At 60.6% G+C, this 57671-nt stretch carries 56 protein-coding genes (2 of these 56 cut by a window edge); 31 read left to right on the top strand and 25 right to left on the bottom strand.

Annotated elements, in window-relative coordinates; all coding sequences use genetic code 11:
- Positions 1-568 carry the start of a DUF1479 domain-containing protein gene (locus BM438_RS04705; RefSeq protein ID WP_093633140.1) on the bottom strand. 677 nt of this gene lie to the left of the window's left edge, so the window shows 568 of its 1245 coding nt (coding positions 1-568); the start codon lies at positions 566-568; its stop codon lies off the left edge, out of view.
- Positions 569-662: 94 nt separating this feature from the next.
- Here BM438_RS04705 and BM438_RS04710 point away from each other — a divergent pair, with 94 nt between their 5' ends.
- From BM438_RS04710 to BM438_RS04745, 8 genes are all read left to right on the top strand, one after another.
- Positions 663-1649 carry a helix-turn-helix domain-containing protein gene (locus BM438_RS04710; RefSeq protein WP_093633141.1) on the top strand — a complete coding sequence of 329 codons (987 nt, stop codon included), beginning with the start codon at positions 663-665 and terminating at the stop codon, positions 1647-1649.
- Between the two features lie 244 nt (positions 1650-1893).
- Positions 1894-2157: a hypothetical protein gene (locus tag BM438_RS04715; RefSeq protein WP_093633142.1), complete on the top strand. Its 264-nt coding sequence runs from the start codon at positions 1894-1896 to the stop codon at positions 2155-2157.
- Between the two features lie 293 nt (positions 2158-2450).
- Positions 2451-3542 (top strand): ABC transporter substrate-binding protein, encoded by a 1092-nt coding sequence (locus BM438_RS04720; protein WP_244179245.1) that lies wholly within the window; start codon positions 2451-2453, stop codon positions 3540-3542.
- Positions 3539-5359: a sensor histidine kinase gene (locus BM438_RS04725; protein WP_244179246.1), complete on the top strand. Its 1821-nt coding sequence runs from the start codon at positions 3539-3541 to the stop codon at positions 5357-5359. The genes BM438_RS04720 and BM438_RS04725 overlap by 4 nt, the downstream gene beginning before the upstream one ends.
- Before the next feature lie 216 nt (positions 5360-5575).
- Positions 5576-6022, top strand: coding sequence for an Ohr family peroxiredoxin (locus BM438_RS04730; RefSeq protein WP_093633143.1), 447 nt, complete (start codon positions 5576-5578; stop codon positions 6020-6022).
- A gap of 110 nt (positions 6023-6132) precedes the next feature.
- Positions 6133-6579 carry an OsmC family protein gene (locus BM438_RS04735; protein ID WP_093633144.1) on the top strand — a complete coding sequence of 149 codons (447 nt, stop codon included), beginning with the start codon at positions 6133-6135 and terminating at the stop codon, positions 6577-6579.
- Between the two features lie 69 nt (positions 6580-6648).
- Entirely contained in the window at positions 6649-6921 is a 273-nt protein-coding gene (locus tag BM438_RS04740; protein ID WP_093633145.1) for a hypothetical protein, read from the top strand.
- Positions 6922-7166: 245 nt separating this feature from the next.
- Positions 7167-7628: a MarR family winged helix-turn-helix transcriptional regulator gene (locus tag BM438_RS04745; RefSeq protein ID WP_093633146.1), complete on the top strand. Its 462-nt coding sequence runs from the start codon at positions 7167-7169 to the stop codon at positions 7626-7628.
- Positions 7629-7642: 14 nt separating this feature from the next.
- Here the strand turns inward: BM438_RS04745 and BM438_RS04750 are convergent, their stop codons facing one another.
- Entirely contained in the window at positions 7643-8527 is an 885-nt protein-coding gene (locus BM438_RS04750; protein WP_093633147.1) for a LysR family transcriptional regulator, read from the bottom strand.
- Between the two features lie 151 nt (positions 8528-8678).
- Here BM438_RS04750 and BM438_RS04755 point away from each other — a divergent pair, with 151 nt between their 5' ends.
- Entirely contained in the window at positions 8679-9710 is a 1032-nt protein-coding gene (locus BM438_RS04755; protein WP_093633148.1) for an NAD(P)H-quinone oxidoreductase, read from the top strand.
- A gap of 87 nt (positions 9711-9797) precedes the next feature.
- On the opposite strand, the gene BM438_RS04760 is transcribed toward BM438_RS04755, so the two are convergent.
- On the bottom strand, positions 9798-10922 hold the full coding sequence (locus BM438_RS04760) for a branched-chain amino acid ABC transporter substrate-binding protein (RefSeq protein ID WP_093633149.1): 1125 nt from the start codon (positions 10920-10922) through the stop codon (positions 9798-9800).
- A gap of 319 nt (positions 10923-11241) precedes the next feature.
- On the opposite strand from BM438_RS04760, the gene BM438_RS04765 reads away from it, so the two are divergent.
- From BM438_RS04765 to BM438_RS44640, 5 genes are all read left to right on the top strand, one after another.
- Positions 11242-12321: a GlxA family transcriptional regulator gene (locus tag BM438_RS04765; RefSeq protein WP_093633267.1), complete on the top strand. Its 1080-nt coding sequence runs from the start codon at positions 11242-11244 to the stop codon at positions 12319-12321.
- A 168-nt stretch (positions 12322-12489) separates the two neighbouring features.
- Positions 12490-13740 carry a D-amino acid dehydrogenase gene (locus BM438_RS04770; RefSeq protein WP_093633150.1) on the top strand — a complete coding sequence of 417 codons (1251 nt, stop codon included), beginning with the start codon at positions 12490-12492 and terminating at the stop codon, positions 13738-13740.
- Between the two features lie 34 nt (positions 13741-13774).
- A complete protein-coding gene (locus BM438_RS04775; RefSeq protein ID WP_093633151.1) occupies positions 13775-14767 on the top strand; it encodes an asparaginase in 993 nt (330 codons plus the stop codon).
- A 188-nt stretch (positions 14768-14955) separates the two neighbouring features.
- Positions 14956-15276 carry a DUF4148 domain-containing protein gene (locus BM438_RS04780; RefSeq protein WP_093633152.1) on the top strand — a complete coding sequence of 107 codons (321 nt, stop codon included), beginning with the start codon at positions 14956-14958 and terminating at the stop codon, positions 15274-15276.
- 194 nt (positions 15277-15470) lie between these two features.
- The gene (locus BM438_RS44640) at positions 15471-16202 is read left to right on the top strand and encodes a hypothetical protein (protein WP_143131648.1); all 732 of its coding nucleotides are present in this window, start codon (positions 15471-15473) and stop codon (positions 16200-16202) included.
- Positions 16203-16258: 56 nt separating this feature from the next.
- Here BM438_RS44640 and BM438_RS04790 read toward each other — a convergent pair whose 3' ends face one another.
- Positions 16259-16855 carry a DJ-1/PfpI family protein gene (locus tag BM438_RS04790; protein WP_093633154.1) on the bottom strand — a complete coding sequence of 199 codons (597 nt, stop codon included), beginning with the start codon at positions 16853-16855 and terminating at the stop codon, positions 16259-16261.
- 90 nt (positions 16856-16945) lie between these two features.
- Here BM438_RS04790 and BM438_RS04795 point away from each other — a divergent pair, with 90 nt between their 5' ends.
- Positions 16946-18277, top strand: coding sequence for an aminotransferase-like domain-containing protein (locus BM438_RS04795; RefSeq protein ID WP_093633155.1), 1332 nt, complete (start codon positions 16946-16948; stop codon positions 18275-18277).
- A 126-nt stretch (positions 18278-18403) separates the two neighbouring features.
- Positions 18404-18970: a cysteine hydrolase family protein gene (locus BM438_RS04800; RefSeq protein ID WP_093633156.1), complete on the top strand. Its 567-nt coding sequence runs from the start codon at positions 18404-18406 to the stop codon at positions 18968-18970.
- Positions 18971-18992: 22 nt separating this feature from the next.
- On the opposite strand, the gene BM438_RS04805 is transcribed toward BM438_RS04800, so the two are convergent.
- The 3 genes from BM438_RS04805 to BM438_RS04815 form a co-directional block, all read right to left on the bottom strand.
- Positions 18993-19481 carry an SRPBCC family protein gene (locus BM438_RS04805; RefSeq protein ID WP_093633157.1) on the bottom strand — a complete coding sequence of 163 codons (489 nt, stop codon included), beginning with the start codon at positions 19479-19481 and terminating at the stop codon, positions 18993-18995.
- Between the two features lies 1 nt (position 19482).
- Positions 19483-20604 (bottom strand): sensor histidine kinase, encoded by a 1122-nt coding sequence (locus BM438_RS04810; protein WP_093633158.1) that lies wholly within the window; start codon positions 20602-20604, stop codon positions 19483-19485.
- A gap of 90 nt (positions 20605-20694) precedes the next feature.
- Positions 20695-21681, bottom strand: a complete 987-nt coding sequence (locus BM438_RS04815) for an alpha/beta fold hydrolase (RefSeq protein WP_093633159.1) — start codon at positions 21679-21681, stop codon at positions 20695-20697.
- A 206-nt stretch (positions 21682-21887) separates the two neighbouring features.
- On the opposite strand from BM438_RS04815, the gene BM438_RS04820 reads away from it, so the two are divergent.
- Genes BM438_RS04820 through BM438_RS04830 form a run of 3 tightly spaced genes read left to right on the top strand, consistent with a single transcriptional unit; the run spans position 21888 to position 25634 of the window.
- A complete protein-coding gene (locus BM438_RS04820) occupies positions 21888-22259 on the top strand; it encodes a DUF805 domain-containing protein (protein ID WP_093633160.1) in 372 nt (123 codons plus the stop codon).
- Positions 22260-22266: 7 nt separating this feature from the next.
- Positions 22267-24537: an FAD-binding protein gene (locus tag BM438_RS04825; protein ID WP_093633161.1), complete on the top strand. Its 2271-nt coding sequence runs from the start codon at positions 22267-22269 to the stop codon at positions 24535-24537.
- On the top strand, positions 24534-25634 hold the full coding sequence (locus BM438_RS04830) for a hypothetical protein (protein WP_244179247.1): 1101 nt from the start codon (positions 24534-24536) through the stop codon (positions 25632-25634). Before BM438_RS04825 ends, BM438_RS04830 begins: the two co-directional genes overlap by 4 nt.
- 84 nt (positions 25635-25718) lie before the next feature.
- On the opposite strand, the gene BM438_RS04835 is transcribed toward BM438_RS04830, so the two are convergent.
- Positions 25719-26192, bottom strand: coding sequence for a VOC family protein (locus BM438_RS04835; RefSeq protein ID WP_093633162.1), 474 nt, complete (start codon positions 26190-26192; stop codon positions 25719-25721).
- Positions 26193-26316: 124 nt separating this feature from the next.
- Positions 26317-27201 carry a LysR family transcriptional regulator gene (locus BM438_RS04840; RefSeq protein ID WP_208620608.1) on the bottom strand — a complete coding sequence of 295 codons (885 nt, stop codon included), beginning with the start codon at positions 27199-27201 and terminating at the stop codon, positions 26317-26319.
- Positions 27202-27279: 78 nt separating this feature from the next.
- Between BM438_RS04840 and BM438_RS04845 the strand changes: the two genes are divergently transcribed.
- Positions 27280-28581, top strand: a complete 1302-nt coding sequence (locus BM438_RS04845; RefSeq protein ID WP_093633164.1) for an aspartate aminotransferase family protein — start codon at positions 27280-27282, stop codon at positions 28579-28581.
- A gap of 230 nt (positions 28582-28811) precedes the next feature.
- Entirely contained in the window at positions 28812-29213 is a 402-nt protein-coding gene (locus tag BM438_RS44645) for a hypothetical protein (RefSeq protein WP_143131649.1), read from the top strand.
- A 62-nt stretch (positions 29214-29275) separates the two neighbouring features.
- Here the strand turns inward: BM438_RS44645 and BM438_RS04855 are convergent, their stop codons facing one another.
- Together BM438_RS04855 and BM438_RS04860 are read right to left on the bottom strand one after the other, a co-directional pair.
- Positions 29276-30373, bottom strand: coding sequence for a lactonase family protein (locus tag BM438_RS04855; protein ID WP_093633166.1), 1098 nt, complete (start codon positions 30371-30373; stop codon positions 29276-29278).
- 143 nt (positions 30374-30516) lie between these two features.
- Entirely contained in the window at positions 30517-32073 is a 1557-nt protein-coding gene (locus BM438_RS04860) for a methyl-accepting chemotaxis protein (protein ID WP_093633167.1), read from the bottom strand.
- A 433-nt stretch (positions 32074-32506) separates the two neighbouring features.
- Here BM438_RS04860 and BM438_RS04865 point away from each other — a divergent pair, with 433 nt between their 5' ends.
- The 5 genes from BM438_RS04865 (at position 32507) to BM438_RS04885 (ending at position 37606) form a co-directional block, all read left to right on the top strand.
- Positions 32507-33115 (top strand): TetR/AcrR family transcriptional regulator, encoded by a 609-nt coding sequence (locus BM438_RS04865; protein WP_093633168.1) that lies wholly within the window; start codon positions 32507-32509, stop codon positions 33113-33115.
- A gap of 116 nt (positions 33116-33231) precedes the next feature.
- The gene (locus BM438_RS04870; protein WP_093633169.1) at positions 33232-34041 is read left to right on the top strand and encodes an oxidoreductase; all 810 of its coding nucleotides are present in this window, start codon (positions 33232-33234) and stop codon (positions 34039-34041) included.
- 93 nt (positions 34042-34134) lie between these two features.
- Positions 34135-35136, top strand: a complete 1002-nt coding sequence (locus tag BM438_RS04875; protein WP_093633170.1) for an NADP-dependent oxidoreductase — start codon at positions 34135-34137, stop codon at positions 35134-35136.
- A gap of 163 nt (positions 35137-35299) precedes the next feature.
- Positions 35300-36601, top strand: a complete 1302-nt coding sequence (locus BM438_RS04880; protein WP_093633171.1) for a UDP-N-acetylglucosamine 1-carboxyvinyltransferase — start codon at positions 35300-35302, stop codon at positions 36599-36601.
- Positions 36602-36646: 45 nt separating this feature from the next.
- A complete protein-coding gene (locus BM438_RS04885; protein ID WP_244179248.1) occupies positions 36647-37606 on the top strand; it encodes an alpha/beta fold hydrolase in 960 nt (319 codons plus the stop codon).
- Between the two features lie 171 nt (positions 37607-37777).
- Here BM438_RS04885 and BM438_RS04890 read toward each other — a convergent pair whose 3' ends face one another.
- Both BM438_RS04890 and BM438_RS04895 read right to left on the bottom strand, forming a co-directional pair.
- Positions 37778-39019, bottom strand: coding sequence for an NAD(P)/FAD-dependent oxidoreductase (locus BM438_RS04890; protein WP_093633173.1), 1242 nt, complete (start codon positions 39017-39019; stop codon positions 37778-37780).
- Positions 39020-39083: 64 nt separating this feature from the next.
- Positions 39084-39872 (bottom strand): ABC transporter substrate-binding protein, encoded by a 789-nt coding sequence (locus BM438_RS04895; protein ID WP_093633174.1) that lies wholly within the window; start codon positions 39870-39872, stop codon positions 39084-39086.
- Between the two features lie 240 nt (positions 39873-40112).
- On the opposite strand from BM438_RS04895, the gene BM438_RS04900 reads away from it, so the two are divergent.
- From BM438_RS04900 to BM438_RS04915, 4 genes are all read left to right on the top strand, one after another.
- The gene (locus BM438_RS04900) at positions 40113-41084 is read left to right on the top strand and encodes an ornithine cyclodeaminase family protein (protein ID WP_093633175.1); all 972 of its coding nucleotides are present in this window, start codon (positions 40113-40115) and stop codon (positions 41082-41084) included.
- Positions 41085-41228: 144 nt separating this feature from the next.
- Positions 41229-41873 (top strand): helix-turn-helix transcriptional regulator, encoded by a 645-nt coding sequence (locus BM438_RS04905; RefSeq protein WP_054038287.1) that lies wholly within the window; start codon positions 41229-41231, stop codon positions 41871-41873.
- A 270-nt stretch (positions 41874-42143) separates the two neighbouring features.
- On the top strand, positions 42144-43547 hold the full coding sequence (locus BM438_RS04910; protein WP_093633176.1) for a GGDEF domain-containing protein: 1404 nt from the start codon (positions 42144-42146) through the stop codon (positions 43545-43547).
- Positions 43548-43672: 125 nt separating this feature from the next.
- The gene (locus tag BM438_RS04915) at positions 43673-44119 is read left to right on the top strand and encodes an SRPBCC family protein (RefSeq protein ID WP_093633177.1); all 447 of its coding nucleotides are present in this window, start codon (positions 43673-43675) and stop codon (positions 44117-44119) included.
- Between the two features lie 10 nt (positions 44120-44129).
- On the opposite strand, the gene BM438_RS04920 is transcribed toward BM438_RS04915, so the two are convergent.
- From BM438_RS04920 to BM438_RS04970, 11 genes are all read right to left on the bottom strand, one after another.
- A complete protein-coding gene (locus BM438_RS04920; protein ID WP_093633178.1) occupies positions 44130-44750 on the bottom strand; it encodes an ANTAR domain-containing response regulator in 621 nt (206 codons plus the stop codon).
- Positions 44747-45922 (bottom strand): transporter substrate-binding domain-containing protein, encoded by a 1176-nt coding sequence (locus tag BM438_RS04925; RefSeq protein ID WP_093633179.1) that lies wholly within the window; start codon positions 45920-45922, stop codon positions 44747-44749. The genes BM438_RS04920 and BM438_RS04925 overlap by 4 nt, the downstream gene beginning before the upstream one ends.
- Before the next feature lie 32 nt (positions 45923-45954).
- Positions 45955-47256, bottom strand: coding sequence for an amidase (locus tag BM438_RS04930; protein WP_093633180.1), 1302 nt, complete (start codon positions 47254-47256; stop codon positions 45955-45957).
- A gap of 35 nt (positions 47257-47291) precedes the next feature.
- On the bottom strand, positions 47292-47999 hold the full coding sequence (locus tag BM438_RS04935) for a branched-chain amino acid ABC transporter ATP-binding protein (protein ID WP_093633181.1): 708 nt from the start codon (positions 47997-47999) through the stop codon (positions 47292-47294).
- The gene (locus tag BM438_RS04940; protein WP_093633182.1) at positions 47996-49858 is read right to left on the bottom strand and encodes an ABC transporter permease subunit; all 1863 of its coding nucleotides are present in this window, start codon (positions 49856-49858) and stop codon (positions 47996-47998) included. The genes BM438_RS04935 and BM438_RS04940 overlap by 4 nt, the downstream gene beginning before the upstream one ends.
- The gene (locus BM438_RS04945; protein ID WP_093633183.1) at positions 49851-50684 is read right to left on the bottom strand and encodes a branched-chain amino acid ABC transporter permease; all 834 of its coding nucleotides are present in this window, start codon (positions 50682-50684) and stop codon (positions 49851-49853) included. The genes BM438_RS04940 and BM438_RS04945 overlap by 8 nt, the downstream gene beginning before the upstream one ends.
- Positions 50685-50748: 64 nt before the next feature.
- Positions 50749-51915 carry a substrate-binding protein gene (locus BM438_RS04950; RefSeq protein WP_093633184.1) on the bottom strand — a complete coding sequence of 389 codons (1167 nt, stop codon included), beginning with the start codon at positions 51913-51915 and terminating at the stop codon, positions 50749-50751.
- Positions 51916-51979: 64 nt separating this feature from the next.
- Complete coding sequence (locus BM438_RS04955) at positions 51980-52876, bottom strand: nitrilase family protein (protein WP_093633185.1); 897 nt, start codon at positions 52874-52876, stop codon at positions 51980-51982.
- Between the two features lie 319 nt (positions 52877-53195).
- Complete coding sequence (locus BM438_RS04960; RefSeq protein WP_093633186.1) at positions 53196-54062, bottom strand: NmrA family NAD(P)-binding protein; 867 nt, start codon at positions 54060-54062, stop codon at positions 53196-53198.
- Between the two features lie 56 nt (positions 54063-54118).
- Positions 54119-55432, bottom strand: a complete 1314-nt coding sequence (locus tag BM438_RS04965) for a serine hydrolase domain-containing protein (protein WP_093633187.1) — start codon at positions 55430-55432, stop codon at positions 54119-54121.
- Positions 55433-55482: 50 nt separating this feature from the next.
- The gene (locus BM438_RS04970) at positions 55483-55818 is read right to left on the bottom strand and encodes a DUF4148 domain-containing protein (RefSeq protein ID WP_093633188.1); all 336 of its coding nucleotides are present in this window, start codon (positions 55816-55818) and stop codon (positions 55483-55485) included.
- A gap of 160 nt (positions 55819-55978) precedes the next feature.
- Here BM438_RS04970 and BM438_RS04975 point away from each other — a divergent pair, with 160 nt between their 5' ends.
- Positions 55979-56893 carry a LysR family transcriptional regulator gene (locus tag BM438_RS04975; RefSeq protein ID WP_093633189.1) on the top strand — a complete coding sequence of 305 codons (915 nt, stop codon included), beginning with the start codon at positions 55979-55981 and terminating at the stop codon, positions 56891-56893.
- A 33-nt stretch (positions 56894-56926) separates the two neighbouring features.
- Here the strand turns inward: BM438_RS04975 and BM438_RS04980 are convergent, their stop codons facing one another.
- Positions 56927-57671, bottom strand: the 3' portion of a protein-coding gene (locus tag BM438_RS04980) for an L-fuconate dehydratase (protein ID WP_093633190.1). Its footprint extends 554 nt past the window's final position; the window shows 745 of its 1299 coding nt (coding positions 555-1299); its start codon lies off the right edge, out of view — the gene reads right to left on this strand; its stop codon occupies positions 56927-56929.

The following is a 57671-nucleotide window of genomic DNA, read 5'->3' on the forward strand; positions in this document are numbered from 1 at the left end:
AGCCTGGCGGCCGGCGGCGCAGACGATCGGCATAGACCGGCACGCGCTCCGGATCGAAGTGCACCTGACCGCCGCTCTCATTGCGCCATAGCCGGTTCAGGAATACACGTGCTTCGGTTAGTGACGCCGACTGACGGGCCAGCACTTGCGGCTTCGACCAGTACACCCCATAGATTTGCGGTTTGCTGGACGCCAACTGGCCGAAGTATTTGTCTTCAGCGCGGTTTTCCAGGTGCTTGTCGAGATTATTGCGCTCGACATAGTCGGCAATATCCTCGTCCCAACCCTGCACCAGCGCACGGGGAAAAACATTACGGATCACGCATGCACCGCGCGCCTTGACGAGCGCGATCTGGTCCGCGGTGACGCGTTGTTCGGCGATGTCGGAAAACTGAATCTCGGGGATGACGTCTTCTCCACGATCCCGCTGCGTAGCGATTCGCTTCGCCTCGGTGCTGATCGCTTCTTCGACTTCGGCAAAGACCTGCCGGTAGTCCGGCAACGCCGCGCGCAGCTCCTTTTTCGCTTGCCGGATTGCGCCCGGCAAATCGTCGATTTTCAACGCCATGACTGTCTCCGTAGGGATTTGATATGCCCCGAGGATATGACGTGCATGCGTGGCTTGGTGATACTATTCAGGCAATCTTTTTGCGTATTCGGCCATGAAACCAGCCTATGAGCATGTCGACTTCGGTGGGGACTGTTCGGTGCGGGTTTACCACCGGCGGCTGCCGCGTATTCCGTTCGAGTGGCATCACCATCCGGAGTACGAGCTAACGCTGACGATGAACAGCCATGGCAAGCGCTACATCGGCGACTCTGTCAACGAATACGAGGCTGAAGATCTGGTCCTCGTGCCGCCGGATCTTCCGCACACCTGGGCGTCGAATCGTTCAATCGATCCATCCTCGCCGCAGGTCGCCATCGTCATCTGGTTCGACGGCGATTGGGCGCGGCGTATGGCGGACTGTTGCCCAGAATATGAACCGCTGCGCAAGCTGTTACGCAGGGCCGCGTGTGGGCTGGCCTTCGAGCCACCCGCCGGCAAATGGATGCGCGAGCGCCTGGAACAATTGCTGTCGAGCGTGGCGCGCGACCGCCTTGGCGCTGCCCTCGACGTTATGTGTACGCTCGCCGACGCGCCGGGCCAGCCACTCGCCTCGCCGAGTGCTTTCAACGAGGCAACCACCGGTCCATCCGGCCACGAGCCCGAACGGATCAACCGGGTCCTTTCGATGATTGACGCGCGCTTTGCCGAACCGTTGCGACTGTCAGAGCTCTGCGCGGCCGCCAGCCTGTCGGAACGCACGCTCACGCGTTACTTTGTTCAACATATCGGTGAGAGCGTCGGCCGCTATATCACGCGGGTTCGGATTGGTCACGCGTGCCGGATGCTGGTTGACACCGCCATGCCGGTTGCCGTCATCGCTGCTCGTTCGGGCTTCGCGAACGTCGCCAATTTCAATCGACAGTTCAAGGCCGCAAAGCAGGCGACGCCGGCCGAATATCGACGGCAGTTCGCCGCCGCGGGTTCTCCGGATAAGGACGCAGCGGCGCGCTTGACTGAACGGTCTCCGTCACTGCAAAAGAAGCGGAAACTAGCCAGTGAGCGAAACGTGGAAGAGATGGCTGGCCAGTCCCGCGCCTGATCCCGCAGATAGCAATCTGCGCCCCCGTTTCCGACCTTCGATGGCCTTCGGCGAGCAACATCGCGAACGTTAGCCCGCATCGGGCATAGTGTTAACTTTTATCAAATAACACACGGCCTGAGAAAACCTCGTCAACGACATCGCAGCATTTCCCGTTTACGGAGGATCGGCGAATTACATGCCGTGCACCGTCACTGCGGCGACAGGCCAAGTGCATTCATAGAATTCTATTTTGGAGTACGGCATGAAATATCCTCTCTTGGCAACGTTGGTCGCGAGCTTGGGAATTGGCCTATCCGGCGTGGCCAATGCAGTTAACGTAGACGTCAATATCGGCACGCCTGCCCCCGTAGTGGTCGCCCAGGCACCAGTTGTCATTGGCTGGCATGGGGACAGATACTACGACGGTCATCGCTACTGGGAACGCCAGGAATGGGAGGAACATCACCACCACCATGGTGATCATGGCCACTGCCCTCCCGGACACGCTAAAAAGGGCGAGTGCTAACAGCATCGCATAGCAACCGAACTGTTGTTACGGGCCGCGGCCCGTTTTTTTTGCGAAAACAGAAGGCAGCAGCAGATTGCCATCAGAAACGTGAGCGGTCGATTCAGGCCGCAATCTCCCGTTCAAAGCAATATCACGAAAGCCGGTCTATCCCGGGCGAATATTGCCAACGCCAGCCTGGCACGTAGAATGTGCATTGCCGTGTCCGTCGCCTGACCGCGATCCTTGCACGGCGCGCAACCGCGCGTCCCGACGGCAATCAAGTGAATGGTCTTATGAATCGTAGGCAAGCGTTGCTCACCTGCGCGTATGCCGGCCTGACCGGTGTGTCCGGCCGCGTTTTCGCCACGACGCGCGCGCCGCGTGTGGTGTTCCTCAACCCCGGCGAGGCTGTGCGACGCGGTACGGGACAGCATTGGCAACTGGTCTCCCGATTCATGACAATGGCGGCGCGCACCTTCGATATGCAACTGGAGGTGCTGTACGCGGAACGTGACCACCTACTGATGCAGCGCCAGGCAGAAGAAGTTGCGCGACGCGCCGACGCGCCGGACTACGTCGTCATCGTCAACGAAAAGATGGCCGCACAGCAGATGCTCAAAACACTGGCGCGCTCGCCGGCCAAGGTGCTGCTCATCCACAACGACCTGACGTCTGAGCAGCGCCACGCGGTCGGCAATGAACGGGAACTGATCCCGAACTGGATCGGCACGGTGACGGCAAACGCCGAGCGCGCTGGGTACCGGCTGATGCAATTTCTGTATCAACAACTGGGCCAGCACGGGGCGCAGGTGATCGGTATTACGGGAGACCCCAGCACGCCGGTCTCGCTGGAGCGCGCCGCCGGTGTCGACGACTTCCTGTTTCACGCCTCGAATGCGCACACCTGCCAACTGGTCTTCAGCGACTGGAGCTATGCCGACAGCGATCAGAAGGCACGCGTGCTTCTCGCCCGGTATCCGGATGCCAATGTGATCTGGGCCGCCAACGACGCGATGACGCTTGGGGCGCTGGACGCCGTCAAAGCGCGCAATGCGCGCGTTCTGGTAGGCGGCATAGGTGCGTTGCAGGAGGCACTGGCCAAGGTGGCTGACGGCAGCCTCGCTGCCATGATGGCTGGCGACTACTTCCTCGGTGCCTGGGCGATGGTTCTGTTGCACGATCACAATCAGGGCAACGACTTTGCCACGAACGGAGGTCTGCGCCAGAAGCTCGACTTTCTGACCGTGATCCATCGCGAGAACGCCCCCCGCTATGCCGACCTTGTTTTCCGGAGCGGAGCGATACTCGACTTTGGCCAGTACTCGAAAACCCGGTCCCCGCGTCCGGGCCCCTACGATTTCAATCTCCAATATCTTCTGGACACGGCGTCCAGGGCTTCATGATGCGTCTGTCCCCACGGCTCGCGCTGCCCTCGCCCAGTTTGCACACCAAGCTGATGCTGGCGCTCGTCATACTTGTCGCGATCGTGGCCGGCACGTCGGCGTATGCGCTGGTCGCGCACGAACGGCAGCGCCGGCTCACTGCGCTGGAGGAGCGTGCCACCCGGATTGCCGACCTGTTCAGCCAATCGCTCGCGCAACCTTTGTGGAACATCGATCTGGGCGCGATCAACGGCCAGCTTGCCGCGCTCGCGCCGAATCCCGAAGTGGCCCAATTCACCGTCACCGCGGTGGGCTACGGTACAGTGTCCACCGCGGGGAAAGCCGTTCAGCCGAAACCTGCCGACAGCGTGGTGCGTGTCAGGGCGATTGAATACACCCCACCCGGCAATGCGCCAAGGGAAAAGATCGGCGAGGTTCGTGTCGTCCTGACGAAGGCGGTGGCAGAACAGGCGATCAGCGACGCCCGCCGGGCGATTCTCGCCATGATCACGGCCGTCGTTGCCGTGCTCTACGCCGCGACCTTCCTGCTCCTCAAGCGCATGGTGCGCAGCCCGATCAACCGTCTTGAGGAAATGGTCGACCGTATCGCGAGCGGCGACCTTCGTGCGCGCTGCACAGTTGAGTCGGGCGATGAGTTAGGCCGGCTCGCCTTGCGCGTCAATGTCATGGCTGACCGCCTTCAGGAATCGACGGTAAGTCTGCGCGCCAGTGAACGGAAATACCGCAGCATCGTTGAGAATGCCCTCGAGGGTATCTTCCTGCTCGATCGGAACGGGCAACTGGATGAAGCCAATCCGGCAATGGCACAACTGCTCGGCTATCGTGACGTGCCCGACCTGATCGAGGCCGCCGCGAGCGCCGCCCACAAACAGCCGTTCTCGCCGGAGCAGATTGCAACCCTGTTCGAAATTCTGCGCACGCAGGGTGAGATCGTGGGGCTCGAACTGCAGTTACAGCGTCTCGACGGCACGCCCATCTGGGTTCAGCTAAACGCACGAGGCGCGACAGGCGACGACGGTAGCCTGAGGGGACTTGAAGGCCTGCTGACCGACATGACGGCCCGCAAGCATGCAGTGGAAAGCCTGCGACGCCATCGCGACCAGCTCGAACTCGAAGTCGTGGTGCGCAAGCGGACCGAGCTGGAACTGCTGGCGTCGCGCGAACAGCTGCAGCAGTTGTCCGCGCATCTGGAAGCCATTCGCGAGGAGGAAAGGAAGCACATCGCGATGGAAGTTCACGACGAACTCGGCCAGTTGCTGACCGCGTTGAAAATGGACCTGTCGTTGCTGAGGATGCAACTGACGACAGGTTCCGCCGCCATGCAAAAAGCCGAACAGATGCGCGATCTGGTTGAACAAACCATCAAGATCGTGCGCAATGTGGCCAGTCACCTTCGGCCAGTCGCACTGAATTTCGGCCTCGCCTCCGCGCTGGAATGGCTCGCGGAGGATTTCACCCGCCATACTCACATTCCCTGTCACTTCAACGTCACGGGTTCCGAACCGACTTTCTCGGATTTCCGCGCCACAGCGCTATTCCGTATCGTGCAGGAGTCGCTGACCAACGTGGCCCGTCATGCCGGTGCGTCGCGTGTCGATGTGACCCTGGTCAACAGCGAAGCGGGTGTCGAGGTGACCATCTGCGATGACGGCCGAGGCTTCGATATGGTTACCGCACGGGCCGGCTACTCGTACGGACTGCAGGGCATGGCCGAGCGCGCCAGGCTGATCGACGCGAAGCTGTTCATCGAGAGCACGCCCGATTCCGGTTCTGTCGTGCGGCTATTCGTTCGGGATGATGCCGTGATTGTCACGTAATCCGGACCAGCACACCTGTGGCGTGAAATGTCACGGGCAGCCGGGCTCGCCGCAGGCTGCTATCGCAGAGTTTTCGCTTCCCCTATTAAAACATCGCATGCGATTAAATCTTTTGCGATTGACATCCTCAAACCTTTCCCTCATCATGCGACGCATGCGATTACATCGCATGCGATTTAAATCAGCTTGACACCCTTATTCTCAAAGGAATCCATCATGACCAAGATCGACCAAGTCCTCCACTCAGGCAACAGCCACGCCACGATCAATCGCGACCCCAATGTCCAACGCGGCGAGCTCGGCGTCCTCGACCTCAAGCTGTCAGCGCCTGACGGTGAAAGCCGCGAGTTCATCGCCACCGAGCTGCACCCGCGAGCCGAACAGTTGTTTTCGGGCGCGTGGTCGGCCTGTTATATCAGCGCGTTCGAGATTGCGGCCTCGCTGAAGAAAGTCACGCTGCCGTCCGACTACTCCGTGGACATCCAGGTCAGCATCGGGTCGGTCGGCGCCGGTCATTGCCTCGGCGCCCAGTTCACTATCCGCGCGCCGGGTTTGGCGACGGAAGCCGTCGAGGCAGTCGCGCACCTGGCGCATCAGATCTGTCCGTACTCGAAGGCCGTGCACGGCAACATCGAGGTCGGCCTGAATGTCATCACGGCGTGACCGGACAAGGCACACGAACCCCACCAGTTCCCGCCTCATATTGATCGTATGCGATTATATCGCATACATATTAAATACGCTTAACACCCATATTCACCAAGGAATCCATCATGGAAAAGATCGAAAAAGTCCTCGCCTCAGGCAACAGCCACGCCACGGTCAATCGCGACCCCAATCTCCAGCGCGGCGAGTTTGGCGTGTTCGACCTCAAGCTGACGGCGCCCGGCCTTGAAAACCTCGAGTTCATCGCCACCGAGCCGCACCCGAGAGCCGAGCAGTTGTTTGCGGGCGCGTGGTCGGCCTGTTACACCACCGTGTTCGGCATTGCGGCCCAGTTGAAGAAGGTCACGCTGCCGTCCGACTATTCCGTGGACATCCAGGTAAACGTTGGGCAGACCGGTCCCGCATGGTTCCTCGGCGCCGAGTTCACAATCCGCGTGCCGGGTCTGGACAAGGAAGTCGTCGAGTCAGTCGCGCGCCTCGCCCATCAGATCTGCCCGTATTCGAAGTCTGTGCACGGCAACATCGAAATCGTGACAAACATCGTCACCGCGTAATCCACCAAGGCACGTGCAATTCGCTCACGCACGTGCCTTCACTGAACATCTTGTTAGGGAATTCTCATCATGAAGACCAAGCTCATCGTTGCACTGCTCGTCGCCGTTTCGGCATTCGCCACCGCACCCGCGTTCGCCAGCGGCTATGGACCGGCCCCGTTCTACAAGCCCTCGGTCGGCGCACCGGCGTCGCAAAGCGGTCAGACCGCGCGAACCGTCGCTACCGAACGCGACGACGTAACTGGCTCGCAAGAGGCATATGGCGGCATAGTCGCCGGACTCTCGCAGGCGGGCAGCCATGTCGCCGTGACGCCGCGCGACAGCCTGTACGCGCATCGCTAGATCGCGTGCCCTCTCGCCGCAGGGCCGTCGCGCATTTCCGTTGCTCATGCGCGGCGACCACAGCGCCAGGGAGGGCGCCGCCGCAAGACCTCTACGATGCGAAATAGCGGGCCGGTGAAATTGACCACCAGTTGCACGCTATAAGGCAGCAGTCCGACTTTCACCACATTGCGATATAATCGCATACGATACATATCGCTTCGTACGTCTTGTGAAACATCAGGCTCCAGCCAAAGAGGATACAGATGAAATCCATCGACCAACCTGAACCCGCAAATCGAATGCTCTCCGACTATCTGTGCTTTGCGATCTACTCCGCGAACCTGGCGTTCGGCAAGGCGTACAAGCCGATACTCGAGGAACTCGGGCTCACTTACACGCAATACATCACGATCATTGCGCTGTGGGAGACAGACCATCAGACCGTCGGCGGACTGGGCGAGAAACTGTTTCTCGAATCCAACACGCTTACGCCGATCCTGAAGAAGCTTGAGGTAATGGGTTATCTGGAAAGGCTGCGCGATCCAGAAGACGAACGTCAGGTGCGTGTCAGTCTGACGAAAAGCGGACGACGCTTGCGCGAAAAGGCCCTGAAAATGGACCTCGTCGAAGCAACGGGCCTCGCGCCCGACGAGTTCGAGAAGATGCAGAAGGCGATCGTTACCTTACGAAACAATCTGATCAAGTCAGTCCAGGACGACGAATGAGCGCTCGTGCGTGACTAGTTTGCGTGGGTCGTGGGATCTTCGAACGCGGAGACGATGCCGTCAATCATGGCTGCGATGCGCGCGGTATGCCGAAGGTCTTGATGCGTAACGAGCCAGGTTTCATAGACCGCCCCACGTGTGGGTTCCGGCCATAGCTGCACGAGGCCGTCCCGTTCAGCCAGATGGATCGGAAGCTCACCGATACCGATGCCGGCCCTTACCGCGGTACGCAGCATAAGACTGGAATTGAAGGTCGATACGATGCGCCCAGCGTGTACCGGTTCGCCGGCAAGAGTTGGCGATCGATTACCGGTCCAGCTTCCCTGATAGACGACAAGATCGTGGCCCTCGAATGCGGAGCCTGGAACGGGCCTGCCGTGCTGCTCGAAATACGCGTTCGATGCAAAGAGCGCCATAGGCCAGCGCGCCAGGCGCCGCGCGACAAGATCGGGATTGTCCGGCCTGACTGACCGGACCGCGATATCCGCTTCACGCTTTGCCAGATTCAGCATGCGTGTCGACGTGTCCAGCAGGACCCGCACTTCGGGATGCGCAGCATGCAGGCGTTCGATGGCGGGCAGCAGAAAATCGAGCGCGATCGAGTCCGTGCTGGTGACTCTTACATCCCCCGCGAGCCGTGTATCCGTGCCCTGAGTTCGTCTGACGAATTCGTGCGCGGAGTGCTCCATTTTTTCCGCCGATCTCAGCGCGGCCTCCCCTGCCGCAGTCAACGCGTAACCCTCAGAAGTACGCAGGAAGAGCGTTGCCCGCAGGGCGTGCTCCAGCGCCGCAATCCGCCTGCCGACCGTCGCCTGATCGAGATTGAGCGTTCTCGCCGCTCCACGGAGCGTTTTTTCGCGCTCCACCGCGAGAAACACTCGCGCGTCGTCCCAGTTCATCGTGCCACCCTCCTGATGCAAATTTGCATCTCACCACATGAATAATGCTGCGTTTATTCATCAATGTCGATGCCTATACTGAACGCAAGAGTTCCTCGCAAAGTGATCCGACCGGATCAATCGAGCCTCATCAATCGAAGGAGTGGTATCCATGTCTGCTTCAACTTATCGTGTGCCGTCGACCATGACGGCGATTGAAATCAAACAGCCCGGCGGTCCTGAGGTCCTGGTGCCGACCACGCGCCCGGTGCCGGTGCCGGACGCCGATCAGGTTCTGATTCGCATCCACGCTGCTGCCGTGAATGGCCCAGACGTTTTCCAGCGCAAAGGGTTGTATGATCCGCCCCCCGGCGCGTCGGACATTCCGGGGCTGGAAGTGGCAGGTCAAGTGGTCGCCGTCGGCGCCGACGCGTCCCAATTCCAGATCGGCGACCTGGTGTGCGCATTGATTCCCGGCGGCGGCTACGCGGAATATGCCGTCGCGCACGCCTGCAACACGATGCATATCCCCAAAGGCCTGACGTTGGTGGAAGCGGGCGCCATGCCCGAAACGTTCATGACGGTATGGCTGAACCTGTTCCAGCGCGGCAAGCTGGTTGCCGGCGAATCGGTGTTGATCCACGGCGGCGCGTCAGGCATCGGTACCACGGCGACCATGCTGGCGAAGGCATTCGGTGCGGCGAAAATCATCACGACCGTGGGCTCGCAGGCACATCGGGAGGCCAGTCTGGCGCTCGGCGCAGACCTCGCGATCGAATACCGCGAGGAAGATTTCGTCGCCGAAACAAAGCGGTTTACCGATGAAAGAGGGGTCGACGTGATCCTCGACATCATTGCCGGCGACTACGTGGCGAGAAACTATGAGGCCGCAGCCATGGACGGACGGATCCTCCAGGTGGGCGTGATCAAGGGACCGGCGAAGGATCTTAGCCTCGTGCCGATGCTGACGAAACGTCTGACGCATATGGGCTCGACATTGCGATCGCGCACCTCCGCGGACAAGGCGGCTATCGTCAATGAACTCGAGCAGCATGTCTGGCCGCACTTCGAGAGTGGCAAGATCAAACCGGTTGTCTACAAGACCTTCGCACTGGCCGACGCTCGCGGCGCTCACGAGCTGATCGACTCCGGCACCCACTTTGGAAAGATTGTCTTGACGACAGGTGCCGATCTTATTGGCTGAAGATTGCGTGGTGCAGTAAATGCCGGGCGCTTCCACGCACTGACAGGTAACTTTAAGCGCTCGGCAAAGCACAACCCGCAAATCCGCTCATTGCTCCACAACGCCGAGCAGCGCCTGCTTGCCTCCGACGTATTTGTAGAGCGAAATCACACCGTGCTTCAGATCGCCCTTCGCATCGAACTGCGTTTCTCCGAGCACGCCCTGATGATCGGTCGCCGGCATGGCAGCAAGGATTTTTGCCGGCTCGGTTGATTGCGCGCGCTTCATCGCATCGATGATGACACCCACCGCGTCGTACGCGAACGGTGAGTTCAGAACCGGCGCGTAACCGAAGCGCTTCTTGTAGCGCTCGACGAACGCCGGCCCACCGCTCATCTTCAACAGCGGCGCGCCGGCGATCGAGCAAATTACGTTGTCGGCCGCATCGCCCGCAAGTTTCGCGAGATCGTCGGCGCACAAGCCGTCGCCGGCCAGCACTTTCATCGTCATGCCCAACTGCTTCGCCTGTTTCGCGAACGGACCGCCCGTGCCGTCGAGGCCGCCATACATGATCGCGTCCGGCTTTTCGCCCTTGATCTTGGTGAGAATCGCACGGAAATCGACGGCCTTGTCAGTGCTCGCGTCGTGCGACAGCACCGTGATGCCGTTGGCTTTCGCCTGCTTTTCGAATTCCACGGCAAGACCCTGGCCGTATGCGGTCGAGTCGTCGACGATGGCGACCGTTTTGACTTTCAGCGTTTTCGCCGCATAGTCGGCGAGCGTTGGCCCTTGCTGGGCATCGGTCGCGACCACGCGATACGCCGTCCTGAAGCCCTGCTGCGTATAGGCGGGATTCGTCGCGGACGGCGACACCTGCGCGATGCCTGCATCGCTATAGATCTTCGACGCCGGAATCGTCGAGCCGGACTGCATGTGGCCGACCACCGCGACGACCTTGTCGTCCACCAGCTTCTGTGCGACCTGGGTGGCCTGACGCGGGTCGCCCGCATCGTCCTGCGCATCGAACACCAGCGTCACCTTCTTTCCACCGATCACGAGGCCCGTCTGGTTGATCTCCTCGATCGCGAGCCGGGCGCCGTTCTCGGTGTCCTTGCCGAGATACGAGGCCGGCCCCGTCACGGGTGCGGCCTCGCCGATCTTCACCATCTCATCGGCACGGGCGACGCCCACTGCAGCGGCCGCCGATACTCCCAGAATGCAGACGGTCGCCATACCGCGACCCAAGACTGTGCTTGTGCTCATGCTTCACCCGAAAAGAAGTTGTAATGGTCGGAACGGACGCTAACGGCCGCCCGCCGATCGGAAACACGCGGCCGTTTGTGCCAGCAATGCGGACGGTGTGCCTGCCTTCGCCGGATCGTTCGCACCCCACAGTGCGGCGTCGTTCGTTAGCGGGTTTGAATTTATGCAGCCACAATGCGCCCGGATTGCATTGATCTGCCGGAAAATAGAAGAATTGCGGCAAGGCCGCCTCGGACTGATTCGCCGGGCGTCGCCGTATAATCTGGGCGATCCGCCCTCGAGTTCGCGCATGACCACTGCCGACAATTCCAGTCAGGTAACCCAGACTGCTCACCAACTGGTCGAACAACTGGACGCGCTACCGCGCACGCTTCAGGCGCGCCCGAGCCGTTCAGGCGCGGAACTGAGCGTCGGCATCCTGTTGTGGCCACGCTTTCCAATGCTTTCGCTGGGCGGCCTGTGTGACGCGCTACGTCACGCAGCGGACCGCGGCGACCAGAGCCGTCAGCTACGCTGCCTGTGGACTATCGTCGGCGCACAGGGCGAATCGGTCGAAGCGAGCTGCGGCATTCCAGTGCAGGCGCAGTCCACGTTTCCAGATGTCGCGCAATTCGACTATCTCGTCGTGATCGGCGGCCTGCTTCCCCACCTCGATCAAGTCGACCGGCGCTACTGGGACTATCTGAAACAGGCTGCCGAGGCGGGCGTTCCGCTCATCGGCATGTGCACGGGCAGCTTCGTTCTGGCGCGTGCCGGCCTGATGGAAGACCATGTTGCCTGCGTGCACAGCTTTCACCTCGACGATTACCGGCACATGTTCCCGGCGCTGCGCGTCGTGACCCACGCCGATTACCTGATCGACGGCACGCGCATTACCTGCGCGGGCGGCATTTCCGTGGTCGAGATGGCCGCGCGCCTGATCAGCCTGCACTGCGGGCCTGACCGTGCGTCAAAAGTGATCCATCAGATGACGGTTAGCCGCCAGGGCGGCCCCTCGTTCGTCGAGCGGCGCGCGGCGCTCGGCTACCTGTCGGTGGAAGATGCAACCGTGCGTCACGCGGTGCTGCTGATGGAAGAGAACCTCGAAGCACCGTTGAACATCGTGGTCATTGCGAAGATGATCGGCACCAGTGTGCGCAATCTCGAGCGCGCGTTTGCGACCGAGATGAACACATCGCCAAACGAGTTTTACCGGCGGATGCGACTGCGTTACGCGCGCTGGATGCTGGTCAATACGGCGCGCAAGATCACCGATATCGCCTACGAATGCGGCTTCGCGGACTCTGCGCATTTCATCCGCGTGTTTCGCGAGGCGTACGGCGTGACGCCTGGCAAGCTGCGCGCATCGCGTGGCGCGGCCGCCGCCTGATCCATTCCGCCGCCCTGCTATCCGCAAGCCTGTCGCGATTCTTCTACTTTCCGGCAGATCAATGCAATTCGGCGCATCGGTGGCGCCGTACAGTCCGGTCAAAGGGCTGACGACGCACCCGCGGCACATGGCCTCCCTGCAAACACACGAAAAAGCGAGTGCAGCTGTATGCGGATATTGATCCTCGGTGCGGGCGTCATTGGCTTGTCGAGTGCGTATTACCTGAGCCGCGCCGGCCACGACGTAACGGTCGCGGACCGGCATCCGCACGTAGCGAGCGAGACCAGTTCTGGCAACGGCGGCCAGTTGTCGTATAGCTATGTCGCGCCGCTCGCCGGCCCCGGTGTGGTCTCGAAGCTGCCGCGCTGGCTCACGCGCGGGGATTCACCGGTGCGTTTCCGCCCGAAGCTGAGCACCGAACAGTGGCGCTGGTGCTTCGAATTCCTGTCGGCATGCACGCGTGAACAAAGCGAATTCACGACACGCAAACTGCTGTCGCTGTCGTTCCTGAGCCGGATCCTGATCCACGAACTGATCGCCGCCGAACCGGCGCTCGACTTCGACTTCGTCCGTTCGGGCAAGCTCGTGCTGCATCGTGATGCGAGCGAGATGCAGAGCGCGGTCAAGCTGCTTGAATTCCAGCACACGCTCGGCTGCGAACAAAAGGCGCTGAACGCCGACGCGTGCGTCGAACTCGAACCGACGCTCGCGCATCTGCGTCCATTTCTCGCGGGCGGCATCCATACGCCGAGCGAAGACACGGCTGATTGCGAACGCTTCTGCAAGAGCCTCGAAGCATTGCTGCGTGCTCGCGGCGTGCACTTCCTGATGAACACATCGATCGATTGCCTGAGGCTTACAGCAAGCGGTAGCGTTGAAGCCTGGAGCAACGGTGCGCCGCTCGCGGCCGACCATGTCGTCGTCGCATTAGGCTCGGCTGCGGCACGGCTACTGAAGCCGATCGGCATCCGTGTGCCGATCTATCCGCTCAAAGGCTACAGCCTGACGTTCGACCTGCAAGCACAGACGGCCGCGCCCCATGTGAGCATCACCGACTTTAGCCGCAAGGTTGTTTATGCCCGGCTCGGCGAGCGGTTGCGCGTTGCGGGCATTGCCGATATCGACGGCTATTCGCTCGAACCTGATCGCTCACGTCTTGCAACGCTGCGAGCGGAGGCGGCTGCCATGTACCCCGACGTCGCCAGATCTTCCATGGGTAGCGAATGGATCGGCTTACGCCCCGCGACGCCACGCGGCACGCCGATCGTCGGACCGACGCGCTATCGCAATCTGTGGCTCAACGTCGGCCATGGTGCGCTCGGTTTCACACTTGCGACGGGTTCGGCGGCGCTGCTGGCGCAGTGGCTGGCAGGCAGCAACGGCCAGGAACTGCGCAGCGCATTTGCCCTTTCGCATTGATGCCGCTCCCCCTTCAAAACATCATCGACTTCGCATGACAGAAAAGGCCAACATCGTCGTTATCGGTACAGGTGGCACCATTGCCGGCCAGGGCAAAGCCGCCATCAACACATCGGCCTACCTATGCTCAGTACTCGGCATCGATGAGATTCTCCGCACGATTCCGCATGCATCCGAGCTGGCGAATTTGCGAGCGGAGCAGTTGCTGCAAACCGGCTCCGAGAATTTCAACAACGAGCATCTGCTTGCAATCGGCAGGCGCGTTTCCAGATTGCTCGCGCAGGACGACGTTGATGGCGTGGTGATCACGCACGGTACCGATACGATCGAGGAAACGGCGTACTTTCTGCATCTCACGCTCAAGAGTGCGAAGCCCGTCGTCGTGGTCGGCTCGATGCGGCCGCCGTCGGCAATGAGTTCCGACGCGGCGTTGAATCTCTACGATGCGATAGCGGTAGCTGCGCATCCATCCTCGCGCGGCATCGGCACACTGGTCGTCGCCAATGACGAGATCCACACTGCCCGGGACGTCGTAAAGAGCAACAGCATCAAGCTCGAGGCGTTTCGTTCACCTTACGGCGCGCTTGGCCATGTGATCGAAGGCCGGCCGCGCTACTATCGTCGCCCATGGCGTGCCCATACGCTCGACACGCCGTGGTCGATCGATACGCTTGGGGCATTGCCCAAAGTAGACATCGTCTATGCGTACGGCGCGCTCGCCCCCGACGCAGTGGAGGCAATCGCCGCGCACGCGCGAGGGCTGATCTATGTGGGCACCGGCAACGGCAACGTCGCGGAGCATCTCATCGAGCCGCTGCGCAACGCTGCCCGACACGGGGTTCACGTGGTGCGCGCATCGCGTACCGGCAATGGAATCGTGCTACGCAATGGCGCACGACCCGACGACGAATACGGCTGGCTCACCGTCGAAGATCAGATCCCTCCAAAAGCCCGCATCCTTCTGACGCTCGCACTCACCCAAACGGACGACATGCAAGCGTTGCAAGTCGCCTTCGAGCGCTACTGAAGCGCATCCTCCTGCTCTCCACTGCCTTCAGGCGAATGAGGGAATAACTGGCACACGCGTGCAGTCTTGCAAGGTGAGCACGCTCAAAGCGCGCGAGCTTCGAGCGCAGCGGAACGCATCTGCCACGGACAACACGGCTCAGTGAACGTCCGTCATTCTTTCGCCCGCAAGGCACAAGGAGTACCAACATGAAATCGGATTCGTCGAATCGGCGTACTGCCTCGCCATTACTCAGCTTCGTGATGGCAGGAGCCGTGCTGATGGCAAGTTCAGCGAGCGTCTTTGCGCAAGCCATGCCGGAGCCCGCACCCCATCAAGTCACGCGTGCGGAAGTTATGCATGAACTCGAAGAGCTGGAGGCCGCGGGTTACGACCCATCCCAGGGTGACGACGGTTCGTACCCTGCCGATATACAGGCTGCGCAAGAGAAGGTTGCCGCCAAACACCGGGCGGAAAGAGACGCGATGATGAACGCAGGCCAAAATGGGCAGGCAAAGCCCACGCCGTAAGGTGCGGGTGCTGTCTGCATATTTTCAAATTGACGTCAACGAAGTAGCACGTTGAAAGGACGACTATTTCCGAGCGAAAACTTTCCGCGCCTTACCGATAGCCGAGATGGCGGGTGAATCCACCCCTTACCAGGCATTTGGAAGTGTTGTCATCGCTTACTCTAAATGCTCAACTCGTAAGGAGGTCAAACATCATGAGCATACAAAGTGTAAGTGGTTCACAAACCGGCACGAGCCTGCTTTCTGTCGGCGCCACTCGTCGCTCGGCCGGCGGCGGCGGCTGCGAAACGGGGTCGTCCTCCTCGTCTTCATCGACCAGTTCGACGGACTCGAATCCGCTGTTGTCGGCACTCGAGGCGGCGTTGTCGGCGCTTGGCATTGGCAGCACGGGCAGCACGTCGTCGACCACGGCTACTTCGGGCACGTCGAGTACGACGGCTTCTTCGAACTCGTCCACCACCGCAGCCTCTTCCACCTCCTCGGCGAGCGATTCGTCGTCAACGAGCACAATTTCCGGCGCGCTGCAGGCCTTTCTCGGTGCGTTGTTTCAGGCACTAGGATCGCTTCAGCAAACGGGCAACGGTGATAGCTCCACGTCTGATAGCACGAGCGGCTCGACGAGTTCGATCGCGAGTTCTTCCTATGGGGATATTGGCGGCGCGCTGAATGCGCTCGCCCAGGAGCTCGGGTCCAGCAGTACGACGAGCTCAGGTACCGCGTCCAGTACTTCGGATGCAAGCAGCGATTCTTCTTCGTCTTCTTCGCAGGCGTCGACGCTACAGACGGATTTTCAGTCTCTGTTGAGCTCACTCGGCGATAGCAACTCGGGCACGTCGTTGCAGTCGTTTGTGCAGACGCTCGCGGATAACCTCAAGGGACATTCGCATATGCAAACGGTTGGGAGCCTGGTGTCGACTACGGCTTAGGGTAACGAAATGACGGGTGGTCTTTCGGGTCCGCCCAAGTCGAGACCCTTTGCGCATTAGAGGAACGGCGAAATGTTCTCCATCGCGCGCGTCACGTAGACCTCCTTCTCCCCCACCGGCGCCACATAGTGAATCGCGCTACGTGCAGCCTCGACACCTTCCAGACGCGCGATGAACCAGGCTGCCAGATACTGTGACGACAGACACCCGCCGGCTGTCGCGACGTTTCCCTTCGCCACGAACGGCTGATTGAGCACGGCCACACCCGCCTCCTCGACCCAAGGTTTGGTGGTCAGGTCCGTGCAGGCCGGAACGTCGTCCAGCAGGCCCAGCCTGGCAAGTATCAGCGTTCCCGAGCATTGCGCGCCCAGCAACTGGCGCGTCGGGTCGAACTTCAGTTGCGACATCAACGCGCCATCAGCGACGACATCCCGGGTCAGCCTCCCACTCCCCACCAGCACTGCGTCCGCGTCGCATGCGTCCTTCAGCGATGCTTGTGCCTCGATCATCACACCGTTCATCGAACGAACCTTGTCCGTCGGACTGGCGATCGAAACGCGCCAGCCCGGCCGCTTGACCCGGTTGAGAATGCCGAGCGCGATCAGCGAGTCGAGTTCGTTGAAACCTTCAAAGGTCAGGATAGCGATGTGCATGGGGGCCTCGTGCGAGTGGAGACGTTGTATTGCGCCATCGTAGAACCGATAATCAATACATTCAAATAATTGTCATGGATACGCTCAGGCATGCCTCAGCCCCGTTACAAGCAACTGGTTGACCGTCTCGCGGCCGATATCCGCGCGGGGCGGCTGCGTCCCGGCACGCGGCTGCCAACGCACCGCGATCTCGCGGCTCGAGAAGGACTGGCGCTGGTCACGGCCACGCGCGTCTACGCCGAGCTGCAAGCGATGGGCCTGGTAAGCGGCGAAACCGGTCGCGGCACGTTCGTCAAGGAGGCGCTCCCGCGCGGTCAAGGTATTGATCTGCAAGCCTGGAGCGCTGACACAGTGGATCTGAGTTTCAACAATCCCTCGTTGCCGGATCAGGGAGACCTTCTGCGCGCGGCGTTGCGCCAGCTCGCCGCTGCAGGCGACCTGGAGACGCTGCTTCGATACCAGCCTCATGGCGGGCGAGAGCACGAGCGGGCGACCGTGGCGCGCCACCTGACCAGTCGGGGACTGGCGGTACCGGCTGAAACCGTATTGCTCGTGAGCGGCGCACAGCACGGGCTGACAACAATCGCCATGGCCCTGCTCGAGCCCGGCGACGTGGTGGCCGTAGATGCCTTGACGTACCCGGGATTCAAGCTCGCCGCCGAGGTCAACCGGCTGGAACTCGCCCCCATTCCTACCGCCGGGAACGGCCCGGATCTGGATGCATTGGCGGCACTATGCAAGCGGCGGCGAGTACGCGCCGTGTACGCGATGCCGACGCTCCATAACCCGCTCGGCTGGGTGATGAGCGCAACGCGGCGTCGCGAGCTGGTCGCCATCGCCCGGCAGCATGGACTGATGCTCATCGAGGACGCCGCCTACGCGTTCCTGGCGGAAGGCGCCCCGCCGCCTTTGGCAGCGCTTGCTCCAGAGACGACAGTCTATGTATCGAGCTTGTCGAAGAGTGTCGCGACCGGGCTGCGCGTCGGCTTCGTCTGTGCCCCGCGCGAATGGGTTCCAAGGCTCGAACGGGCCATCCGAGCGACGACCTGGAACACCCCCGCGACCATGACGGCTATCGCCTGCGGCTGGATCGAGGACGGCACCGTAGCCAGGCTTGAGGCCGACAAACGGCGGGATGCCGCACAGCGCCAAAGCATTGCCGCTGAAGTCCTGCGCGGGCTGAAACGGATCAGCCATCCCGCGTCGTACTTCGTCTGGCTTCCTCTGTCGCAGGAGGTTCGGGCAGACGCGATCGCAATGGCGTTGATGCGCGAACACATCTCCGTGTCGACGGCCCATCCGTTCGCGACGTCAGCGCATGTGCCTCATGCCATCCGGTTGGCGCTCGGCTCCGTCAGCCTGTCCACGTTAAAGCAGTCACTGGAGACGGTGGCTCGTGTCGTTGCCGACCAGACCTACTGATGCACGGATGCGGCGGTGCAATCCGACAGACAGGAGTCGCTGGTCAAAGAGCTTAACGATCGATATAAAGGAGAACGTGTAAATGGAGGCAGTAGCATTGAGAACGGCTAATAGGCGGCGTCAATCATGAATCCAGAAATCGTGCCGGCGCAAACCGCGCTTGTCGTCATGCATTATCAGACTGACATTCTCGGGCTCTTTCCATCGGTCGCGCCGGTCTTGCTCGCTAATACGCGCAAGCTATGCGATGCGGCGCGGGCCAAAGGCGTCAGCGTCTATTTCGCCAACCTCCGGTTCAGTCCGGGTTATCCGGAAGTCAGCCCATTGAACAAGAATGGGCAGGGAATCAAGCAACTCGGCTTATTCGTCGACGACCGGCCTTCGCCAGAGTTAGGCCAGCAGGCCAGTGAACCCGTCATCATCACGCATCGCGCCAGCGTGTTCTTCGGCACCGGTCTGCAGGCACGACTTCTCGCACAAGGTGTCGATACGCTGATTATGGTCGGCATTGCATCGACCGGTGTCGTGCTGTCGTCGGTGGCATATGCGAGCGACGCGGACTTCCGCCTGTACACGGTCAAGGATTGCTGTTACGACCCGGATCAGGTGGTACATGAACACCTGTTCTCTACCGCATTCGATTCGCGCACCACGGTGCTGTCGCTTGCGGATGCGTTACTGCTGCTCGCCTAGACGTTCGACGTCCGCGCCGGCTTCAACCGTGCTCGATGCCAAGCAGCCGCGCGTCCAGCCGACGCGCTAACGCCGCCCCGCCTTCGCGCATCACTGCATCGTGATTCCATTGGAAAACCGGTCGCAACAACGGTGCCAATGCGTTCATCCATGCGCGGGTGGTACGCACGCGCCAGTCATATCGGACCACGGTCAGGTTGCGTCCGTCGGTTGAAAAGCTCCACCGGCCGGCGCCTTCGACGTCGCCGCTGGCCTCCCCCTCCAGCGCGACCAACGGGTCGACGCGCGTTACTCGCATGTCGAACACGAGGCGATAGGGCAGCCGGCCTTTCCACGTATAGCGTTGTACGACGCCCACGCCCTGATCTGAACCGGCCTCCAGCTGATCCACGCGCTCAACGTTGTTCCACCACTCGGGCCAGCGCGCCGAATCCTGGATTGCCGCCCAAACTTCCTGCACTGGCGCATCGATGCGCCAAATGGTGGAAAAGCGGTATTCGGCCGTCCGCAAGTTATTGAAGACGCGGCAGGCGCACCGCGAACGCGGTTTCTGCCTCGTCGGAGCGTGCCTCGATCTCGCCGCCATGGGCCTTGGCAATCTCGCGCGCGATATACAGTCCGAGCCCCAGGTTGCCGTCGGCGTTATATGAGTCTTCATGATGCAGGCCGCGCTGGAGCGGGTCGAAGATCCGATGCAGCGTCGTTTCATCGATGACAGGTCCCCGGTTCCTCACCTCGAAACGTACGTTCCGCTCTTCGCCGATCACGACCACTCGCACGGGCGCGTCCGGCGCGCCGTATTTGATTGCATTCAACACAAGGTTGCCGAGCAACTGCTGCAGACGGCGGCCGTCCCAAACACCCCGGCAGTCCCCTTCCACTTCCAGATCGATCTGACGGTCCGGGTGCGCTGCCCGCAACGTGTCGAGTTCGTCGGCAAGCAGTTTCTCCAGGTCGGCATCAGTCGGCGCGATATTGATCCCTAAACCCAGCCTGGTTCGATTGAAATCAAGCATATCGTTCAGAAGCGCCTGCATGCGGGCGCCGCTTCTGATCAAACGGGATGCCGCTACGGATACCTGCTCCCCGGCGTTCAATGCCGCCAGATATTGGGCCGTCATCAGGATGGTCTGAAGTGGGCTGCGCATGTCGTGCCCGAGCATGCCAAGCAAAAGATTGCGAGCCTGATCGACTTGGGCGCTGAAATACCCGACCGATTCGGCAAGCGCCTGATCGATGGCCTCGTTGAACCGGATCACATCATCCGGATGTGGCGCTTCGGGCTGGCATTCGTCCATCCAGAGACGCAGGACGCTCGCGCGCAAGGCGCGATACTCAGCAGCCAACTGGTTAATGTCGAACCCGCCTCGCGCCCGCAGAAGGGCGTGCGTCTGCGCACCTGTCTCTGGCGCCCCGATCAGTATGGGGGCCCGCCCCATCGACTTTTCGGCTTGCGCTTCCCGGGTCTGGGCCGTCGACAGATCCTTCGCGACGGCTTGCAGAATCTGTTGCGCGTGGTCTCGCAGGGCGAGCGATTTCATGTCCACGGCTGCCGGCAACAGCGTGGCGGCGAACGTCTCCCACTGCACCAGAATCGTTTCCATGTCGCGCAGGATGAAGTCAGCCAATCGCATGTTTGCCCTCAAAGAAGCCGAAAGAGACAGTATGGCGCATCCGCTGAACTTATATTACGCACAAATAGCTGCTTTGACTCTATCAGGCCCCTAAACGCCCTGCAGACGGACGAGGAAGCCCTCAAGCGCCCGATTGAACGCGCCATTGTCCTCGATATGAGGTATATGCCCAATTCCCGGCAACACGTTCATGCGTGCGTCGGGCAACAGTCGTGACAGGCGCAATCCTTCGCTAACGGGCGTTACACCATCGGTCCTCCCCCAGATCACCTCGACCGGCATGCTCAGTGACGCGTAGTCCGGCGAGCGACTGCTTCTACTGAGCCCTGGATCATTGACGAATGCATCCAGCCAGTAGCCATACGCCTGCGTTGTCCCCGCCACAGAAAGCGGTCGCTGATAGACGGCAATCCGGTCAGCCGTCAGCGCGTCATGACGTGAGGTGAATTTCCGCAGAAACCACCCGGTGAGCCACGGATTGGTCGCCGTCGCGGCAATCACGGGCCGCGCCACGGCCGGTACCTCAATCAGGCTGCCGAGCAAGCCACGTTCGGCTGGCGGCGGATCGATAGCGAGCGCAACGTCCACCAATACCGCCGCTTTAAATCGCTTGGGTTCGGCCATCAATGCTTCGACCGTAGCCCGTCCTCCGAAAGAATGACCCACGAGAATTACCCGCGAAAGCTTCAGCGTGTCGAGCATCCCGAGAATACGCAAGGCCTGGTGGCCTGTGTCGTATGTGTTGTCCGCGGGCCGGCTGGTGTACCCAAACGGCGGCAGATCCAACGCGATGCAGTGATAGCCGGCTTGAGCGAGATAATCCATGGTCGGAAGCCATGTCGAGCTCCAGGCGCCCATGCCTGAAATGAAAACGATCGGCGGGCCACTAGCGGGACCACGCTCCTGTATCAGCATGTCCACGTCCGCGGCACGCACGAAGCGCGATCCGGCCGGCGCCGCGCTCCGCGCGATGTCCCGCTCGCGGCTATGGGCGATCAGATCCGCGCCGCCTAATACGGCAACCAGCGCGATGATCGGCACAACAACCAGTGCGACCGCGACTTTATAAAGTTTCATGGCGTTCAACGTATTCTTTTTATGCTTGATGGGTTCGGCGGCACACTTATTCTGGCCGATGGTTATGTACAGTTATGCTCAGCCAATTTTCTCAAGATTGAGATCGACCGATAATATCAAGTCCGCTTAAACTTGCGTTCCGAATGAAACGTTTTGATGGCTTCAGGAATCACCAATTGACTTCCGGGAATAGGCAAAAATAAAAAATGCTATTAACCACCCTCACCCCCGCTTTCTTTTTGAGCCGCGGTCGTATTACCCGCAGCGAATGGCTGACCCGAATCATCATTGCCGCATTCGTATGCGCCGCCTTCGGCAGTCTTGCCGGTTCCTGGTTTGGCGAGATCGGTGGGGCCGTCTTCGCGATCGTTTTTCTCTGGAGCGCGGTTGCGCTCTCCACCCAGCGCCTGCACGACACCGGACGGTGCGGATGGTCGTTGCTGACCGCCATCGTCCCGGTGTTCGGGCCGATCTGGGTACTGATCCACGTGCTGCGCCGCGGCGTCGATCACGAGAACCGCTTTGGCCCCGATCCGGCAACTCGCGCGGATTACCTCAAAGTCAACATCGGGGAGTGATGCAGATATGGCAACGGTCAACGACGTCACTCAGCTGAACCGGATTCCTGTATTTTCAATCGCTACGCCCACCTCCACGCAGGAAGTCGTCGAGGCGCTCACCCAGACCAATCTGCCGGTGTCGGTAGGCGGCGGCCACTTCAGCATGGGCGGACACACCGCGAGTCCGGGCACTCTGCATCTGGACATGCGCAAGATGAACCGTGTACTCCGGTTCGAGCCGCACACGTCGGTGATTCGTGTGCAAGCCGGTATCCGCTGGTGCGATATCCAGCGGTTTATCGATCCGCACGGTCTGTCGGTCAAAATCATGCAGACCTATGCGAACTTCACGGTGGGCGGCGCGCTGTCGGTGAACGCCCACGGACGATACATGGGATTGGGGCCGGTCCTGCTTTCGGTACGGGCGATTACGCTCGTGCTCGCCAACGGTGAAGTAGTCAACGCCACCCCCACTGAGAACAGCGTGTTGTTCAACGCGGCGATCGGCGGATATGGCGGCGTAGGCATCATCACGGAAGCGGAGCTCGACCTTGTGCCCAATACGCGGGTCAAGCGCAGCGACCGCAAGATGCGCACTGCCGACTACAAGGCATGGTTCGATACCACCGTGCGCAGCCATCAAGATGTGATCTTCCACAATTTCGATCTTTATCCGCCGCGCTACACACGCGGCAGGGCGATCAGCTGGACCGTCACCGATGAGCCGGCCACGTCAGCGCGATTGCAGCCGCTCAGCCGCGGCTTTCTTGCCGCGAAATACTTTCTATGGGCAATCACTGAAACGCCGCTCGGCAAGTTTCGTCGCGAGTATCTTTACGACCCGCTGCTGCATTTCGGCAAGAAGGTGCACTGGCGCAATTACGAAGCCGGTTACGACGTCGCGGAACTCGAGCCAGTCGGGCGACGCCAGCGCACGTATGTGCTGCAGGAGTACTTCGTGCCTGTAGACGCCGTCACGCGATTCGCCGAGGCGCTATCGGTGATTCTCTCGCGGCATCGGGTGAACGCGGTCAACATCTCGATCCGCCATGCGCTCGCCGACAACCGCACCGTCATGGCATGGGCGCGCGGCGAGACGTTTGCCTTCGTGCTCTACTACAAGCAGCGCACTCGTGAAAATGCCAAAGAACGCGTTGCGGTATGGACGCGCGAACTGATCGACGCCGTGCTCGCCGTGGGTGGCACCTACTATCTGCCCTACCAGTTGCACGCAACGCGCGAGCAGTTCCATCGTGCCTATCCGCGAGCGCGCGAGATGTTTGCGCTCAAGCGGGAGCTCGATCCGCAATACCGTCTGCGTGGCGCGCTGTGGGATAGATACTATGCGCCTGAGCGAAGCGCGCTCGACGCGACGCCTTCGTCGGCTGCTGCATTGCCAGACGCTTTACCTCCCGTTACGGCGGCACAAGAAGACAGCAACAGCAACGGCACTCTGTTCGCCACGATCTATCGTAACGAGCGCGAAGCCGATCGTTTCTATGCATTCCTGCAGAACATTTTCAACGTGCTGCCCGAAGACCGTTTGCATACATTGATCAAGACTTCGACAACCGAACACACGGGCGACGAACGTATCTACCGCGCGATCCAGGCGGGCATCAAACCGATCACGCCGCGCCTGGCGATGCTCACGCACGCGCTGCCGTCCCTGTCGATGCAGAAGGCTGAAATGGGCCGTCAAGCCGCCATGCTGCTGGGCGAGTCACCGTTGCAGGACTATGTCGAGATTGGCACGACAGGGCGCTACGTTCGGGCCATGAAGAAGTATCTGCGGCTCAAAGGCAAGGTGACCCTGGTTCATGACGTGCGACCGGGAATGAGCCCGGTCGATATTGTGGAGCGTGGGCAGATCGGCTCGATCGGCGAGTTCCAGCCGCTGAACGACTACGCGCCCATCGCGCTGCCTGCCGCTAGTGCGGACCTGGTGAGTTGCTTTGTCGGCTTGCACCACATGGCGCCCGCGAAGCTCGCGCCGTTTCTCGACTCGATTGCGAGAATCGTCCGCCCCGGTGGCTATTTCGTGGTCCGCGATCACGATGTCACGACGCCGACAATGGATGCATTCGTTTCACTTGCCCATACGGTGTTCAACGCGGGCCTCGGCGAAACGTGGGAGACCAACCGGTCGGAGTTGCGTCATTTCGCCAGCGTGGACGACTGGATCGCGCGCGTCGAAGCGGCAGGTTTTCGCCATACCGGCATGCGCCTGACCCAACAAGGCGATCCGTCGGACAACATCCTGATGGCGTTTGTGCGCCATGGAGAGGCGGCATGATGTGGCCGTTGCGCAAGGCGCTTCTTACCGTCACCACCACCATCGCCATCGGCGTCGCGCTCACATTCGCGATGCCGGTTGCGCATGCTGCAGCGTCCTCCGCGACGCCTGAGACACCAGGAGCCTCATACCAAAGCCCTGTGCCGACAGCGGATCGCCGCGGCACTGAGCAGACGCTGCTGACTTTTCCGGAGTGGTATCTCGTGCACAGCCCGGCGGAATACGCGCGAATCGTGCAACACGAACCGTCGCACGATTTTCCGTTTCTGGATCAGATCGGCCAACTCTGGTCGAGTTATGCGACCGTCACGCGTGAGCAGATGCATGACAACTATCCGCTCAATCCCGGTTACCACGTGATGATCTGGGTGATCGCATCGAGTACGACCGTGGAGTATGCGCTGCGCTCCCTCTACGAAAATACGGTGGGTCGTGCGAGCTGGCTGCTCGGCGGGAAAAAGCTGACCGATGAAGACCGCTATGGCGCCCAAGCGGCTCAGGAGTACGTGGACTTCATCCGTCAGGAGCCCTGGTACCTGTTCGATTTCGGCGCCCGCCTTCGCCATCTCTGGAGCGATGTCCCGATGTGGGGACCGGATCTCATACGCAAATGGGAACGCCGCTACGCGCTGACCACCGAATACGCGATCAAGGCCGTGTACGGAAAACTGATCGAGAAGGCGACGCGGGCCACCTACACACCGGCCCTGATGACGACTGACGTGGTCGTCGACCGCCTGCCCGACGGGTGGTCAGCGCCGGCTCACGTCAGCGTGCTTGCCCGTCTGCCGGACGGTCGGGCGTTGCTTGCGTTGCCGCGCTATTTCGACTTCAGGCTTGCGGCGACAGCGCTTGCGCAACAGGGCATTCATCTCACCGACATCGCCGGCAACATGTCAGTCATTCTGGTCACGGTGTGGGCGAAAGACGACGCCCCGTTGCCCGCCGGTAGCGGCCGCATATTGTTCGAACAGCCGCTGGCAATGCCGGCCCATACCCGACGCGTCGCGTTGTTGATGCCGGTTCGGGACCTATCCGATTTTCTGGCGGCAGCCGAAAAAAATGGCCTGGTAACGGAGCACGTGTACGACTATTGAATCGGCAGAGTGTGCGGAGCGTCTGCTGGAAGCGGGCAAGCCTGACCGACGCTCTATAGCGCACACGATGCAAAGCACCTTCTGTTAATCCGCCGTCCCTTGATAAGCGGCCTTCAGCGCTGCAGCGTCGAACTTCACCATTTTCATCATGGCCTGAGCGACACGCCCTGCCTTTACCGGATCGGGGTCAGCCATCATCCTGATGAGATCGCCTGGAACGATCTGCCATGAGACGCCAAAGCGGTCTTTCAGCCACCCGCACGCCTCAGGCGAACCGCCACCCTCAAGAAACGCATTCCAGTAGCGGTCGACTTCTGCCTGATCGGCACAGTCGACCATGAGGGATATCGCGTGGTTGAACGGATCGCCCCCGCTAGAGGTCATGGCAATGAAGGGCTGCCCAAAGAGAACAAATTCGACCATCTTCGTGGAACCGGCGGCCGGTACCGGTGTAACCCGATTGATGCGCGAGTCCGGAAAAATACTCGCATAGAAAGCAGCCGCCTCCTCAGCCTGATCGGAATACCAAAGAAATGGCGTGATCTTTTGAATCGTCATGGCAAATCTCCTGTCAGTGGTGGCTGAATGCGGAGTTAAGCCGCATGCTGCCATTGAGACGACGAAGGAAGACTATCAAAATCGACATGCCGGGAAGAAAAATATCACTTCTTACCCGCTGCGATTACAGCAACGGCAACGTCAGCCTGATGTGCTCCGCGAATACCGTAATCAGATGGGCAGGACGCTCCCGCTCGAACTTCAGCGTAATGCCAACGGTCGGCAGGGATGGAAGCGCCGGATCCCCATTGAGTATGCAGAGATCCGGGGGCACTGCCGTCTGTGTGATAACGGCAACGGCCTGCCCCGAGCGGACCAGGGCCGTCAGACCGGCAAGACTGCTGCTCGCATAGGCGATGCGGTAAGCCCTGCCCGCGCGTTGCAGCGCTTCACAGGCTGCAACATGGTCGAGCGTGTCAGGATCGGAAACCGCCAGCGGCAAGGGGTCGAAGTGCGCGGAATCCAGTCCCGGATAACCAACCCAGACCAGTGGTTCGCGGCGAATGATGTCGTCATTCGCCGCGTCGTCCGGCAGCGAGATCATCGCAAGGTCCAGCGCATGCATCTCCAGTTGTTCGAGCAATCGGGGGGTCGGGGCGCACATGACTTCCACCAGGGCATGCGGGTGCTGGCTCGAGAACTGGCGCAGCAAATGCGGCAGGAAAACCGCAGCGTAGTCATCCGGGCAGCCGAAGCGGATCGTCCCCGACAGCCCTTTACCGGACAGATCAGCCATCGCCTCGTCATGCAGCCGCAGGATGCGTTGGGCATGGATCAGCAGGCGTTCGCCGGGATTGGTCAGCACCACCCCTCGCCCCGTGCGCTGGAACAGCGGCTGATCGACGATTTCTTCGAGGCGCTTCATCTGCTGACTCAGCGCAGACTGGGTTCGGCCGATCCGGTTGGCCGCACGGCTAAGCGCCCGGACTTCGGCGATGACAGTGAACGAACGCAGCAGATCAATTTCCAGGGAAAGACTCAAGGTATAAGCCCCGCTTCTATCTTCGATAAGAACTATTCGATTCTATGAAAGCAGAGAGCCATCTAGACTGCAAGTTATTCTCGCCACCGACCCAGGAGAAGCAAGGTGTCCCTGAACAACGATGCAAATTTCTGGCGCAACGCCAGGCAGCACCTCATCCGCTACGGCGGCACCTTCGAGCCGATGATCATCGAGCGCGCCCAGGGCAGCTTCGTCTATGACGCGGACGGCCGCGCGATTCTGGATTTCACCTCGGGGCAGATGAGCGCGGTGCTTGGGCACAGCCATCCGGAAATCGTATCGGTCATCAACGAATACGCCGGCAAGCTCGACCATCTTTTCAGCGGGATGCTGTCTCGGCCGGTGGTCGATCTGGCGACCCGCCTGGCCGAGATCACGCCTGACGGGCTCGACCGGGCGCTGTTACTCAGTACGGGCGCGGAGTCGAACGAGGCTGCCATTCGCATGGCGAAGCTCGTCACCGGTAAATATGAAATCGTCGGTTTCGCGCAGTCGTGGCACGGCATGACAGGGAACGCGGCGTCCGCAACTTACAGCGCCGGTCGCAAGGGTGTCGGTCCGGCAGCCGTCGGCTCCTACGCGATCCCCGCCCCGTTCCCGTACCGGCCGCGTTTCGAGCGCAATGGCGAATATGATTACCTGGCGGAACTGGACTACGCTTTCGATCTCATCGATCGTCAGTCCAGTGGCAATCTCGCCGCCTTCATCGCGGAACCGATCCTCAGTTCCGGCGGCATCATCGAACTGCCGGTCGGCTACATGGCGGCACTGAAGCGCAAATGCGAGGAGCGCGGCATGCTGCTGATCCTCGATGAAGCGCAAACGGGTGTCGGGCGTACAGGCACGATGTTCGCCTGTCAGCGCGATGGCGTCACGCCCGACATTCTCACCTTGTCGAAGACGCTAGGCGCAGGTCTGCCGCTCGCGGCCGTTGTGACCTCCGCACAGATCGAGGAGCGGGCTCACGAGTTGGGTTACCTGTTCTATACGACCCATGTGTCCGATCCGCTTCCGGCCGCCGTCGGTCTGCGTGTGCTGGATGTGGTCGAGCGCGAGGGGCTGGTTGCGCGTGCGAACCTGATGGGCGAGCGACTCAAGCGCGGCCTGCTCGATCTGATGGAACGCTTCGAGTGCATCGGCGATATTCGCGGACGCGGGCTGCTTCTGGGGATGGAGATCGTCAAGGACCGCCGCACGAAGGAACCGGCGGATGGACTCGGCGCGAAGATCACCCGCGAGTGTATGAACCTGGGCCTCAGCATGAACATCGTGCAGTTGCCAGGCATGGGTGGTGTCTTCCGGATCGCGCCTCCGTTGACCGTCTTGGAGAGTGAGATCGATCTGGGTTTGGATCTGCTTGGGCAGGCGATTGAGCGCTCGCTGTAGTCACATGTGTTGACACGCGTTCCAATTGCAAAGAAACTTGACCCCATGCTGACGCTAAACCTCTTCTCCTTCGCGTTTCAATGCCACATGGCAGTCCGTTCGGGCATGCCATCGGAGGCCAACGCGCGTTAGATAAGCAGGAACGCAGCTCAAAGGCCTCGCCGACAATACGGTTGAGGCCTTTTTTGTTTGTGGCGTCTCCGTGATCGGCATCACCAGCGGAGATGAACATGGACGAAAGAAGCCCAAAGTTGGCCCCATCCGGCTTGCCTGCAATCGACGATTGCAGCAAAGACCGCGTGGCAAGTACTGCGATCTACCCAACCCGGGGCCCTATGTCGGCAACGCGTTGGGAAACGACCGGCGAATGGCACGATAGCGGATGCGATGCACGTATTCGCTTCGCCCGGATGTTGTACCCATACGAGTACTGGAATCTTCCGATGCAGGAAGGCCACTTCGGCCGGCCGGTCATTTCGATGATTTCAGAGGATGACCCGCCGACAACGACAGGGCCACCGTTCCTCGACATTCTTGCGACTGTGGGCCGTTTGTGGCGGCTGGCGACTCGCAGGGCACACGCCATCGGGAGAGCCACCTCTGCGCTCTTCGGCAAGCAGTCGCAGGATTGACTAACGTGTTGACGTTCCGCGCGACAGTGCTGCGCTGTCGCGCGGAACCTCATCCGCAAAGCTCAGTTGCCGTTTGATCCCTCGAACTCAACGATCTCGATCCAGTTCGCGCCCTTACCCACAGGGTACTGTCCAATCAAAGCCAGCGCGCCGGAGTCGCGATCAATGCGGTAAGCGCTCATGTTTGACGACAGCTGTCCGACTGCAAGCAGATACTTGCCCGACGGATCGATATTGAATCCGCGCGGCTGCTTTTCTGTCTGGTACGTGCCGATGCGCGTCAATTCACCTGATTTCGCGCTCACCCGATAAACAGCTAGCGTGTTGGACGTCCGTTCAGAGGCGTACAGGAAACGCCCGTCTGGTGTGACGTGCACATCCGCACCCCAAGGCTTGTCGCCGGAAAAATTGGGCGGCAGGATGGAAATGGTCTGAATGGGTTTGACTTTGTCATGCGTGCCATCGAAGGCGAGCACATGCAGTTTGCCATCGAGCTCATCGATCAGATAGACAAAACGATGATCCGGCGAGAACACAAAGTGACGCGGCCCCGACTTCGGAGGCAACGAATAGGCGGGCGCGGCGTCTTCGGTCAACTGACCGTTCGACGCATCGAATTTCAGACGCAACCAAGCATCCGAGCCGAGTACCGATGCGAAGACATAACGATTGTCGGGCGCATTGCGGATGGCGTGAGCCATTGGGCCGGTTTTGACGGTTTGCTGGACATCACCCGCCACGCCATCTGCGGCGATACGGTTCACCGCCAGAAGGTTGCCGCCATACGACGCGGAAAAGAGGTAGCGGCCGCTCGCATCCGTCGAAACGTAGGCCATGCTCTCCGCAAGCGGCGCCCTGCCCAGTTCGATCAACCGGCCGTCGAGCGGATTGACCGCGAAGCTCACCACGCTATACGGCTTGGAGCGTAACCCGGCATAGAGCCGGAGATGGTCCGGCGAAAGCGCCATCGGCATGACGGTGCCACCAACCGGTACTGTCTCGACTGCGGCGAGTGAGCCGCTCGATTTGTCGAGGCTGAAGACAGAGATGTCCTGGCTGTCCGCATTCGATACGTAGGCATACGTAGCAGCCTGCGATACGCCCGATCCCAAAGCACCCGCAAACAGAACTGCTGCGACCAGGGTGGCCCTAACGCTCATCGTGACACTCCGTTGAAATGGTTGAATATGAACATCCAGCATCGGCCGCCTCAGTCTTTTCGAAAAAATTTCGGCGGCCGATGGCAACGCATTGCCGCCCCGGCACATGCGCGACCAATGCTTTTACTGGATATGGATGCGGGTCAAGCCCGATTGAGGCGGAATGCGGAAACAGCATCCGTCATCGCTTGCGCCTGCTGCTCAAGTGCGCTCGCGGCGGCGGCGGCCTCCTCGACTAGCGCGGCGTTCTGCTGCGTTACCCGGTCCATCTGGCTGACGGCCTGCCCGACCTGCTCGATGCCGGAGCTCTGCTCAACTGTCGCTGAGGTAATCTCGGCCATGATGGTGGCAACGCCTTGCACCGCGCCAACAATCTCACCCATGGTCTGCCCGGCCTGAACAACGAGTTCATTGCCATCGCGGATATCGTTGACGGACGCGGCGATCAGCGTTTTGATCTCCTGTGCCGCGGCAGCGCTGCGCTGCGCGAGCGTGCGCACCTCGCCGGCGACAACCGCAAAACCGCGGCCCTGCTCCCCTGCTCGCGCGGATTCGACCGCCGCGTTCAAGGCCAGAATGTTGGTTTGAAATGCGATGCTGTTGATCATCCCCGTGATCTCGGCAATCTTGTTCGAACTGGCCGTGATTGCCGTCATCGTTTGCACAGCCTGCTGCACGACGTTGCCACCGCGCTGCGCAACGTCCGCCGCGTTGGCGGCGAGCTTGCTCGCCTGGCGGGCATGGTCGGCGTTCTGTTTGACAGTCGAGGTCAGCTCTTCCATGCTGGCCGCCGTTTCTTCGAGCGATGCAGACTGCTGCTCGGTTCTACTCGACAAATCGAGGTTACCAGCAGCGATCTCACGCGCACCACCGTGGATGGCTTCACAGTTCACGCGCACATTCGACACTGTCTTCGCGAGGCCCGTCTGCATCTGCGACATCGCTGTAAACAGCTGCCCCAGCTCGCTCCTGCCGCCTTCCGGAATCGATACGGTCAGGTCGCTTCCTGCGATACGGTTGAGCAACTCAGAGGCAACCTGCAGCGGACGGACCACGATCTTGCGCAAAGCGAAATGCGCGGCGACGATCAATGCAAGGGCCAGCGCCACGCCCGCCGCCACCATCGTGACGACCCATGTGTATTCACGATCACCTTGCGCGGCGGAATCCTGGGCAAGTGCTTCAGCGAGCTTCTGGAACTTCTCGACATTGGCCGAATAGGCGATGCCGGCCTGCGTGATGTCTTTGTCGTTGATCGATACGTATGCATTTGTATCGCCCCGCTGCAAGGCGTCGAACGCAGCATGCAGAATCGTGGCCAACGTATTGGAGGAATCGAAAAGTTTTTGCTTCAGCTCGTCGTCCTGGCCCGCAAATTTATCGGCATCACGAAACATCTTGGTTTCGCGGTCCGCACGCTCCAACGTCGTGGCGGCACTTTTGAGCGCCGAGTCGCGGGTCGCTTCGTCATTGCGCTCTTTCAATGCGGAATACGCACGCGTCAGCGCGGCGCGGGTGCGTGTGGAGTCTTTATAGGCATCGTTGACCAGCACTTCCTGACTGGCGATATCGTGCAGACGCCGAGCGTTGTCGTTAGAACGGCCAAGCGCCAGCACCCCCACTACGCCGCCGATCAGAATCATGCCCGCGAAAAGCACGAGAACGGCAAGGAGACTGTTTCTTATTGTGAGATTACGCATGCCTACCGATCCAGTTAACCATTGTTCGTTTGTTTACGACATAAACAACGCAAAACCTGAGCCGTCGATCTCGCAAGATTGCCGTACAGACCGCTGCGCCGCGTGACGTCGTGCGGATCCATTTCGAGATACGTCATCATACAAGATGAATTGACCCTTTGTAGAAATTCTTTAATGCGTATTCACCCAAATTTTCCCCTTTCGCTAAATTTCAATTCCTTTCAGCGCGATAGCAGCCGAGATCCAATTTATAAGACGTCATATATCTGTCAGGCCTCCCGCGATCACCGATATCGCAAACGAAGCGACGCGCCCACGCACTCATTATCTTTACAGCCAAGACGCCGAAGCTGGTTGCACTGCTCAGCGCAGTCTGACGAACATTGACCGTCATCGACATTGCGTCGCCCAGCAAACTGCGTCGAAATGTTATATGATGATCATCATGAAAACGCCATCAATCAATCGCAAGGCTGCCAGCCGCAAAGAAATCACGCACGAGCGCATCGTCGAAGTTGCCGCGCGCGCGATCCGGCGCAGCGGGTACGACGGCACAGGCGTGGCCGACATCATGAAGGAGGCTGGCCTTACTCATGGTGGCTTCTACGCCCACTTCCCATCGCGCGAGGTGCTGCTTGCCGAAGCGGCTGACCGCGCCGGTGCTGAAGCCGTTGCCCTGTCGGAACATATCGCCGCCTCGGTCCCGCCAGAGGATGCATTGCCGTCGATGGTGCGCGCCTATCTGTCGAAGGAGCATTGCGAAGACATAGAGAATGGCTGCCCGGTCTCCGCCCTTGGTTCCGAGATGCCGCGCCAGGCGCCGGTCGTGCGGCGCGCAGCCACCCGCCGCATCAAGGAGATGATCGATGTCATTGCGCGCCAGTTGCCCGATTGGGGTCAGCCGGGCGCGCACGAGCAGGCGCTTGTCACGGCGGCCACCATGGTTGGCACCATGGTGCTGGCGCGCGCCGTCGACGACCCGAAGCTGTCGGAAGATTTTCTTGAAGCCGCATTGAAAAAACTCACGCCGACTGACGCGTAAATCCACCGGCCCGGTGTCGGTTTTTGTTGGATCGAAAATATGATTAACATCATATTTTAGCAAGATGAACACTCACGCAAGCACCTGAAGACATCCCTCAATATCGGAAGGACATCATGGAAACTGGAATAGCGCTCGTGACTGGCGCCTCGTCAGGAATCGGCGAAGCCACCGCCAAGCGGCTCGCGAAGGCTGGATACAAGGTCTACGGCACCAGCCGGCGCGGCGCACAGGCCGGCCAGCGGACGTTCGGGATGCTGCCACTGGACGTGACTAGCGATGAGTCCGTCGACGCTGCCGTCAAGGAAGTACTGCGTCTGCACGGCCGCATCGACCTGCTGGTGAACAACGCTGGTTTCGGCGTGGCCCCTGCCGCTGCGGAAGAGAGTTCGCTTGACCAGGCTCGTGCGATCTTCGATACGAACTTCTTCGGGATCGTCCGCATGACGCGCGCCGTGCTGCCCCATATGCGGCAACAAGGCAGCGGCCGCATCATCAATATTGGTTCGGTGCTGGGCTTCTTGCCGATGCCCTATATGGCGCTGTATTCCGCCACCAAGCATGCGGTCGCGGGCTATTCGGAATCGCTCGATCATGAGTTGCGCACGATGGGCATCCGGGTCTCCGTCATTGAGCCCGCCTACATCAAGACGCCTTTCGACGCGAACTTCATGGAGCCGGACGTTCCCCTCGACGACTACCTTGAGATACGCACGGCCATCGCGAGGCGTGTGAAGGAGGTTGTCGAGAGCGCTGACGGTCCGGAGGTCGTGGCCGAGACCGTACTGCAGGCCGCCATCGCGGCTCGCCCGAAACTTCGCTATACAGCCGGTGGACTCGCCGCTCGTCTGCGATTGCTGCGCAGGTTTGCGCCCGCCGGCCTTGTGGATGCAGGTATTCGCAAAGACCTGCGACTTCAAACTTGAACGGCATGACTGCGTTGCGATCGATCTGGAACGCTGCATCCCTTACTCCCCGCGAAGCACTCTGACTCAACGAGAAACGTACAAGGAAACATGATGAAAGCTTTTGTTGTCGATCGATACGGACGCAAGAATGACTTGCGAGCCGGCGAAATGCCGGTCCCGGAGCTGCGCGAGGACGACGTATTGATCCGGATTCACGCCGCGGGCGTGAATCCGCTCGATGCCAAAATCCGGGACGGCGAGTTCAAGCTTATTCTGCCTTATCGTTTGCCGCTGATTCTGGGTAACGATCTGTCCGGGGTGGTCGTCCGCGTTGGACCGCGCGTTCGGCAACTCAAACCAGGCGATGAGGTCTATGCGCGACCGCGCAAAGATCGCATTGGCACCTTCGCGGAATTCATTGCCGTCAAAGAAGACGGCGTGGCGTTGAAGCCAGAATCACTCTCCATGGAAGAAGCAGCGTCGATCCCGCTGGTAGGCTTGACCGCGTGGCAGGCGCTAATCGAAAAAGGACAACTCAAGAAAGGGCAGAAAGTGCTGATCCATGCAGGCTCCGGCGGCGTCGGCACATTTGCCATTCAACTGGCGAAACATGTCGGCGCAACTGTCGCAACGACAACGAGCGCGCGCAATGCTGAACTGGTGAAGCAACTCGGTGCGGATATCGTCATCGATTACAAAAAAGACGATTTTGCCGACATCCTGAAAGGCTACGATCTCGTGCTCGACACGCAGGGCGGCGATACGCTCAAGAAGTCACTGCGCGTGCTCAAACCAGGTGGCAAACTCATCGGAATCGCGGGACCGCCCGATCCCGACTTTGCCAAAGACATGGGCGCTTCGTGGTTCCTGAAAACGGTGATGCGTCTTTTGAGCTATCGCATCCGGAAAACTGCAAAACGTCATGACGTCAGCTATTCATTTGTGTTCATGCGCGCCAGCGGAGACCAACTGGGCCGGATCGCTGCACTGATCGATGCAGGGTCCATACGGCCGGTGATCGATCGGATCTTCCCGTTTGCGGCCACCAATGAGGCCTTGGCTTACGTCGAAACCGGGCGTGTAAAGGGTAAGGTTGTCATCAAGATCCAATAGAAGGCTTGGACCGGCCGCGGGCCATTGCCCGCGAGATGCTGGATAGACTGTTTTAAGAAGCGACAAGAAAAAAAACGGCCCCGGAATCCCGAAACATCCTCCACATGCCATCCAGTGGCATGATAGTGGCCTCGCTTCTCAATCCACCAGCTCTCTCCCGAACATGTCGAACCTGATCGTACATGGCGGCCTCCCGTTACGCGGCGAGATCGTGCCATCCGCCAACAAGAACGCTGTCCTGCCCATCCTTTGTGCCACGCTGCTGACCGACCAGCCACTGCGTCTCATCGGCGTACCCGAAATTACCGACGTCAAGAAGATCCTCGAGATCTTTCGCACGCTCGGCAGCAACGTGTCGATGGACTTTGCCACCGGCATTCTCGATTTGCATCACCACGCCACGTCCTTCGATCCTGTCGCGCACAGGCTGCCGGAGGAGATGCGTTCTTCGATCATGCTGGTGCCGCCGTTGCTGGCGCGTTTCGGCGTCGCACGTCTCGAGAACGATGTGAAGGGCTGCACGCTGGGTGTGCGCGAGATCGATCCGCACGTTGAGGTGTTCGAGCGCTTCGGCGCGGGCATTGAGCGCACTACCGACTCGCTGATCGTGCGCGCGACCACTCAAATGGCGGCCAATCATCATTGGCTGGACTACGCGTCGGTCACCACCACCGAGAATTTCGCGCTGTGCGCGGCGTCGGCCAACGGCACGTCGACCTTGGTCAATGCAGCATCGGAACCGCATGTGCAGGAGTTTTGCCGTTTTCTGGCGATGCTTGGTGTGCCAATCGACGGCATCGGCACATCGCGCCTGAGCGTGGAAGGCGGCCATAAACTCGGCGGCGGCGAGTTCCGGTTCAGCGAGGATTTCCACGAAATCGCGACCTTTCTCGCGCTTGGCGCAATCACCGGTGGCGACATCAAGGTCAAAAACAGCGCGCCCGATCAGTTCCCGCTGATCGACCGAACCTTCGCGAAGTTCGGCGTGCAGGTGGAGCATCGCGATGGCTGGTCGCATGCCGTTCGGGAGGGTCCGTTACGAGTGCGCCGGCCTTTCACGCAGAACATCCTCACCAAGGTGGAAGCGGCGCCCTGGCCGTATCTGCCCGTCGATCTGCTCCCTATCTTCATCGCGCTTGGCGTGAAGGCGGAAGGCAGCGCGATGTTCTGGAACAAGGTCTACGACGGCGCGATGGGTTGGTCCGTTGAACTCTCCAAGTTCGGTGCGCACGTGTTTCTGTCGGACCCTCATCGTTTGATCACTTTCGGCGGACTTCAGTTAAGTCCCGCGAAGGTCGAGAGTCCGTACATCATTCGCGTGGCCATTGCGCTGCTCATGGTCGCCGCAAGTATCGAGGGGCGCTCGGAAATCACCAACGCGCTGCCAATCCGCCGTGCACACCCCAATTTTGTGGAAAACCTGCGCTCGGTGGGCGCGCGCGTGGAATGGACCAGCAGCGAATGATCGTCTAAGGCGATCCGCCAGAACCCGAACATCATGGAGCAAACCTTGCACGAACTTCGCCTCGAGACACTGCAGGTCGGTGCACTGCGCATGCGTGTGGCCAGCCAGGGCAGCGGCCCGCTGGTGCTGCTATGTCATGGATTTCCGGAATCCTGGTACGCCTGGCGGCACCAGTTGGCGGCGCTGTCAGCCGCCGGGTTCCGCGCCGTCGCACCTGACATGCGTGGCTATGGCGGCACCGATGCGCCGCCGGACGCGGAGTCATACACGATGCTGCATCTCGTCGGCGACATGGTCGAGCTCGTCAATGTTCTCGGCGAGAGTGAGGCGGTGATCGTCGGCCACGACTGGGGCGCGCCGGTGGCCTGGAACGCGGCGATGTTACGGCCCGATCTGTTCCGTGCCGTCGTTGGCATGAGCGTGCCGTTCCATCCGCCTGCGCGGGAGGACTTGCTCAGTGCGCTGGAGCGGCAAGGTGTGCAAACGTTCTACATGCAGTATTTCCAGACACCCGGCGTAGCTGAGCGCGAATTCGAGGCTGATCCCGAAGCCACAATTCGACGCGTCACGTTCAGCATGTCGGGCGATGGGCCCGACCACGTGGTGGCGGGCATACTCGCGCCCGGCACAAGTTTTCTCGACAACACAGTGGACCCCGAGACGCTGCCAGCCTGGCTAAGCAGTGAAGAAATCGCTTACGTGGCAGGCGAATTCGCGCGCACCGGTTTCCGAGGTGGGCTGAACTGGTACCGCAGCATTCGGCGCTCATCGGAACTCATGGCCGCTTGGCGAGGCTGCGTGATCCGGCAGCCATCGCTATTCGTGGCCGGCGCGGAAGATGACGTCCTTAAGTTTCCGGGCGCCCAGGCCCGTATCGCGAATCTGGCACGCGTACTGCCCGGACTGCGCGGATGCCATATTCTCGACGGCGCGGGTCATTGGATTCAGCGCGAGCGTTCGGCGGAAGTGAGCGAGTTGCTGGTTGCGTTCCTGAAGGGGCTGTAGGCAGCGCGCATCCCCTGCTCGATCGCGTGCAGCCTACAGCGATCAGAACCTCGCGAGGAATTCCGAAACCTTCGCCAGCCCCGTTTCAAGTACGTTCCGGTTGTTCGCATACCCGATACGCGATGATTCGTGACGCAGTGATTTATGGATGAAGCGGGTCCACCACGCCCTCTATCGGAATCGCTCGGGACGGAACGGATGGGGATCGGTAAAAGGCTCGCCCCCCGTCATCATTTCCGCCAGCAAACGCCCTGTCACCGGACCGAGCGTCAATCCGTGATGGTTATGCCCGAACGAGAACCACAGCCCTCGATGGCGAGGCGCGCGCCCAATGACAGGCCGCATGTCAGGCGTACACGGCCGCAACCCGAGCCATGGCGCGTCGTCGACGCGGCGGCCCAGTCCGAATATCGGCCGGGCCACGGCTTCCGCGCGGTCCAGTTGAACGCCCGTCGGCGGCGCATCGCGCCGGGCGATTTCCACGCCGGTAGTCAGCCGCAGGCGGCCTTGCATGGGCGCGACCACATACCCTTTTTCCGTGTCGACCAGCGGTATCGAGAGCATCGATTTCGTCGCCTCGTAGTGCATGTGGTAGCCGCGTTTTGCCCGTAGCGGTATCCGATATCCGAGCGGTTCAAAAACCTTGTCGGACCAAGGGCCGAGCGCTACAACCACCTCTTTGGCGCTGATCCTGCCTTGCGATGTCTGCACAGTCCATGCATCGGCTTCCTGACGCACCGTGACCACTTCGCCAGTGAGCAGCGCGCCGCCGCCCTCGTCGAACAGCCGCGCATAGCCCTTCGTCAGCGCACCCGGATTGGAGATGCTCTTCGGGTCCTGCCAATGCAATGCGCCGCTAAAACCCGACGCGATACCCGGTTCGCGCGCCATCAGTGCATCGGCGTCGCACGGCACCACGCGCAGTCCGTATGTCCTCGCCGTGACTTCGGCGGCCGATGCCTGCCGTTCATATTCCGAGCGTGTGCGAAATGCCTCGATCCAGCCACCGTCGTGCGCGAGGCTTTGAAGGCCGGCACGCGCGATCAGCACATCGTGCTCGGCAACGCTGCGCCGGATCAACGGCAACATGTCGTGCGCGGCAGCCTTGAGCCGCTCAGGAGACGACTCCCACCAGAATCGCGCGAGCCACGTCGCAAAAGACGGCAGCGCCTTGTAGTCCCAGTAAAGATCGGTCGACTGATTGCGCAGGTAGCGCAGCAGCGTACCGAGATCGCGCGGAAAGCCGTAGGGAACCACCGACGAGCTTTCGATCAGTCCGGCATTGCCGAAACTGGTCTCTTCGCCGGGGCCGCGCCGATCGACGAGCCCCACGCGGCGACCGCGATCCTGCAGATGCAGCGCGGACGACACGCCGACAATCCCGGCTCCCAACACGATCACATCGAAATCCATAAGCTCGCTCGAATGTTCATTTCGGATCCCGATGCGATTCGGCTCGCATCGGGTCATGAACCGGTTACTTCGCGATGATGTCGCGCTTGAAATACTTCTGCGACAGGTTGCTGAGCGTGCCGTCTTTCTTTAGCGCGGCGAGCGCGGCATCGATCTTTCCGGCCAACGCCTTGTCGCCCTTGCGCAAGCCAAAGCCCGTGCCTTCGCCAAGCGTTGCCGGATCGCTGAGCGGCTGGCCGACAATCGCATAGTCATGGCCTGACGGCTTGTTCAGGAAACCGTCCTCAACAGTCTGCGCTTCCTGGACGGCGGCATCCAGGCGTCCGGCAACGAGGTCGGCGTACACCTGATCCTGGTCCTGATACGAAACGATCGATACACCGGCATTCGCCCAGTGGCGCTTAAGGAAATCTTCCTGCGACGATCCCTGCAGGACGCCGACGCGTTTGCCCTGCAGGCTCTTCACATCCGGCAGCAAGGACGAACCACGCTTCGCCACCATCACGATCGGCACCACGTAGATCGGCGGCGTGAAATCGATGGACTGTTTGCGCTTGTCCGTAATATTCATCGCGGAATTGATGACGTCGAATTTGCGCGCCTGTAGTGCCGGAATCAATCCGTCGAACGAATTCTCCACCCACTCGCATTTCACGCCCATCTTCGCGCAGACCGCGTTGCCGACGTCGACGTCGAATCCCTGCAATTGCCCCGTCGGCGACTTGCTTTCGAACGGCGGATACGCGGCCTCGATGCCGAAGCGCAAGGTGCTTTGAGTCTCGGCGCTGACAGTGCCAACCGAACCGATTAAAGCGGCAGCGACGAAAAGTGAGAGTGAAAGCTTCAGACGCATGGTGGTTCCCTATGAAATTGGGGTTCACAAAATTAGGGCACGGGGTGGTAACTGACGGCGCGACCTCGAGAAGATGCATGAGGTGCCAGAAACGCCTGTTCTCACACTCGTTCTGGAATGACAGTCTATTCTGGACACTAACAAATGCAAGCGATTTTCAAAATAAAAGTCCAGACTGGACTTTTTGACTTTAGAATTGCGCTGACGCCGATAGCCGGCAACGATGTGGAGAGCAGGCCCATGAGCAGCACAGACAAAGAATTCCCGTTGATCGTCCAGCAGGACGCGGTGCGTAAAGCACTGCCCCACCTCGACGTGCGCGGCGCATTGACACACATGTTTCTCTCGCTTGCCAACGACTCCGCGGTGCAGCCGCCCCAGACCTTCACCCCGTTTCCACAAGGGGCTGGCGATTTCATTACGTACTTAGGGGTCCTGGCGGACGCCAAGGTATTCGGAGCAAAGATGTCGCCGTACATCGTGACCGAAGCGAAACCGGTCATTACGGCATGGACCGCACTGATGTCCATGGAAACGGGGCAACCTTTGATGTGGTGCGATGCGGGTCTGCTCACCAACGAACGCACAGCCGGCGCAACGGCACTTGCGGTGGAACACCTTGCGGCGCCCGACGCACGCCGGCTCGCCATCGTCGGCGCGGGTGCCGTGGGGCAGGCGCATTTGCGCCACCTTGCACCGCTGCGAGCGTGGGCCTCGATCAATGTGTTTTCACCCGAGCTTGCGAGCAACGAGGCAAAGCGCGCGGAGGTCGCCGCCCTTGATGAACGCGTGCGGATTTGCACCCACCTCGATGAGTGTGTGCGCGATGCCGACGTGATCGCGTTGTGCACATCCTCAGGCACGCCTGTACTGTCGGACAACCTGCTGACCAAGCCGGCACTCATCACGTCGATCAGCACGAATGTCGCCAATGCGCATGAAATTCCACCGGCGTGGATTCAAGACATGGACGTCTATTGCGACTACCGGCGAACCACGCCCGCCAACGCAGGTGAAATGAAACTGGCGGCGCAACTGCATGACTGGTCGCCAGAAAGCGTTCTGGGCGATTTGCCCGAACTCGTATCCGGCAGAGCCAGGAAACCCTCCTGGCGGCGGCACGTTTTCTTTCGCTCAATCGGACTCGGACTGGAAGATGTAGCGATCGCCTACGCGTTGTTCAGGCACGTGAGCGGGCAACCGATCAGTTGAACCAGACCGATGCGGCGGTGCGTGGGTTGCCGCAAACAGAGGTGAATATTGCCCGTGGCAAAATAGTGCATCGCACGAATATGCGTTGCACATTGACGCACACGCCGGCAGACCCGGCCAAACCGAAAAATCTCATGCTTCCCTATGCGAAAGACTAAGACCACACCCGCGCGCCGGCTTTTGCTGGATCGCTACGGCCGTGTCGCCGACGGTATTGCGCTGCTCTTCTTTCCGTACGTCGAGATCGTCATTCATGACCTGCATAGCCAGACGATCGCGTACATTGCCAACAACCTGTCAAAGCGTGAGCTGGGCGACGAATCGGCGCTGGAAGAGATTGATCATTCAGCGCAGTCAGGCACGATCGGTCCGTACGAAAAGATCAATTGGGATGGCAGACGAATGCGCTGTGTCAGCACGGTGCTCTTTGACGACGCAGGCGCGGCTGTCGGCGTAATGTGCGTCAATTACAACATCGCCGTCTTTGAGGACATGAAACATGTCATCGACCGCGTGGTGTCGGGTGCGGGTCTGGTGAAGCAGCCTGAGGAGCTGTTCAAGGACGACTGGCAGGAACGCATCAACACGTTTCTCCACGCATGGCTTCAGGAACGCCAGCTGGCACTCAACTCCCTGACCCGGGAACACCGTCGCGAACTTGTCGAGGCGCTGTGGGAAGAAGGAGCCTTCAAAGGAAAGAGCGCGGCTAACTATGTTGCCAACGTTCTGGGCATGGGCCGTGCGACTGTCTATCAGCATATAAGGGATTTACGCGGCGCCGCAGCCTAGGCTGAATCGGATTCAATGGCTGGCAACCGTCGACTGCGGCCTCTGATATTTTCAGAAGACAACGGCACGATATATCAGGCGCTAATTGCACGACCGATATACCACCGATTCAAATCGCAGTCCGCTATACTTTCAATTGCCTTAAGGTAGTCCGCTACGCGGTATGTTTGGCCAAGCATAACCGCATGGTGTCGTGTCCGAGTCGGCTGATCCAAGCGTCAATCGCTCGGCAATACGAAAAACCACCGTAGTATTGCCGGAGACGGGCACATGAGCACGACAATTTCAATCGAAGAGCCGCCTCGCCTCATCGGGATCGTGACCAAGGTCTACTCAGGTTTGCTGATCATTGGTTTTGCGCTCCTTCCCGCCTACCTGATTGCCTATCTGGCTTTCTTTCAAGACCCAAGCCTGAAGTTCGAAAACCACGGATTCCACGAAGTCGCGATTGCTGCGGCAACGCTCGAGGGGCTGTTTGTCACCTATGTGACCTGGCGTTGTTATCTGTCGTCGGGCGAACCGCTGTTGCGGTGGCTGACTCTAGGTTTTCTGGGCTTTGTGCTGGTCTATGCGCTGCACGGCGCGTTCACCGGCATGGCGCACCACAATATCTGGCTATTCCTGCTCTACGGACCCGCATCGCGCCTGGTGATGTCGGTGCTGCTGCTGATCGGGCTTCTCTCGTATCACCGCGCGCCGGACGCGCTCAAGCAGCGCTCGAATCCGCGCCCGTGGCTCATATGGATCGCTGTGTTCGTCGTGATCGACCTGGTTGTCGGAGTCATTGCGAACTCGCCCATTGCGGGCAACCTCGCCGTGCGGCTATCCATGGAAGGCGGCGCGCTTGTCTTCTCGACACTGAACGTCACGGTGCTGATGCTGCGCCGCATTCGCTCGCCGCTCATGGTGATCTACGGCATTTCGATCACTTTCTTCGCGCTGGCGTCGCTCGCGTTCATTCTCGGCAAGCCCTGGAATCATATGTGGTGGCTGGCACACGCGATCTTCGCCGCCGGCTTTTTCCTGCTGAGCTACGGCGTCGTTCAAGCGTTTCGCACAACGCGCTCCTTTTCAACGATCTACAGCCAGGAAGAACTGATGGCTCGCCTCGCCGAAGCGATGGCACGCACGGAAAGCGCGCTGCAGGAACTCCAACGCACCAATCACAAGCTCGAGCACCTCGCCGCGACCGATCCGCTGACGGGTGCCGCGAACCGGCGCGAGTTTATCCAGCGAGTGGAGGCCGAAATCGCACGCGCGAGGCGAGGTGGCGCACCGTTCTCGTTGCTGGCGCTGGATCTCGACCACTTCAAATTGATCAACGACAACTACGGTCATCAGGTCGGTGACGAGGTATTGCAGCGATTCGTGCAGAAATGCCTTGATGCCATTCGGCCCTATGACGGCGTGGCGCGAGTGGGTGGCGAAGAGTTTATGGTGTTGCTGCCCAGAGCCGCGCTGGACGTGGCACGTTCGATCGCTGAGCGCGTTCGGGGCGCCGTAGCGACCGAGGAGTTCTATACCGGAACCGGGCGGACCGTCGCCGTTACTGTCAGTGTCGGCGTCTCCGAGTTTGGCCGCGACGGCGACACGATCGACACCCTCTTACGCGTCGCCGATGAACGTCTTTACCAGGCCAAGCACGATGGCCGCAACCGTGTGGTGGCGGGATAGAAGCGATAACAGGTGATGCTCTTTGCCACCTACGGGTTTTTCCTGGTCTTACCCTATGTCGATACCGGCGTCGCCGGATCGTCGTAGGGGTATGTTCAACTTCTCCAGTGAAGGACCAGCACACCATGACTACCGGAACAATCCGTCTCCATCGCGTCTTGAACGCTACTCCCGAACGCATCTATCGGGCCTTCCTCGAACCCGATGCGATCGCTAAGTGGCTTCCTCCCTATGGGTTCACCTGTCAGGTCCACCACATGGATGCACGCGTGGGTGGCACTCACAAGATGTCCTTCCGTAACTTCGGCACCGGCAATGGTCACTCGTTCGGCGGCGAATACATCGAACTGGTGCCGTTCGAGAAGATCCGCTACTCGGACCGTTTCGACAACCCCAACCTGCCCGGCCAGATGGACGTCACTATTTCCTTGCGGGCAGTGTCCTGCGGAACCGAGCTCACGATTGTGCAGGAGGGTGTGCCCGAGGTCATTCCAGTGGAGATGTGCTACCTCGGCTGGCAGGAGTCGCTGGTTCAGTTGGCGAAGCTGGTCGAGCCGGTGATCCCTGACTAGCGTGTGAGGCTCAAGGCTTTGGTCCCTTGCCAAGGCCGAGCTTTTCCATTGCCTCATGGGCATCGATCACCAATGTGGCGATCTCGCTCACCGTGACCCGGAGACTTGTCGCTCTCGAGCGCATGTGCTCGTATGCGTTGCTCTCGCTGAGCTGGTGCGCCTCCATGAGGATGCGGATGGCCTTCTCGATGTGGCGTCGCGCCTTGATCGCCTCCTCGAGCTTGGAGACCTTGCTGTGCAAGCGCTGCTGGTAGCCTGAAGACGCACGCGCGAGCACCAGGGTACTAAGAATGCCCGTAGACCGGTAGGGCTTGGTGATGACGCCATGCGCCTGCGTATCCACCAGCATTTTTAGCGCCGTCGGATTCTCGTAGTCGGATAACGCGATCAGCGTGGCTTCGGTATCGGCTGCGCACCAATTGCCCGCGCTGCGAGTTTCGGGGCCGACGAGAAAGAAAATCGCGTCGACATCGGCGGGCAGTTGCGAGGGAAACGGCCAGAGCACGCGCACCTGGCAGCCGATGCGGCGCAACTGCTCTTCCAGAACAATGCGATCCTCGCCCGGCGGATGAATCACGAGGACGCGCAGCGTGCGTAGATCGTCGAACAGACGACGGGCCCCCGTGCTCATGCCGATTCTCCGTCGAGCCAGAATTCCGCGAATCCGTATGTCGTCAGATAGGGATCGGGTTTGACCGGACCTCGGCCCTCCCAGACGATATCGAACGAGCCGTCCGGCCTGCACACGGCAATGCGCGGCGTCAGTATCGCGTGATTGTTCTCCGGATCGATTTTCAGCACTCCCTCTGGCGAATCGAATTCGACTTCGTGTACCGCCTCCACCAGTCTGGCCGTATCGAGACTTCCGGTACGGGCCAGCGCCAGCGCGAACAGATGCACCTGGTTATACGCCATCTCCGACCACATGCTGGCCGGTTGATCTCCGAATCGCGCATGCCATGATTTCAGAAAGCGCTGGTTACTCGCGAGGTTCAGCGTGTTGACGTAACTCGCCGAGACGATGTGGCTGCCACACAGTTCGGAGCCGATCATCCGCGTTTCGCCCTCGGTCATTGTCAAGCTTGCGATCGGAATCTGTGCGGGGTCGATACCGTGCTCGCGATACAGCCGATAAAAGTCGCGCGCACCTCGCCCGATCAGCGTGGAGAACACCACATCGGGCGCGATGTCCTTGATCTGCCGCACCACTTCTTCCAGCGCCGCTGGATCCGCATCGCTCGGCAGATAGAGTTCTTCCACGATTTCGCCGCCATGCTGCTCGACCATGTCGCGCATGATCCGATTCGATTCTCGCGGATAGATGTAGTCGGCGCCAACCAGAAAAAAACGGCGGCCGTGATTGCGCAGCAGATAAGCGGCCAGTTGCATGCTGTTCTGGTTCGGTACCCCGCCGGTGTAGATCACGTTCGGCGAATACTCAAACCCTTCATAGATCGAGCAGTACCAGAGCAATGCGTTGGTGCGTTCGATCACCGGCAAAACCGCCTTTCGGCTCGACGAAGTCGAACAGCCGAAAATCACGGTCACGTCGTCTTCCTGCAGCATCCGCGTGGCGAGCCGGCGATATTCGTCAGGATCGCTCTTCGGATCGTAAACAACGGGGTCGAGCAGGCGCCCGCCCACGCCGCCGGCCGCGTTGACTTCCTCGATCGCGAGCACGGTGCCGAAAAAATGCTCCGACCCGGTCGCTGAGGTCACGCCCGTGCGCGAGTACAACACGCCGATACGCCAACCATCGTCCGCGGGCGCCGGATTGGCCGGCTGTCGCGAGCTCGCCTCCATTTCGTCTCCTCCTTGCATCGCTTCCTCGTTGCTCAGGTCGCGGGAAAACGTTCCACTGCTGCCGCGATCGCCTGCTCGGCAAATGCGGCAGCGTCGAGGCATCGGGCATCGTCCCAAGGGCGGCAGATCACCTGCACGCCGATCGGGGCGCCTCGCGCGCCCCTCAATCCCGGCACGTTCACACACGGGCAACCGAGCAAGGTCCAATTGCGATTGAACGCGGGGTCGCCCGTTGACGCGTGGCCCTCGGGCGCTTCGTCGGGCGCACTCGGTGTCAGCAAGCCGGTGATGCCGTCGAATAGTTCAGCAAGCCTCGCCTTCGCCTGTTCCGCGAGCACACATGCCTCGATGTAGGTTGCGGTATCGACCCTCGCTGCACGATCAAGAAAACCGGCGAGCATCGGCGATAGATCGGTACGATGATGATCGTACTCGAAGCCCAACGACTGATACGCCTCATAGCTCTGGATCGTGTTGTGCGCGGCGACCAGGTCGGCCATCCATGGCGCGAAACGCACACGCCGCACGCGCCCTCCCGCCTGCTCGATGGCGCGCACCGCTCTGTCGAGTACGTCACTCGCATTCGCTGACGGCGCGGTCCATGGGTAGCTGTCCGGCACGCCGAACACCGGGCCAGCCGTCACGCCGCTCAAGGCAAGTGACCGGCCCGACAGGGCCTGCGCGAAGTAAGCCACGTCACGCACACCGGCGCCGAACAAGCCGACCGTATCGAACGACCACGAGAAGCACTTCATGCCGACGGTCGGCAACATGCCGAGTGTGGGCTTGTAGCCGGCGATGCCGCAGAACGAAGCGGGCCGAATGGTCGAGCCGCCAGTCTGAGTGCCGATCGCGAAAGGCACGATGCCGGCTGCCACCGCGGCAGCCGACCCGGATGACGATCCGCCAGGGGTACGCGTCAGGTCGCACGGATTGCGCGTCACAGGCGGCGTCATGTAGGCGAATTCACTGGTGACGGTCTTGCCGATGACAATGCCGCCGTTACGCCGCACCAACGTCACAATCGCGGCATCCGATTTCGGCTGATGGCCTTCGTAAATTGGCGAGCCGTAGCCGGTGACCAGGTCGCTCGTGTCGAAGATATCTTTCACCGCGATCGGTATGCCAGCCAACGGACCTGTTGCACCGGCGGCCGAGGTCAACGCCGTTTCCCGCTGCGCGACGGCCGTCATCGCCCTCACCTCGGGCTCGACTTCCTCGATGCGCGCAAACGACTCGAGAACGGCGCGTTCGCGCTCGCGCGGGTCGCCGGCGGTTTGCTCGAACAGGTCCAGTCCTGAGCGGGGTCGATAAAAAGAGTTTGCGTTCGTCATATGCCGCCTATCGTCATGGTCGTCCTGAATGTTACTTACACGCGCAGGTGTTCGAAGATCGATCCTACCGCTGCTTCATCTTTCGCGTTGCCATGCTCGAGGATCTCGCCTTGCTTGAGTACCGCGTAGCGATCGGCAACCTTCAGCGCAAAGGGAACATTCTGCTCTACCAGCAGCAGCGTCGTGCCGTGCTGGCTGCGTTCCCATAGCAGTGCGTCGGCGAGACGGTCGATCACGGACGGTTGCAACCCTTCCGTAATCTCGTCGAGCAAAATGAGCGAAGGACGCATCATGAGCGCGCGCGCCACCAGCAGCATCTTCTGTTCGCCGCCGGAAAGCGTGCCGGCCAACTGCTTCAGGCGACTTGCGAATACCGGGAACACGGGCTCGATCGCGGCAAAGCGTTCGTCGAACGCCGACGCCTTCTGGAGCCCAAGACGCAGATTGTCGCGAATGGTGAGATCCTGAAACAATGCATGTTCCTGCGGCGCGTAAGCAATGCCCTCGCGCGCGATCTGATGAGGCGCCATGCGCGTGATATCTTGCCCGCGCGCACGGATGGCGCCGGCTTTCTTCGGCAGATAGCCCATGATCGTCTTGAGCACCGTCGTCTTGCCCATGCCGTTCTTGCCGAGCAGCGCGACGGCCTCGCCGTCGGCAACGGTCATCGAGAGCTTGCGCAGCACGACCGAAGCCTTGTACCCGCTCGTCACGTCCTGCAACTCCAGCGCAATCTGGCTCATGACGCCTCCTGATGTCCGACGTTTTCGCCTGCCGCAGCGCTTTGCGCAGTCCCGGCATAAATCGTTCTGACCAGCTCCGAGTTGACGACTTCGTCGAAGTTGCCTTGCATCACGATGCGCCCCTGATGCAGGACCACGATACGCGTGGCAATTTCGGCCACGAAGTCGAGGTCGTGCTCCACCAGCAGACAACAAAGCCGATATTGATGAGCCAATGCAGCGAGCACATTGCCGATTTGCGTGCGCTCCGTTTTGGTCAAGCCTGCCGTGGGCTCGTCGAGCAGTACGATACGCGGCTCCAGTGCGAGCACCATCGCCAGTTCCAACGCCTGCTGTTGGCCATGCGAAAGATCCTTCGCGACAGCGCCCAGCCTCTGATCGAGATGGGTGGTACGCAGCACCTCCAGCGCATAGGGCGGCAGTGCAAGCGTCGCGGAGCGTCGCAGGAGCGATGGCCGCTCGATGATGGTGCCGGCGATTCTCAGGCACTCCGCAACGGTAAGCGTCTCGAAGATATTTGCGTTCTGGAACTTGCGCCCCAAGCCGAAATGCACGCAGCGATCCGGCGGCAATTGCCGGACATCGTTGCCACACAGCGTGACCGTGCCGGCAGAACGTTCCGCGCCGTCGCTCATGCAGCGCATAAGCGTCGTTTTACCGGCGCCGTTCGGGCCGATGAGACCAACCAGTTCACCGCCATCGGCGTTCAGATCGATGCCTTGCAACACTTTCAGGCTGCCGTAATGTTTGGCGACGCCGTTCATCTGCAGCGCTGGCACTGATAGCGCCCGTTCATGAGCTGCGCCGACGTCGCGCTCAACCAGCTTCGGTTCGGCGCCGTGACCCGCAAGATGACGTAATGGCTTGAGCAACAGCGGCACCAAGCCTTGCGGCAACAGCACAATCACAGCCACGAATGCAGCACCCAGAATCAGTTGCCACGCGAACGGCATGCTGCCGCTGAGATAGGCGGTCCCGACATTGATCAGAAGCGCGCCGATCACCGGCCCCCACAACGTTCCCCGACCGCCGAGCGCGACCCAGATAATCAGTTGGGTGCCAAGGACAAACCCAGCCAACTCAGGCGCGACCACGCCGCTGAACGATCCGTAGCCAAATCCGGCAACGCCGGCGATGGCCGCGGTTGCAACCAGCAAGACGATCTTGACGAGCGACGTATTGATGCCGAGATATGCGCAGCGTGATTCGTTGTCGCGGATAGCAGCCAGCACGCGGCCGCCGTCGCTACGAACAAATAGCCACGCAATCGATGCAACAGCCAGCAGCGCAGCGCCGGCGAGCCAGTACCAGGCCTGCAGCGAAAGATCGAAGGTCTCATAGCCGGTGAGTCCCGAACTCGAGCCCGTCCACGCGCCGCCGGAGAGCAGCAACTGGCTGAGAACGATCGGCAATACGAGCGACATCACCGTCGCGAAGAACGGCGACGCACCGCGATAGAACGACAGCCAGCCGAGCAATGCGGCCACGGCCGCGGTCACCGCGATCGCCGCTCCCACGGCAAGCACCACATAACCCGCCGAAAAGCCGCCGTGTGTAAACACAAGACCCGCGGCATAGGCGCCTAGACCGAAGAACGCCGATTGCCCGAACGTCAGATACCCGGTGTAGCCCCACAGGATATCCACGGTCACGGCCACGATCGAGAAAAAGAAGGCCTGAATGAGGACGTTGAGCAGATACGAGCCGAAGACAAGCGGACCCGCGGCCAGCAGCACGACAACCAGGCCACCGGCCACGAGCAGACCGCGTCCGTGAATCGTTCGTCCGTTGCTTACCCGCTCATCGTTTTGTACAGCTTGATCTCCGGCTCCATGTGGCGATGCGTCGACTTTAGCCATGAGAGAACCCCTTGGGACGAATGCGCAGCGTGAGCGCTGCCAGCACCGCGATAGTCAATCCGCCCAGCACCGGACTAACGAACGTGCTGACCAGCACCTGGCAAGCGCCGAATACGAGGCACGTCACCAGCAGACTGAGCATCGAATGTCCTGAAACCATGACCAGCATGAACGCGCTCACCAGCCACGGCAGTCCCATATCAGGGTCGACGCTCGACAGCGGCGTAATGAGCGTGCCGGCGAGCGAACCGAGCGCAGCGCCCAGACTGAAGGTGATAAAACGGATGCGGCCGGAATGAATGCCGAGCCCTCGCGCCAGATCCTCATTCATGATCACCGCACGCGTCTTGATGCCGAAGCGCGTTCCCGTGAGCAGCGCGGTCATGAGAATGCACAGACCGAGTGCGATCGGGATCAGCAGCAAACGATAGGCCGAGTAATCGGTCCCACCGATGGTGACGGCTCCTTTGAGCGGCGTCTCCACGAACTGCGCCTCGCGGCCGAAGGTCATCACGATGAGCTGCCCAATCACGATGCCGAGACCCCAGGTAGCAAGGATCGCGTCGAGTGGGCGTTTGTAGAGCGGGCGCACGATCACCTGCTCGACGAGCATGCCCACGACGGTACCCACCACGATCGCGAGCGGCAGTCCGAGCCATGGACTCAGCTTGAGTTGCGTCACGACGAAGCTCGCGTATGCGCCTATTGTTAGTAGCGCACCGTGGGCGAAATTGACGATTTTCATCACGCCGAAAATCACCATCAACCCTGCGGTCACGATGAACAGCACCGCCGCGGTTGTGAAAATGTCGAGTGCCAGAACCATTGTCTTCTCCGGTCGCATCCGCCTGCGAATGTGCATCAGGCGGATGCTGTATTTCCAGTTGCGTCTACTTGATATTCGGGCACTGCGCGCCCGGATCCACGCTCGGGAAGGTCTGCAAGATCTTGATCGAGCCATCTGCCTGTATCTGGCCAAGGCGCATGGCGAGAGGCGTGTGGCGGCTCCTGTTCATGGCCACTGGTCCGCGTGGCCCGTCGAACGACACCTGGCCCAGCGCCTTGATCACCTTGTCGGCGTCGGTAGAGCCCGCCTTTTCGACCGCGGCCTTGTACAGGAAAAAGGCCTCGTACTGCGGCTCGGACAACTCGTTCGGCGTCTTCAGATCCTTGCCGAATTTCTTGTCCATGGCCGCGAGAAATTTCTTGTTGCCCGGCGTATCGATGCCCGTCAGGTAGGAGCCCGACATATACATGCCCGTGGCGACGTCGCCCATGCTCTTCGCCGTGCCTTCGTCGATCGCCAGGTTGCCATAAGGCAGCGTCATGCCGGAGCCCTTCAACTGTTTGGCGAGCGACACGTTAGGCGCGCCGCCGGCCGTCGCGCTGATCAACGCATCGGGATGAGCCGCGCGGATCTTGGAGAGAATCGGTGTCCAGTCGGTGCCGTCGATCGGCAAGTACTCCTCGCCGACTACCTTGCCGCCATGCTCCTCGATATATTTTCTGGTGAATCCAAGCATACCGCGGCCAAAAACGTAGTCGTTGCCGACCAGATAGAAGGTCTTGGCGCCCTTGCTCTTCGCGAAGTAATCGACCACCGGCGCGACCTGCTGCTCAGGCACCCAGCCGTTGACATACATCCACGGGCTGCACGAACGGCCCTCGTAAAACGACGTATATACGAACGGCTTCTTGCCGCGCGCCACGATCGGCAGCGCGGCGTTACGCGCGGCGCTCGTTTCCATGGAAATGATCGCATCGACGTTCTTCTGGAACACGAGCGTGTCGTACGCTTTCTGCGCGCCGACTGCACCGGACGCGTCGTCGGTGATGTCGAGCTGCAACTGGCGGCCCATGATCCCACCTGCTGCGTTGATTTCGTCGACAGCGAGTTGCGACGACTGCACGACGGCCGGCGCGACCACGCTATTTGCGCCAGAGAGCCCCACCGCTACGCCGATCCTGATCGGATCGGCAGCGAGCGCACTCATGCAGGTGCAGGCCGCGACGAGCGCCGCGGCGGCGCCAAGGATTTGTCTATTGAACGGAGTCATGGATTTTTCCTCACAGTGGTCGAATGAAATTCTTGTGTTTCATACGGGCGTGCCATCGGATGCCTCATGCGCGTGAGGTCGGCCAACCGGTGCCCAGCATCGGGTCGTACACGTCCGCGCGCCGATCGCTCAGCACGTGATTGAAGGCGTTCAGCGTGCGTTCCGAACGGGTGCGCGTCAGATCGATTGCGGCGTACAGGATTTCTTCGCGATCGACACTGGCCGGGCCCGCGACCGGCCACCCGTTGCCGCCCACAATCAGGCTCTGGCCGACGAACGGTTGACCACGCTCCGTGCCGATGCGATTTGCGCATGCGATCACCACGCCGTTGCTGTGCGCGGCCGCCATGGTGAGCGTCGTGGCCATGGCGGGTCGATCGTCCGGTTGCGCCGGCATCGGCACCCAGTTGGTGGGCACGCAGACGATGTCGGCACCTTGCATCGCGGCAAGCCGGTATGTTTCGGGAAACCAGCCGTCGTAGCAGATGGCGATGGCGATTCGTCCCAGCGGCGTGTCGAACACCGGCACGCCACGATCGCCCGGTTCGAAGAAGCGATGTTCGTTGTTCCAGAGATGCAGTTTGCGATAGACGCCGATGTGACCCGCCGGGCCAGTCAGGATCGCTGAGTTGTAGAGTTGCTTGCCCGCCCGCTCGGCAATACCCATCACGACATGGATGCCAAGGCGCTGCGTCGTTTCCGCAAGCAATTGCGCGGTTTCCCCTTCCGGCAGCGTTTCGGCCAGCGCGAACGCCTCATCGCGATCGTTGAACACGTAGCCGCTATTGGCCAGCTCCGGCAACACCACCAGAGACGCGCCGTGATGCGCCGCGGCTTCGAGGTGGCGGATGCATTGCGCCACGTTGTCGCGCTTACTGCCGACATGAGGTTCCATCTGAACGCACGCGACCACCATATCTGCGACACCACGTTCCGCGGGGTTGTACTGCAACGTCATCATTTCTTCTCCCAAAAGCAAAAAGCCCCCGAACCAGCGTTGGACGCAAGTTCGGGGGCTGCATAGCCATTCATATGTAGCACGGCATCGTTGCCGTGGAGCCGCCGGAAACAATGACGGCTCAGTCGAAGCGAATTTATGAAGCCAAATTCAGGATGTCAAGCGGTTTGACTGCGGCCAGGGTAATTCCTTGGGGACATGTTTCTGGTCAGTTCAAAATCTAGAATCCATAGCGAACCCCTTGATATGAGTCCCTTGCTGAACGATGAACGGAAAGTACCCGGCGACGCGGGATCTGCACACGTCACCGGGTGTGCCCGCGTTAGCTCGCCTGCGAAACGAGGCCTCGCAGAACGGTTTCCAGTTCCACCTCGCCCTTGACGATATCGGCTTCATCGCCTTCGAAGGCGATGAAGCCTTCATTGAAGCCGTCGAGCATGCGCATGCGCGGCAACGGGTCCGTCGTGCCCTGGGAGCGGAACAGCTCGCCCCATGTTTCGCGCAGCACCACCTCCGCACGAACCGGACGACCGAGCACCTGGGCAAATGCCGCGGCCAGATCGTTCGGGCTCACACGTTGCGGTCCCTCCAGCTCGACGACACGCACGCCAAGCCAGGTTTGCTGAAGCAGTTGCGCGGCAACGCGACCCACGTCCGAGGTAGCGACCATCGGCACCGCCTTGTCGAGCGGCTGCAGAAAGCTGGGGATCACCCCTGTGTCGCGGGCCGGCGCCACGTCCCACGCGGCGTTTTCCATGAACCAGCCGGGACGCAGGAATGTCACCGGCATCGGCAAATCCTGAAGCGCCTGCTCCATCAGCGTACGTTGCGTGAGCAGATTGATCTCGGTGGCTTGCGCGCCGATCGTCGACAGGCAGACCACCTTGCCAGGCGCCGCGGACTGCAGCGCCCCACGCACAGCGTCAATGACTGCACGTGCTTCGGGAAAGCCCGGCGACGGATCGAACTCGGACGGCGGCAGGATGAAGACGCCTTGCGCGCCCTCGAAAGCGGCGGTTAGCGATGCCTCGTCGTCCATGTCGGCCGTCACCACTTCACAGCCGCGCTCAGCCCACGAACGTGCTCGAGCGGCATCGCGTACCACCGCGCGAACTGGCTGACCCGCTGCGAGCAACGTGCGCGCCACCGCGCCGCCGACCTTTCCTGTTATCCCTGTGATTGCATACATTGCAGTTTCTCCATGCGTAAATAGATGTGTCCCGAGTGCCGATCACTGACCAGTGCTCAGGCGTGTTGCAAGCCGTGATACAGACCCTGCTCGAACTGTCCATACAGATCCACCACGCGAGGGTCGTAGAACGGCAGGATCTGCGTGAACAGCGTGCCGGTCACCTTCCTGACAGGATCAACCCAGAAATAGCTATTCAGCAGTCCCGCCCAGCTAACGCTGCCCGCGCTGCGGCCATGCGGACCCGGCTGCGTGTTGATGTCGAAGGAAAGCCCCCACTTGTGCGGCATCCCAGGGAATTGATCGAAGCTGTTCGACCACGCCGGCTGTGCTGTCTTCATTTCGGTTACCTGAAGATCTCCAATGTGATTCTGGAACATCGTCGCAACGGTGTCGGCGCGCAGGACCCGCTCGCCGCGGTACGTCCCGCCGTTCACGAGCATCTGCAGGAGCGCCATGTAATCGCGCGGCGTGCTGAATGCCCCGCCGCCGCCCATAAAGAATTCGGGGCGCTGGTTGATCTCGAACGGAGCGGGCTTGAGCGATCCATCGGGTTGCCGGTTGTGCATGGTCGCCACGCGTTGCTTCTGCGCGCCACTGATCAGAAATCCCGAATTGCTCATGCCGAGCGGTGCGAAGATGTGCTCGCGAAAATAAACCTCCAGCGATTGATCGGTCACCGCCTCAACCAGCTTGCCCACCCAGTCCATTCCGATGCCGTACTGCCAGCGCTCGCCAGGCTCGAACTCCAGCGGCGCCTTGAACGCGCCGTTCATCGAGTAGCCAATATCCGGCATGCCGGTCACCTTTTCGTACCGGCTCATGTTTTCGCTCCAGATGCTGTACGTGAAGCCGGACGTGTGAGTCAGCAGATGACGCACGGTAATCGTGTTACGCGCAGGGCGCAGTTTCGGCTGTCCGGATGCATCGAAGCCGTCCAGCACTTGCGGCGACTTCAGTTCCGGGAGAATGTCGCCCGCGGGTTGATCGAGTGAGAGCCTGCCCTGCTCGATGAGTTGCATACAGGCGGTCGCAGTGATCGCCTTGGTCATCGATAGCAACCAGAACACCGTGTCGGGCGTCATCGCCGTACCCGTCTGGGGATTGGCATGGCCCGATGCGCCCTCGTAGACAAGCCCGCGCTGCGTGGCACCCATCGCCACCACACCGGCTACGGCGCCGTTGTCGACGGCCTGCCGCAGGGAGAGATCAATCGCGGCAAAGGCAGGGTTGCGGACCAGAACACGATGACGCTCCTGATGACCCTCCGCGGCCTCTGTTCCGATGCTGGTCAATCCGCCCACGGCGGCGACCGCCAGGAGGCCGGACGCCCGCTTTAACAGGTCGCGGCGGGTGAGTTGAACGGTCATCTCCTACTCCTTGGAAATTGGAATGAACAATGATTGGTGTGACGCGCCGATCAACGATGTGCGTAAAGCGAGTTGAACGGTGCATTCGCGAGGGCCGCCCCGGCAACGCGATTGCCCGAATCGGACGAACCGCTGCGCACACCGCCCACGCCGCTGGCGACGTTCGACTCGGCGCCCTTCCGCGCGGCCACTGCTGCTTCGGCTGCCTGAATGTCGGTGGGGTAATGCGGATCATTGGCGCGGCCGGGCTGGTAGCCCACGCTTTCCAGCTGGACGAGTTCCGCGCGCACCTGGGCACGCGTGACGGTCGAGGATTCCTGGGCGTAGCCAGCGACAGGGAAGGCGATGGCCGCGGCAATAGCAACTGCGAAATAACGGGTATTCATGGCAATGCTCCTTTGGATCGTTGCGGTCGAAACGGACCGTTGGGATGCATTGTGGGTAAACTCGATGAGAAACTAAATGATACGAATGACACTTGTGAAGTGACAGGTAGTCACTAATGAGCCATAGTGCGGTTTTTGAAGCACTGTGCGGGGAGCGTCAATGAGATCGTCCAGCGAGAATCTCTCTAGCGGTATCAGCGTATTTGCGGCCGTCGTCGATGCGGGGACGTTCGCAGCCGCGTCCGAAGTGATGGGTATGTCGCCCCCCGGAGTTAGCCGGGCAATCGCCCGGCTCGAAAAGCGGCTGAAAATACGGCTCTTCAATCGCACGACCCGCGCCGTTTCCCTCACGGAAGAGGGCAAACGGTTCTACGAGCAGGTCATGCCGCACTTAAGGGGAATGGAGGAAGCGGCGGCCGCCGCTTCAGGCGGCACCGCGACAGTACGCGGGAAGCTGCGAATCAATCTTGATCCCGCTTTTTTTCGAATCGTTCTGGGCCCGAAGCTCGACGAATTCATGGATGCGCATCCTGAACTTGAACTCGAGTTCATTGCGAGAGATCAGCTCGGCGACCTCATCGTGGACGGCTTCGATCTGGCCTTGCGATTTGGCGAACCTCGCTCGTCCAGTCTGATTGCGCGAAAGCTTCTGGACACGGCAGTTGTCACCGTCGCAGCACCCTCGTACCTCGCGCGCCGGGGGCGGCCAGCGGAGCCTCAAGATCTGGGCGGCGGGGCGCACCGGTGCCTCGAATTCCGGAACCCGGAAACCGGCAAGCCGTATCCGTGGGAGTTTCATCGCAAGCGCAAAAAGCTGGTTGTCGAAACGAATGGACGGCTTACGGTGAACGATCCGAGCGCACTCTTCAACGCGTGCCTGGCCGGCTCCGGCATCGCGCAGATGCTTCTGCTCGGAGCGGAACCCCTGATTCGGGAGGGACGGCTCGTCAACCTGTTCCCAGACTGGCCGGATGAACGCTTCCCGCTCTATGCGTACCATCCATCGCGACACCATACGCCGGCCAAGACAAGGGTGTTTCTTGACTTTATCGTCGCCTTGGCGAGTACGAGTTAGCCAATAGCCGCAGAGGAGCCCGCGCGTGCCGCTTCAAACCCGCCAGGCGGGCCCCTCGGGAAAGTCATACTCATCGAGCGACGCCGCATGCATTTCGATGCTGTAGCCGGCTCGTTGCGGCGGCATATAACGGCCGTTTCGAATCACGACAGGATCGACAAAATGCTCATGCAAATGATCCACGTATTCGAGCACCCGGTTGTCCAGCGACGCCGACACGCAGATATAGTCGAACAGTGAAATGTGCTGGACGTACTCGCACAAACCGACCCCGCCCGCATGCGGACACACGGGAACACCGAATTTCGCCGCCATCAACAGGACGATGATCACCTCGTTCAGACCGCCCAGGCGGCAGCTATCGACCTGACAGAAGTCGATGGCTTGCGCCTGCAGCAACTGCTTGAACATCACCCGGTTATGGCAGTGCTCGCCCGTCGCGACACCGATAGGCCGAATCCGCTCGCGGATAGCGGCGTGGCCGAGAATGTCGTCGGGACTCGTGGGTTCCTCAATCCACCAGGGATCGAATTCCGCCAGGCGCCGCATGTTCGCGACCGCTTCGTCGACATCCCACACCTGGTTCGCGTCCATCATCAGCTTCAGGTTTTCGCCGATTTCTTCGCGCAAGATGCGGGCGCGGCGCATATCTTCTTCAAGATTGCCGCCCACCTTCTGCTTGAAGTGCGTCCAGCCCTGCGCGACGCCTTCACGTGCGAGCCGGCGAATCTTGTCGTCGTCGTAGCCGAGCCAGCCGGCCGACGTCGTGTAGGCCGGA

Origin of the sequence: Paraburkholderia aspalathi, from assembly GCF_900116445.1 — a bacterium.
GTDB classification, from domain to species: domain Bacteria; phylum Pseudomonadota; class Gammaproteobacteria; order Burkholderiales; family Burkholderiaceae; genus Paraburkholderia; species Paraburkholderia aspalathi.

Coding starts and splice junctions, on each gene's coding strand:
- BM438_RS04710 (WP_093633141.1), top strand. CDS start 663: ATGAAACCAGCCTATGAGCATGTCGACTTCGGTGGGGACTGTTCGGTG.
- BM438_RS04715 (WP_093633142.1), top strand. CDS start 1,894: ATGAAATATCCTCTCTTGGCAACGTTGGTCGCGAGCTTGGGAATTGGC.
- BM438_RS04725 (WP_244179246.1), top strand. CDS start 3,539: ATGATGCGTCTGTCCCCACGGCTCGCGCTGCCCTCGCCCAGTTTGCAC.
- BM438_RS04730 (WP_093633143.1), top strand. CDS start 5,576: ATGACCAAGATCGACCAAGTCCTCCACTCAGGCAACAGCCACGCCACG.
- BM438_RS04735 (WP_093633144.1), top strand. CDS start 6,133: ATGGAAAAGATCGAAAAAGTCCTCGCCTCAGGCAACAGCCACGCCACG.
- BM438_RS04740 (WP_093633145.1), top strand. CDS start 6,649: ATGAAGACCAAGCTCATCGTTGCACTGCTCGTCGCCGTTTCGGCATTC.
- BM438_RS04745 (WP_093633146.1), top strand. CDS start 7,167: ATGAAATCCATCGACCAACCTGAACCCGCAAATCGAATGCTCTCCGAC.
- BM438_RS04750 (WP_093633147.1), bottom strand. CDS start 8,527: ATGAACTGGGACGACGCGCGAGTGTTTCTCGCGGTGGAGCGCGAAAAA.
- BM438_RS04755 (WP_093633148.1), top strand. CDS start 8,679: ATGTCTGCTTCAACTTATCGTGTGCCGTCGACCATGACGGCGATTGAA.
- BM438_RS04760 (WP_093633149.1), bottom strand. CDS start 10,922: ATGGCGACCGTCTGCATTCTGGGAGTATCGGCGGCCGCTGCAGTGGGC.
- BM438_RS04765 (WP_093633267.1), top strand. CDS start 11,242: ATGACCACTGCCGACAATTCCAGTCAGGTAACCCAGACTGCTCACCAA.
- BM438_RS04770 (WP_093633150.1), top strand. CDS start 12,490: ATGCGGATATTGATCCTCGGTGCGGGCGTCATTGGCTTGTCGAGTGCG.
- BM438_RS04775 (WP_093633151.1), top strand. CDS start 13,775: ATGACAGAAAAGGCCAACATCGTCGTTATCGGTACAGGTGGCACCATT.
- BM438_RS04780 (WP_093633152.1), top strand. CDS start 14,956: ATGAAATCGGATTCGTCGAATCGGCGTACTGCCTCGCCATTACTCAGC.
- BM438_RS44640 (WP_143131648.1), top strand. CDS start 15,471: ATGAGCATACAAAGTGTAAGTGGTTCACAAACCGGCACGAGCCTGCTT.
- BM438_RS04790 (WP_093633154.1), bottom strand. CDS start 16,855: ATGCACATCGCTATCCTGACCTTTGAAGGTTTCAACGAACTCGACTCG.
- BM438_RS04795 (WP_093633155.1), top strand. CDS start 16,946: ATGCCTCAGCCCCGTTACAAGCAACTGGTTGACCGTCTCGCGGCCGAT.
- BM438_RS04800 (WP_093633156.1), top strand. CDS start 18,404: ATGAATCCAGAAATCGTGCCGGCGCAAACCGCGCTTGTCGTCATGCAT.
- BM438_RS04810 (WP_093633158.1), bottom strand. CDS start 20,604: ATGCGATTGGCTGACTTCATCCTGCGCGACATGGAAACGATTCTGGTG.
- BM438_RS04815 (WP_093633159.1), bottom strand. CDS start 21,681: ATGAAACTTTATAAAGTCGCGGTCGCACTGGTTGTTGTGCCGATCATC.
- BM438_RS04820 (WP_093633160.1), top strand. CDS start 21,888: ATGCTATTAACCACCCTCACCCCCGCTTTCTTTTTGAGCCGCGGTCGT.
- BM438_RS04825 (WP_093633161.1), top strand. CDS start 22,267: ATGGCAACGGTCAACGACGTCACTCAGCTGAACCGGATTCCTGTATTT.
- BM438_RS04830 (WP_244179247.1), top strand. CDS start 24,534: ATGATGTGGCCGTTGCGCAAGGCGCTTCTTACCGTCACCACCACCATC.
- BM438_RS04835 (WP_093633162.1), bottom strand. CDS start 26,192: ATGACGATTCAAAAGATCACGCCATTTCTTTGGTATTCCGATCAGGCT.
- BM438_RS44645 (WP_143131649.1), top strand. CDS start 28,812: ATGGACGAAAGAAGCCCAAAGTTGGCCCCATCCGGCTTGCCTGCAATC.
- BM438_RS04855 (WP_093633166.1), bottom strand. CDS start 30,373: ATGAGCGTTAGGGCCACCCTGGTCGCAGCAGTTCTGTTTGCGGGTGCT.
- BM438_RS04860 (WP_093633167.1), bottom strand. CDS start 32,073: ATGCGTAATCTCACAATAAGAAACAGTCTCCTTGCCGTTCTCGTGCTT.
- BM438_RS04865 (WP_093633168.1), top strand. CDS start 32,507: ATGATGATCATCATGAAAACGCCATCAATCAATCGCAAGGCTGCCAGC.
- BM438_RS04870 (WP_093633169.1), top strand. CDS start 33,232: ATGGAAACTGGAATAGCGCTCGTGACTGGCGCCTCGTCAGGAATCGGC.
- BM438_RS04875 (WP_093633170.1), top strand. CDS start 34,135: ATGAAAGCTTTTGTTGTCGATCGATACGGACGCAAGAATGACTTGCGA.
- BM438_RS04880 (WP_093633171.1), top strand. CDS start 35,300: ATGTCGAACCTGATCGTACATGGCGGCCTCCCGTTACGCGGCGAGATC.
- BM438_RS04890 (WP_093633173.1), bottom strand. CDS start 39,019: ATGGATTTCGATGTGATCGTGTTGGGAGCCGGGATTGTCGGCGTGTCG.
- BM438_RS04895 (WP_093633174.1), bottom strand. CDS start 39,872: ATGCGTCTGAAGCTTTCACTCTCACTTTTCGTCGCTGCCGCTTTAATC.
- BM438_RS04900 (WP_093633175.1), top strand. CDS start 40,113: ATGAGCAGCACAGACAAAGAATTCCCGTTGATCGTCCAGCAGGACGCG.
- BM438_RS04905 (WP_054038287.1), top strand. CDS start 41,229: ATGCGAAAGACTAAGACCACACCCGCGCGCCGGCTTTTGCTGGATCGC.
- BM438_RS04910 (WP_093633176.1), top strand. CDS start 42,144: ATGAGCACGACAATTTCAATCGAAGAGCCGCCTCGCCTCATCGGGATC.
- BM438_RS04915 (WP_093633177.1), top strand. CDS start 43,673: ATGACTACCGGAACAATCCGTCTCCATCGCGTCTTGAACGCTACTCCC.
- BM438_RS04920 (WP_093633178.1), bottom strand. CDS start 44,750: ATGAGCACGGGGGCCCGTCGTCTGTTCGACGATCTACGCACGCTGCGC.
- BM438_RS04925 (WP_093633179.1), bottom strand. CDS start 45,922: ATGGAGGCGAGCTCGCGACAGCCGGCCAATCCGGCGCCCGCGGACGAT.
- BM438_RS04930 (WP_093633180.1), bottom strand. CDS start 47,256: ATGACGAACGCAAACTCTTTTTATCGACCCCGCTCAGGACTGGACCTG.
- BM438_RS04935 (WP_093633181.1), bottom strand. CDS start 47,999: ATGAGCCAGATTGCGCTGGAGTTGCAGGACGTGACGAGCGGGTACAAG.
- BM438_RS04940 (WP_093633182.1), bottom strand. CDS start 49,858: ATGGCTAAAGTCGACGCATCGCCACATGGAGCCGGAGATCAAGCTGTA.
- BM438_RS04945 (WP_093633183.1), bottom strand. CDS start 50,684: ATGGTTCTGGCACTCGACATTTTCACAACCGCGGCGGTGCTGTTCATC.
- BM438_RS04950 (WP_093633184.1), bottom strand. CDS start 51,915: ATGACTCCGTTCAATAGACAAATCCTTGGCGCCGCCGCGGCGCTCGTC.
- BM438_RS04955 (WP_093633185.1), bottom strand. CDS start 52,876: ATGATGACGTTGCAGTACAACCCCGCGGAACGTGGTGTCGCAGATATG.
- BM438_RS04960 (WP_093633186.1), bottom strand. CDS start 54,062: ATGTATGCAATCACAGGGATAACAGGAAAGGTCGGCGGCGCGGTGGCG.
- BM438_RS04965 (WP_093633187.1), bottom strand. CDS start 55,432: ATGACCGTTCAACTCACCCGCCGCGACCTGTTAAAGCGGGCGTCCGGC.
- BM438_RS04970 (WP_093633188.1), bottom strand. CDS start 55,818: ATGAATACCCGTTATTTCGCAGTTGCTATTGCCGCGGCCATCGCCTTC.
- BM438_RS04975 (WP_093633189.1), top strand. CDS start 55,979: ATGAGATCGTCCAGCGAGAATCTCTCTAGCGGTATCAGCGTATTTGCG.